This is a genomic window from Nocardiopsis chromatogenes YIM 90109, assembly GCF_000341185.1.
Lineage (GTDB): Bacteria > Actinomycetota > Actinomycetes > Streptosporangiales > Streptosporangiaceae > Nocardiopsis_A > Nocardiopsis_A chromatogenes.
This window is the reverse complement of record NZ_ANBH01000078.1, coordinates 1-45,790: the sequence shown is the minus strand read 5'-3', so window position 1 is coordinate 45,790 and position 45,790 is coordinate 1. Positions and strand designations below refer to the sequence as shown.

The window sequence follows — 45,790 nt, the reverse complement described above, 5'->3', positions numbered from 1 at the left end:
CCCGGGTCGGCCCCGTGCCCGAAAGCCGTACGCGAAACGGCATCGGGCGACACGGGAACGGACGGCGCGGGCGGAAGCAGATGATGCGCGGCTGTCGGAGGCGGCGGCTAGTGTTCCGCCATGGTCCAGGTCACGGCCGCGCCCGATTGCGGCAACGCACCCCGGAAGCAGCTACTGCGCGATTTCGCGGTCGCCTTGGCGGACCGCGATACGGTAGCGCTGCTGTCGGCCGTCGCCGACGACATCGAATGGGACATCGTCGGACGGCGCACCGTCCGGGGCAAGGCGGACTTCGCCGCCGCGGTCATGGCGGTCGTCGATCGACCGGCGGAGACGCTCCGGATGGACAGCATTCTCACCCACGGCAGCGAAGGAGCCGTGAGCAGCCGCATGGGCTTCCCCGGCGGGGGCGAGTCGCGCCGCTGCGACGTCTACACCTTCACCGGCCACAGCAAGACCGCGAAGATCAAGCGCATCACGTCCTACTGGATCGGGGGGTGAACGGCGGCGCGCCGCTTCCGCCGGCGGCAGGGGGCCCGACCCGGCGCCGGGCCCCTTCCTCAGGGAGCGGAGCCCGACCAGGACGCCGTGCGCCCCACCGCCCTTGAAGCGACCTTGAAGCCCACCTCGCCGAGAACTCTTACAGCGGCGGACCCGCCGGGGGAATCACCGGCAGGCCCTCCGGGGCCCCCTTCTCCAGGAGGCGCCAGACGGCGTCGGTGTCCATATGGTCCTCGACCAGATCGCCGAGGGCGTCCAGCCGCGATGCGCGCGCTTCGGCGAAGTCGGTGTCGGGGGCCGGGCGGAAGTCGCGGTCGGCCGCCCGCGCCACGTCGGCCAGGAAGGCCCGCCGGAAGGCGTCGTTCTCCAGGGCGCCGTGCCAGGTGGTGCCCCACACCGCTCCCGACCGGCAGCCGTCGAGGAACGGCTCGGGCGCCTCCGCCCCCGCCCAGTCGATCTCCGCCACGCCGTGGTGGATCTCGTAGCCCACCACCTGCTCGCCGTAGGCGGTGCCGCGCGGGCGGCCCAGGGTCTTCTCCTTCGCGAACCGCACACCGACCGGCAGCAGGCCCAGCCCGTCGACGGCTCCGGCGCCGGACTCCACCTCGTCCTCGATGCGCCGCGCCAGCATCTGGTAGCCGCCGCAGATGCCCAGCACCGGCAGGCCGCGCCGGGCACGTTCGGCGACCGCCCGGTCCAGGCCGCGCTCGCGCAGCCACGCCAGGTCGGAGACGGTGGCGCGGCTGCCGGGCAGCACGACCAGGTCGGCGTCGTCCAGCTCGTGCGCCCCGGTGACGAAGCGGACGTCCACCCCGGGCTCCACGGTCAGCGCGTCGATGTCGGTGAAGTTGCTGATCCGGGGGACGCGGACCACCGCGACCCGCAGCGAGCGGCCGCCCACCGGGGCCTGCACGGGCCCGCGGTCCACGCTCAGCGCCAGCGAGTCCTCCACGTCCAGCCAGAGCCCGTCCAACCAGGGCAGCACCCCGTGCACCGGGCGGCCGGTGAGCCCGCGGATCATCTCCAGGCCGGGCTCCAGCAGCTCGGGCGCGCCCCGGAACTTGTTGACGACGAAGCCCGCGACCAGCGCCTGGTCGTCCGGTTCGAGCAGCGCCAGGGTGCCGAACATGGAGGCGAACACCCCGCCCCGGTCGATGTCCCCGACGACCAGCACCGGGAGGCCGGCGGCGCGGGCCAGGCCCATGTTGGCGATGTCACCGGCGCGCAGGTTGATCTCGGCGGGGCTGCCCGCCCCCTCGCAGATCACGGCGTCGTACCCGGCGCGCAGCTCGGCCAGGGACTCGACGGCGACCTCCCGCAGGCGGTCCCGGTAGGCGCGGTAGCCCACCGCGTCGGCCTCCCCCACCGGGCGGCCGCGCACGACGACCTGGCTGGTGCGGTCGCCGCCGGGCTTGAGCAGCACCGGGTTCATGGCGGCGGACGGCTCGATGCCCGCGGCGGCGGCCTGCATCGCCTGGGCACGGCCGATCTCGGCGCCGTCCGGCGTCACCACCGAGTTGAGCGACATGTTCTGCGCCTTGAAGGGGGCGACCTTCACCCCCTGACGGGCCAGCCAGCGGCACAGTCCGGCGGCGACGACGCTCTTGCCCGCGTCGGAGGTGGTGCCCGCGATCAGGAGAGCCGGGGCCTGCCCGGCGTTCCCGGTCACCGCCGCCCCCCGGGGATCGCGGCGACCGCGGCTGCGACGGCGGCCGCCCCGGCGTCCACGCCGCGCGCCAGGGCGACGGCGCGGCGGATGTCGGCGGCCTCGGGGTGGCGGCCCTCCCCCAGTTCGGGGCGGTGGTCCACACGGTCGCCGTACCGGTTGGTGCCGCCCAGGCGCAGGTCGAGGGCGCCCGCGAAGGCCGCTTCGCAGCGGCCGGAGTTGGGGCTGGGGTGGCGGTCGCCGTCGCGGGCGGTGATGCGCAGCGCGCGGCGCGGGTCTCCGCCGACGAGCGGGGCGGCGGCGCACGCCAGCAGCGCGGTCAGCCGGGAGGGCGCCCAGTTCGCCAGGTCGTCCAGGCGGGCCGATGCGGCGCCGAAGCGGTCGTAGCGCTCGGAGCGGTGGCCCACCATCGCGTCGAGGGTGTTGGCGGCGCGGTAGCCGAGCAGGCCGGGCAGCCCGAGCAGGGCGCCCCACACCAGGGGGCCGACGACGGCGTCGGAGGTGTTCTCGGCGACGGACTCGACGGTGGCGCGGGCGATGCCCTTCTCGTCCAGAACGGAGGGGTCGCGGCCGCACAGGCCGGGGAGGCGGCGGCGGGCCTCGTCGAGGTCCCCGGACTCCAGGGCGTCGGCGATGGCCTCGGCCTCGCGGGCGAGCATGGCCCCGCCCAGGGCCGCCCAGGCGGCCCCGGCGGTGGCGGCGGCGCGTCCCCCGGGCCCCGCCGCACGCTCGACGGCGACACCGAGCCCGGCGGCCGCCCCGGCCGAGAGGGCGGCGAACAGGGCGCCCCGCGCACGGGAGGGGCGGTAGAGGGCCTGCTCAAGGCGCGCGGCGGCGGAACCGAAGAGGGCCACGGGGTGGCCGCGCCGGGGGTCGGGGACCAGGCGGTCGAGGACGGCTCCGGCGATGAGCCCGGCCGATGTCGGCCACGCCGCTCCGAGGCCCTCGACGGCCTCGGAGCCGCGGCCCCGCCGCGGGAGCAGGCGGGAGGGCGAACGTTCGGTGCGGGGTCGTGGCGAAGTCACGGGCACAACCGTAGCGCCGCCGGTCACGGGACCCGCAGCGAGGCCGACCGCTTCAGCGTGCACACCGGGGCCGAGGGGGCTTCGGGTACGCCTCCGCAGCAGACCTCCCGGCCGCCCCCGCCGCCCCCGGGCTCCTCGCCCTCAGGAACCCCACCGGGCCTCAGACGTGTCCGGGATCGGCCAAATCCTCGGCAAGCCCGGTTTCCTCCCGCCGGGCCACGAGCATCCTCGTTCCCCGTTCCGTCCCCTCGCCACCCCCTCCGACTCCCCCGCCGGTTGGAAGCGCGGATGGGAGAGGAGGGAGGATGAGCGTCCTGGCGGCCCTGAACTGGCTGGCCTCGGCCGGTGTGTTCTGGGTCTTCTGAGGCCGCAGCGGCCGGCCGCCCGGTCACCGCGACCGGGCGGTCCCGGTCCGCCGCACGGCACCTGGGACACCCCCGCCCCGCCACCGACTTCGCGAAACGCGCCGAGGGTGCACCACACGCGGGGTTAATCACGGGTAACGTGTGGTGAGAAGCCGATAGCAGTCGATTTGGTGGAGCCCGCGTGGTAACGAGACGCAACTACGAATGTCCGTAGTTGTTATATTTTTGCCCGGCCATGGGTGACATCGCCCGAATACCGTAGGATGTCCCCCCGAGGCCGACGGCAGGCCGCGATACGGGCCCCGCCCCCGATCGCAGGACCACGGGCCACGCCCCGCCCCGCGCCCTGCGGTCCTGCAGGCAGCCCTGGCGTCGTCGCCTGTCGCACCGCGACACAATTGAATCGGGCACCCGTAGCTCAGTGGATAGAGCACCGGACTTCTAATCCGACGGTCGCAGGTTCGAATCCTGCCGGGTGCGCAACAAAACCCCAGGTCAGACGGCTAATCGAGCCCCACGGGGCCGGGGGTCGGCCCCATCTTGGGCTCGTCGTTCGCTCCCCAGCTCGGACCCAGCTCGCAGAGGACCTCCCGCCGCCGACCGCGCCGGTCCGCCCCCCCTGGTCCGCCCGGAACCCCCGTGCCCACGGGCACGGATCCACCCCACAGCGTCCGCTCCCCCGCCGCACGGGCACCAGTCGCACCAAGGGCCCCGGAATCGGCCACCAGCCCGGGCCCACCCCTGCCCCCGGGACAACACAGGGCGGCCCCGAACCGGGCACACACGCCCGGCACAGGGCCGCCCCGCTGTCAGGACCCCGCCTACCCGGTCGCGCCGCTGCGGGCCCGCTTCAGCGGCACCATCGCGGCCGTGGCCTCGGCGGCCTCCCGGGCCACCTCGGGGAACACGGTCTGGTAGGTGTCCTGGGTGAAGAACGTCGTGGAGTGCCCCAGCTCGGAGGAGACGACCTTCACGTCCACCCCCGCCGCAAGACTCAGTGAGGCGGCACCGTGGCGCAGCCCGTGCAGCGTGATCGGCGGCAACCCCGCCTCGGCGGCAATGCGGGAGAACGTTTCCGACACCTTCCCCGGGTGCAGCCCGGACCCGTCGTGGTGGGTGAACACCATCCCCGTGTCGATCCACTCCTCCCCTGTAGCAAGGCGCTCCTCGGCCTGGCGCCGCTTCCACGCCCTGAGCACCCGCACGGTCTCCGCGTCCAGGGTGATAGTGCGCTTGCCGGCCAGGCTCTTCGGGGTGCTCGTCAGCGTCTCCCACCCCAGCAGCACCACCTGCTGGCGGATGTCGATCTGCCCGTCCCCCAGGCGCACCGCGCTCCAGGGCAGGCCCACGGCCTCCCCGCGGCGCAGGCCCTTGAAGGCGATCAGGTGCCACAGCGCGTACAACCGGTCCCGCCCGGCCCGCTCCAAGAACACCGCGGTCTGCTCCGGCGTCCACACCATCACCGGCGAAGGAACCTCCCCCGTCGCCTCATAGTGTGCGACGCGGTCGGCCGACCAGACCACCGGACGGGGCCGGGGTGCGGACTCCAAAGACACATGCGAGGCCGCGTTCACCTGCACCGGAAGATCCGGGCGCGCGATCGCCGTGCTCAGGGCCGAGCGCAGCGTCGCCCGGATGCGGTGCTTGGTCGAGATGCCGACGACCCGCCTGCCCCGCACCGAGGCCTGGAGCTGCGGGTCCTGGGAGGCCTGGCAGGTGCGGATGTGCTCGTTGGCCTCCTCGATCGCCTCGAACATCGCCTGCACATGCCCCACCTGCAGCCGGTCCAGCCGCACCCACCCGATGTTGGGGGCGATGTGGTGGTCGATGTGGCCTCGGTAGGACTTGCGCGTGCCCTCGGCGAGCTTCTTCTTCCCCTCCAGCCACTCCTCCAGCCACGCGGCCACGGTCGGGATCTCCTCACGCACCCCGGTCCCGGCGCCGATGCGCCTGCGCGCCTCCTCCAGCGACGGCAGCTCGCGCCGCTCGCGGATGGCCTTCTGGACCAGGTCGGCCACCCGCACCGCCGCCTCGTCCTCGTCCCCCGCCACCTCCAGCAGCGCTTTGACCTGGTCGAGCTCGGCGAGCGCTGTGGCCTGGGTGTCGAAGCCGGTGCGGCGGGCCTGCCTGCGCCCGCCCTGGCTGGTGCGGGGAAGCTCGATCTGGAACCCCCACGACCCGTGGGCGGAGTTCCACGACCCGCCCGCCCGCTTCAGCCGCGGACACTTCACCCCCAGCAGTTTCCCAGTGTGTTCGTCGCGGCAGGTGCACCGCTTGAACGTGGTCCCCTCAACGTTGGCCATCAGCCCTCCGAAACGCTCTCCCTATGCTCCGGGCGGCCGCGGGGAAACCGGGGGCCTCAACGCGGAACCCTGGGTTCGTGCTGGCCGCCGCCCCTGCCCGACCGGCCGGGGCGCGGACCATCAGCGCTCTACTCCGCCCTGTTTTGCAATCGGATTGGGCGGGGAATCCACCGGATCCGCGAAGAACCTCCAGAGGCGCCCGCCGACTGGAGAGCACCTTGCCCGATCTCGTTCAACGAGGACCCCGAGGCACTTTCACCCCCGATTGACAACCTTTCCATTGCAATCGCCTTGCATTACCACCAGGCGATTTCGTATCTTCGACCCACCTTCAAAGGCGGGCCGCCATACAGGCCACCCGACAACCTCTCCATTACCGGCATAACGGAGATCGCAGGGATATAGTGAACAATTCTCCTAACGAGCACTACAGGGTAATGTGGCGGCAGACCGTCGCGGTGCAGGCGCAACTGAGCAGTATGTGCTGGAAGATCCGCGCCGCGGCCGTCCTCGCGATGGCCTCCACCTTCGGGGCGGCATCACTCGCCTGGCAACAGGGAGCTACCTTCACTCTGTTCGCGGCAAGAGTCGAGTTCGCGTCATCGATACTTTTTGTCGGGCTTATCGTGTGGTCCGGCCTCTTCTGCATGGACCGCGCTTGGTACCACCAGCTACTGCAGGGGGCGACGAAACACCGCGAGCACCTGGAGCAGGAGATCGCCGATCCGCGACTCCTTGTTACGCCCTCCCGCTCGGCACAAGCGGGCATCCGGCCCGATTTGCCACCTCTCCCCCACTACCCGCCGCCACCAACAGGCGGACTAAGCGCTTTCTATTGGGGAGGGTTTGTAGTTTTCGCTGCCTTCCACTTGGTGTTTGCCTTCGCGCTCTAGCCTCGAAAGGCGCGGCTGTCGGATTCGAACACGGGTGCGGTGTGTCTCCCCGGTTCCACTCGCTCCCGGGAAGGCGGTCTTAATCAGAGGCGGCCAGGGTTTCGGAAGCCACCGCCGTCAGGTCGGCGTCCCGACTTCGTGCGGCGCGCTGGATGCGCGCGGTCTCCGTCTCGACGGTGGCCGCCGGCACCCTCGGCCTCCTCTTTCCGTGTCTTCGGCTACTCCTGTGTCGTCCGGGGGTCAGTCGGGTTCGACGGCGCTCTGGTAGGTCATCAGGGCTCGGTGGCGGGCGCGCACGTGTTCGGGGATGGCCACGACCCGGTAGGAGGCCCTCCCGAATGCCTTTTCGCACACGTAGTGGGCGCCCTCGTAGTGCGGCTCGGTTCCGAGCAGGTCGGCCACCGCGTCGACCTGCTCGGCCTGGTCGGTGTCGTCGCCAGCGGGGAAGTAGACCAGGTCGAGCCCGCCGTAGGGGCTGACGGGCACAGCAGGCCCGGTTTCCAGGAAGTCGGCCAGGCGGCGCAGGTCGTCGGCCAACTCGGCGCGGTGGGCCTCGTCGATGGTTGAGAACACGGGTATCTCCTCTACTGCTGGCCGGTGGGCGGCTGGTCGTTGATGAGCAGGTGGGCGGCGGCGTGGGCCTGCTGGGGCACGACTGCGTTGCCGATCGCCTTCAGTTGGGCGTTGCGCTCCAGTCCGAGGTCCGGGTCGGTGATCCAGCCGGGGGTGAAGCCCATCGCCCACTCGGAGAAGGCGGGGTTGAGGCGGCGTCCGCCGCGCTGGCCGGGCTCCAGCGGGCACGGCGCCGGGTACCCGGTGATGTGCTCCCAGCGGCGGATTACCGCCTCCCGGCTGCCCCAGGCGCCGAGCCTGCGCAGCGGGCACCCCTCCCCCTCGTCCTCGGCTGCGTCGTTGCGGGGTGCGGGTGGCAGCGCCCCGAACCCGCCCTCCCGCGAGGGCGGGGGTGGGGGGAACAGCTCTTGCTGCACCCAGCCGCCGCCGGATTCGTCTCGGCCAACAGCCGGATTGCATCGGGCAGTGAGACCTGCTTGCCGCGCTTCTTGCGGTCGGCCACCGAGCAGGGGCCCCTCCCGGCGTCCCTGGCGGTGGGGGTGGGCAGCGATGAACACCCGCTCGCGCGGGTGCGGGGCGCCCACGTCGGATGCGCGTAGGCTGCACCAGCGCGCGTCGTACCCGATGCGGGCCAGGTCCCCGAGAAGGCGGCCCAGGCCCCGGTCGCGCCATCGGAGGGCGGCCACCTGTTCCACGAGCAGGAGGCGGGGTCGTAGATGGCGAACGGCTTGGACGACGGCGGTCCAGAGTCCACTTCGGGTTCCTTCCCGGATGCCGGCGGCGCGGCCGGAGATGGAGATGTCCTGGCACGGGAAGCCGGCGGTGAGCACGTCCACCGGCTGTACGCGGTCCCAGTCGAGGCCGCGGATGTCGCCGTGGTTGGGCACGTCCGGGAGCCGAGCCCTCAGGAAGACTGAGATGTCGGGGTCGTTGTCGGCGGCCCACACCAGCTCGGCGGCGCCGATGGCGCGCAGGGCGCCGAGGTCGAGTCCGGCGATGCCGGTGCACAGCGACCCCACCGCCAATGGCCCTTCTGCCTCGTGGAGAAGTCCGCCGAGGTGGCCGCCGTGGCCGCCGGTGCGCTCGAGGTGCGCGGTCAGCACGAGGCGCCCTCCTCTCCTTGGTGGCTGCCGGGGTTTTGGAGGATGAGCGCGTCCTCGTGCTGGACGACGTGCGCGGGTAGGCCGAGGCGCCGCTGGCGGGCGGTCTCGATGGACTGGAAGAACGAGGTCCGGCGCACCACGCCCTCCTCGCGCAGGGCGCACATCAGCGCCGCGCACCTCCCCACCGGTTCCAGCCCTGCCTCGGCGGCGGCGTCCATGACCCGGCCGGGGAAGTCGACCAGCACCCCCTTGGTGCGGAAGGGCCGGGTCGTGATCACTACGTGCGCGCCGGGCTCCAGCAGGCCCCGGCATGCGGCCAGGATCGCGGTGAATGAGGCCAGCAGCTCGGCTAGTGGCTGGTGGGCGAGGTTGGCGCGCAGCCGGGTGCGGCCGTAGCGGTGGGCGTGCTTGTCGACCGCCGTGGCGCCGTCGCGGGCGGTGCGCACCTGCCCGTGCGTCATCGCCCCGTACGGGGGCGAGGTCAGCAGCAGGGACGCTTTGCGGTGCTCGGCCGCGTGGGCGAGGCCGGCGGCGGTGAGCGAGGCCTCCCCGGTGTGCACCTCCCCGGCCCCGGACGCTCCTTGGGCTGCGGCCGCGTCGAGGTTGAGGCGGGCGATGGAGGCCCACTTGGACTCCAGCTCGATCCCGACCGCGTCGCGGTCCAGGTGGACCGCTTCGGCCAGGGTGGTGCCGATCCCGCACATCGGGTCCAGCACCACCTCACCGGGGCGGGTGAAGTATTCGACGGCGGTTCGGGCGATGGCCGGGAGCATTCGGGCCGGGTGCTCCAGCGACAGGCGGGTGTAGCGGGTGCCGCGCTGGGAGCGGGCCTGGAGTTGGCCGGTGGCCCAGATGGAGGGGACCTGCACGGCGTGGTAGGTGGTGTTCATCGGCCCACCCCCGCCCCGGTCTCCGTGCCTTCGTCGGGTTCGTGGGTGCGGGGTTTGGCGAGCAGGACCACGTCGTCGTGGGCCGGGGCGATCACCGTGGCCCCGCTCTCCCCGCGCCCCGCCGCGCCGGATGCCGGTAGGGCGGGGAAGGCGTGGTCCAGGCCGCCGTCGCGGACCCGGTCGACCAGGGCGAGGATGTGCTGGACGTAGACCAGTCCCGCCTGGTGGGCGTGGTGGGCCGCCACCGCCACCCGGTCGATCCCCCCGGACTTCTGGCGGCGCCCCGAGCACACCACCGCCACCGCCCCGCCCGGGGCCACCAGCTGCGCGGCGGCCCCGATCAGCTCCCCGGCCGCCTCTGCGTAGACAGCCCCGCGCAGGCGGCCGAGGTGCCCGTCCGGAAGCTCCCGGCCGGGCCGGTCCGGGGCGGGGTCGGGCAGCCACACCGCCACCAGCCCCGCCCGGCCGACCAGGTCCGCAACGACCTCGGGGGCGCGGCGCGCATCGGCGGCGTGCAGCTCCACCAGGCCCCGCTGGTGCTCGGGCAGCGCGCTGGTGCTGGCGAAGGCGCGCCGCACGCGCGCCAGGTCGACCTCGAAGCCGACCGTCCTGCGCTCGGCCTGGGCGGCGGCCCTGGGGGCGCGGCCGTCGTAGAAGCCCAGCAGCGCCACGGTGTCGCCCGGGTTGCTGAGGTCGGTGATGAGCCGCCCGCACAGCTGCCCGTGGGCCGAGCGGGCCTTCTCCTGGTTGCACGGCCACACCGCGATCGGCGGCCGCTCCTGGTCGTTGTGGTGTCCGTCGTTGCGTGTGCGCGGCATACGCGTGGTGCCCGCCGCGTCCCTGCTCGTACTCGCCCTCACGCCCGGCTATAGAGCCACCCCGGCCCCCGGTGTTGGACGCCGGGCGCGAAGACTCTTGCGGCAACCACGAGGAGAAGGAGGGGCAGCCCGGGGTGTGCGGGCCGCCCCCTTCGCCGGGGCGATGCAGGGGTCAGGCGACGTGCGCCGCCGCGAAGACAGCGCGGGCGGCTTCCCGCAGGGCGCGACCTGCGGCCTGTTCACCTTGGGTTTCCAGAGCGGTGGCCCAGGTGTGCAGGTCGGCGGCGACCTGCGCCCGCACGGCCGAGGCGAGCGCTTCGACCGAAGGCACCTCGACGCCTTCGCATCCCTGGGGGCCACAGGGCAGGGCCGCCCCGCGTTCGCCGTCTGCACCGGTGCGCGGGGCCTCCTCGGCCGGGAACCAGCGTGCCTTGGCCTTGCGCACGTCCGGGTACACCCGCCGCACGGCCCCGGCGTCGGCGAAGGCGTTCAGGTGCCGGTAGACGGTGTTGCGCGGGGCGCCGAGCTCGGCCTCGATCCCGGCCGTGGTGTGCCCGGGGTGGGCCCGGACGAAGGCGAGCACGGCCTGCTTCCAGGTCGGCGCCTGCTGCTCGGGGGCCGAGCACCCGGCCTCCCCGTTCTGGTCGGCCGGGTACCAGCGGTCGGGGCGGCCGGGGGCCGCTTCGCGCCGCACCGTGCTCTGGGCCCGTAGCGCGGCCAGGCGCCGGTGGACGGTGCCCTTGGGGGCGGCCAGGGCCGATTCGACCTGGGCCGCCGTGGCGCCGGGGCAGTCGGTCAGGTAGTCCAGGATGCGCTGGGGCCAGGTGCCGGGGCGGCGGCGCCCGCCCCCAGTTGTCGNGGGGGGTCCGCCCGCCGTTGTGGTCGCCGTCATGCCTTCCTTCCTCTGTCGCAGGTGCGGTGGCTAGAAGCGGGCGGGCATGCTCGCCACGGCCGCGGCGGCGGACGCCGCGACCACGCGCCCGGCCCGGCCGGGGTAGGCGGTAGAGACGTCGAGGTTCATACGCCACTTGGGGCGCAGCTCCTCCTCGTGCCGGAAGGCTCCGGCCACGCCCACGGTCACCTGCACGGGCCCGTCCCAGGCGAAGGGCACCTTCACCCGGACGCGGTGCTCACCGTCGGGGACGGTGCGGAACTCCTCGGCGATGAAGGCCCTCCAGCCGTCGTCGCCGATGGTGGCGGGCCCGGACAGGTGCAGCCCGTGCCCGGCCAGGTCCGCGCGCAGATCGGCGACCATCCCGGTGAGGACCTTCAGGCGCGGCCAGGACTCCAGGAGCCGGGCGGCGCGGTCCCTGAGCTCTTCGCCGACGGCGCTGTCCGTTCCGTCGGGGTGGTTCTCGGCCGCGCCGCTGTCGCTCACCTGGCGCACGAGCGGGTCGAGGTCGTGGTGGGCGGCGATGACCATCAGGTCCTCGTCCAGGTAGGGCGCCCCGGCCTGCTGCTTGCGCTGGATGTCGCCGCGCACCCCCGAGGCGCCGTGCAGGTGGGCGATGCAGCCCTCGCCCACCTGGGCGTCAGCGCTGACGGGCACGATGCCGTCGTGGCGCTCGGACCACACCAGCAGGGCGCCGGGACCGGCCGCGCGCAGGAGGCTGACGTGCTCCCAGGAGACGTTGGGAACGGGGAAGTCCATGGTGTTCGCGCCTTTCATGTCGGTGGTGTTCGGTGGTGGCGGGGCGCCCCCGGGCGGGCGCGGGCGCCCCGCCGCAGCCCCGGTTGGGGCCGCTGGTTAAAGAGCGGGAGGTGGTCAGGCGGCGCTGTAGCGGCGCGGGGCCTGGCTGGTCAGCTCGGCCTCGCCGTCCTTGGCCAGTCGGGCCAGGCAGTTCTGGATCGCGCCGATACTGCGCCCGAGCATGTGGCCGATCTCCGTAGGGGAGAACTCCTCGTCGGGTGCGCCTTCGAGCACGGCCTTGACCATGCGGCGCAGCTCCCCGGGTTCCAGGCGGCGGGTCCGGCTGACCGGGTTCCACCCCGCCTCCCCCGGGGCCGGGGGCTTCGCAGCGGCCCGGGGCACGGCCCGGAGGCGCCCGCTGGGGCACGGCATGTCCGGGGCCTGTCCGGCACCGCCGTCAGCGGCCTCTGCTCCGGGGCCCTCCGGCTCCGGGGCGGACCCCGGGCCGGAGCCGCCGCAGGCCGCCCCGACTTCGGCGCGGTCGGGCGCCGTGCCCTCAGGCACCTCCTGGGGCTCGGTAGCCCCCCCGTTGTCGGCCTCGCCGGGGACCGGGGCCGGGGCCGGGGCGGGGGTGAGGGCGCTCCACAGGTCAGGCGTCTTGGCTCGCCCCTCGCGGGCCCCGGGGGCGCGCACCGCGCGGCCTTCGGCCTCCAGGGACTGCAGGTGCTTGGAAACGGTCGAGCGGCCCAGGTTCAGCACGGTGGCGATGACGGCCACCGAGGCGGGCTCCTCGGCGGCGTCCAGAAACTCGACGACCTGCTTGCGGGCACGGGACATGACAGGCTCCTCTGAGGTGGAATACGCGTTCTGGGTGTTCGGGGCGGGCCGCCGCGCCCGGAGCGCCGGGGCGTGCGGGCACGGCGGCCCGGGGCAGTGGCCGTGGCTATTCGTCGAGGTAGCGGGCCAGGGTGCGGGTGAAGTCGGCGGCGGCTTCCCCAGCGGCGGCGTAGCCGGACTCGCCGGTCCAGGCCTGAACGTGCGCGCCCAGGTCGCGCAGGTGCGCGCGCACGCGCACCGTAAGAGCTCCGGGGCGGTCGGCGTACTTCACATCCAGGTGCCACCAGGGGCGGGCGACCAGGACGAGGTGGTCGCGGATGCCGCCGTCCCACCGGTGGCTGTGCCGGTCGAAGGCGAACCCGTGCCGGTAGAGCTCCAGGCGGGTGTCGGCGATGCAGGCGGGCATTCCGCCCTGCAGGAACCAGTCGCTCAGGCCGTTCAGGGCCGTGCGCTCCAGGGCCTTGACGCATTGGTCCATGCCGGTGGCGTCGGTACGCAGCAGGCGCAGTTCCTCGGTGAGGTCACTGTGGCCCCACACGGCGATGAACCGCTGCTCCTCGCATACCCCGTGGTGGTCGGGGTCCAGGACCGTGTACTCCTGACGGTCCCGGTCGTAGGCGATGACGGTGCCCGGCCCGCCGCGCAGCACCTGCCCCACCTGGTCGGGCGTGATGTGCGCGTGTGATGCCTGTTGGGTGAAGCGCTCGGCTGCGGCCAGCTCGTAGTCGAACACGAGTCCCTCCCTGTATTTGTCGTTCGCTGTTCGGTGGGCGGGCCGCCGCGCCCGGAGCGCTGGGGGGCGTGCGGGCGCGACAGCCCGAACCGGCTGGGGGGGGTGGTTATTCGCCGAGGTAGCGGGCCAGGGCGCGGGCGATGTCCTGGGCGGCGGTCCCCGCGCCCGCGTAGCTGAAGTCGGCGGTCCAGGCCTGCACGTGTGCGCCCAGGTCGCGCAGGTGGATCCCCAGCCGGGGCTCGGGCCTGCCGGGCGGCGGGTAGGCCACCGACACGGTCACGTGCGGGGCATCGGGCCGCAGGAAGTGGTCGCACGCGCTCCCCTCGACGGGCGTGCTGCGCCGCGCGGCGCGCAGGCCGAAGCTGCCCAGGGCCGCGCGCGTCTTCAGGACCGGCGCCATGCTCGCGAGCCGTTCGGTGTCGGCCCAGGCGGCCAGGTGTTCCAGGGCCCGGGCGCGAACCTTCTCGGCCGCGCCGCTGATGTCCATGCCGCCGCCCAGAGCCTCCTGGACGGTCTCGGCGAGGTCGGCGTGTGCGGCGACGGTGACCTGGTCGGGTTCGGCGGGCATCGGGGCGGCGGCCTCGGCGGCGGCGAAGCGGCACAGGCGGGTGTCGTAGACGATGGTGCTGCCGGGGCCTCCGGTGAGCGCGGCGGTGACCAGGCGCTCGTGGAACGGCGCCTCGTGGGCGTTGGCCAAAAAGTCCTCGGGGAAGGCGTAGCCGGACACGGGTGTACTCCTCACGGTGGTGCGCAGGGGTGGTTCGGGGGGCGGGGCGCCGCCGCACAGGGGCGCCCCGCCGGGGATAGGGCCGGTTCAGGCCTCGAGGAGGGCGCCGAGCACCGAGGTGATGGCGCCGGTGACCGCGATCGGGGCCAGATGCGGGCGGGGGCCGTCGCTGCGCAGGTCGAAGGCGGTCACGGTCCCGCGCCGGTCGTGGTGGACCGTCACGCCCGCCCCGTGGGCGCCGAGCGGGTGGGAGGTCGTGGTCACCTGCACCTTGAGCAGGGGCTCGGTGTCCCACCGGTAGGTGTCGGTCATGATGGTGTCCGCCGTGAGGCGGGCTGTGTCGGGTGCGGCGGTCAGGTACAGTCCCGCCTCGCTCATCGCCAGGCGCAGCTCATGCCCGCACACGGCCAGGTGCCGGGACCAGGCCCAGTCCTGCAGGGCCTCGTTGGCCAGGTCGGTGAAGGTCGCTGCCAGGTGCTGGGAGGTGCAGGGGTCGCCCTCGCCGTCCCGGATGCGGATCATCGTGTCGAGGTCGTCGTGTCCGGCGATGATCATCGCCTCGCACCCGGGCACGTAGCTCTGTGAGGTGACGAACACCAGGTCGCGGGCCTCGTGCCAGACGAGCAGGGCCCGGGGCCCGGCCGTGCGCAGCTCCTCGATGTCGCCGCGGTCTACCGTGATGCGCGGTCCGTGAGGCATAATCGTGCTCACAGCACACTCCTAACTACTGTGGGTGTTGTGTTCGGGCCCGCGCCCACCCCCGGTGGTGAGGTGAGATGCACGCCGGGGATCCGGGGCGCGGGCCCTTCTTTCGCCTACCGGCGCTGTGCCGGTAGGGGTCCTGCTCGGGGCCGTGGGCGGCCCCGGTCGGCTATGCCGCTACCGGTCCGGCCGGGCCCGTACGCGCCCCCTGTGTTCGGGGCACACGGGGCGGGCAGTTTCGTCTTCGCCTGCCATTGGCGCAGCCTTTCCGGTTTGCGCGGCCGCACGGGCCGCGTTGAATGGAACGGTTTCTTGGTTCCGGCGGGAAGTCAAGCCGTGTCGCGCGCCTGATTTCCCGTCCGGTTTTCGCCGGTGTTCCCGCCGACGGGACCAAGAACAACTTGGGTCCGGGGCGGTTGTCAAACCCCGCCCGGAACATTTTTCGACGGGCCCCGGCGTGGAGAGGATCCACGCACGCGCGCGCAGGGGCGCCCGCACGCGATAAGGAAACGTCCCACCTTCCCAGGCGGCGCCGTGCACGGGTGATCATCAGCGCCCGGCAGGCGCCGCCGGCATAGAGAATGAATATGGTTAATACTCCAATAGAAGAGTCATTAGAGTATGGAGAAGAATGGAAGGCAGGGAGTAAAGCGGGCCGCACGGGAACCGCGGGGCCCCACGGGCGCGGGCGGGTCTTCGGGCCGGTGCGGCGGCCCGCCCACGGAGGAGGGACTACACCTACGGTGTAGAGTCAGGGCTCCCGACCCAAGCCCCTGAATACGGCACGACCTGCTGTGATGTCGCCCGTCCGGGGCTTGGGTCCTTGATCCCAAGCCAAGGCCCAAGGCAAGGCCCAAGCCGAACCCACGTCGAACCCAACCCAAGGCCCAAGGGGTCTTCACACCTCGATGGTGGGCGTCGGCATCCTCTTCATGCAGGCTTCCGCGGGCCCGCAGCGCTGATCGGCGTGATCGAAGTCAGCGACTCGACGAACCCTCGGCAGTTCTTGCTCGGACGCTCGCCGATCTCCCGCAACCTGTCGACGAGAATACGGTAGGTGTGGTGCACGGCATCATTTTCCCCGAGTGCCGCCTGCGCCTCCATGAGCTTTCTGTACACGGCTTCGTTGTAGCGGTCGATTTCACACGCCCGCCGCAGGTAATTAGCGGAACCACCCTCTTGTGCGACCTCAGCGAGACGGACGAGCACCTTCGCGGCATCTCGTGCGCATCGGTGGCGCTCGGTTTCCACCCACGTTTCCGCGATTGCGGACAGCAGTTCCCCTTCGTATTCACCTACTGCTGACGCGCGGCACTCATTTCCCACCTGCGGATCGCGTGCGCCTGCGGCCTTCTCCAGGGCATCGTTGAAGCGCCAGAGGTCGACGTCGAACAGTTCTTCCTGAAGCCGGTAGCGGCTCTGCGCTGAGTCGTACTCGACGACGGCGACTTTGTCGTCGCCCAGGGCTGTACGCACTACGGTGCGGGCGCTGCTCAGGGCGTTGCTGCGGTGGCTGCGAGTGCGTGCTGCACCCGAGCGTGGAGCAAGGATGTCGTCGACCTCTTCAGCGCTAACCCCGTCGGGGCGTATGGCCAGCAGCGCGAGGAGCATGCGGGCTGAGGAGCGCATGCGCTCGGCGACGTCGGTCCCGTCGACCTCGACGGCCAAGTGCGGGGCGAACAGGCGGAGCTGGACCGGCTTCGGGCTGCCGGCGGACTCCGGCGGGTCCGGCGTGCCAGTTCCCTGACCCGCGTCGTCGGGAACCGGAGCCTCGGCCCGGGGCGGGGGCGGTGCGGCGTACACGGGCGCGGTTTCGAGGCGGTGTTCCCCGCCTTCGGCGTCGACGAGGCGGGTGCCGTGCTCATCGGCGTGCAGGTGCGCACCGCTCCCAAGGCCTTCCTGCAGGGCGACCACCAGTGGCGCCCCCGGGCCCGGAGCGGGAAGCGCGTTCTTCAGGCGGTCGGCGGCCCCGGCGGGATCGTCCAGGATGACAAGCACGCGCCCAGGGGCGCTGCCTTCGCGGTGGGCGGCGAGCATGTGGGCCTCGGCGCGCACCAGCGCCGCCTGCACGGTGGCGGCCACACGCACCCCTGGTGGTTCTGCGCCTTCGGCGTGGCCGAGGCGGGTGAGCGCGGCACGGGTGGCCACCACGCTCGCCGAGGCATCGCTCCGCACTTCGTCGAGCAGGCGGGCCACGATGCTGGGGGCGCACGTCCCGGTAACGGTCACCCCCTGGGACGCGTCGACCTTCACGCCGTCGCCGAAGTCAAGGGTGTTCTGGGACTGTCCTGTCCCCGGCGTCTTTGCCTCCGGCTGCGCCGGGCTCGTGGAGGCGTCTTCGTCTTCGCGGCCGGCATCCGCCCCGGGCTCCTCCGGGTTCTGCGCCTGCTGAGACGTCGACCGGCCGTTGTCGGCTTGGTTCCTAGTGGTGCGCCTGCCCAGAGCGAATCCGGCCGCGGCACCGGCCACAGCCGCCGCCGCGCCGACCGGAACCACCCCTGCCCCGTGTTCTTCTTCAGGCGCGGTCTGGGACGCGGGCGCCAGTTGGTGGTCCGAGGCGGGTGCCGGTGGCGCGGCTTCTGCGCCCGGCTTCTCGGGCGGCAGGAGGGTGTAGGTGATCTCGATGCGGCGCAGGTCGGCGTGGTCCCGGCTGCCGTCGGCCCGGTCCTGCTCGTCGGCCATGCCTTTCGCGGTGACCTGGAAGTCCTCGCCGAGCAGGCCGTTCAGGTGGTCGGCTGCGGCTTGGGCCCGGCGCTGGGACAGCTCCTGGTTGTGCTGGTGGGGCCCGGTGGGGTCGGTGTGGCCGGTGATGTGCACCTGCTCGGCGCCCATCGCGGCGATCAGCTCGGCGGCATCCTCCAGGCTGCGGCGCATCGGCCCGTCCAGCTCGGCCGAGTCCAGGGCGAACCCCGCCACGGCCCTGGTCCGCTCGACCGGAGCAGCCGCCTCCACCGGGCCTTCCCCGCCGCCGGACGGGTCCTCATCCCCGGTCGCGTGTTGCGCGCTGTTCTGCTCCCCTGCGGCCTGACCGTTGTCGACCGCAGGTTCGGCCGGAGCGGCGAGCGCGGGGGCGGCGAGGCCGGTGGCGGTCCCGCTCGCGGCCAACAGCGCCGCCACCAGGCGCAGGAGCGCCAGGCGGGGTGCGGCCCCGCGCACCACCCGCACAAGGTCGCCGACCAGCACTGCGGTGAAGGCGCCCCAGGCCGCCCAGGCGGCCGCCACCAGGCCCGCCATGACCACCGGAACGGGCAGGGTCAAACCGCGCAGGTACATGAACAGTACCGGCCAGGTCAGGCCGCTGCCCTGCAGGGGCCAGCCGATGTGGAGCAGCAGGGCCGGGGCTCCGAGGAAGAAGGCGGCCCCAGCGGCGGCGGCGCAGGTGTCGCGGATCAGACGCATCTTCACTCCCCAACAAAGCGGGCGGGGCGGGATTCAGTCCTGGACGGCGGTGGCGCTGGCGCGGGCCTGGGCCCTTCCCCCGCCCAACGGGAGGATCACGGTGGTGTAGGGGACCTCGGCGGTGACCACCACCCTTCGTCCGTCGACAATTGCGCGGCCGGTGGCGCCGGAGGCGTGCAGGTGTTCCTCGGCCCGCCTTACAGCGGCGCCTTCGTCGAGGCGCACGCCCCCGGCGGCGGTGAGCTCGGCGGTGTCGAGTTCGCGTGCGCCGGCGCGGGCGGCCTCGTGGGCCAGGGTTCCGGCCCGGGTGGCGTCGATGAGCATGCGACCGCCGTCCACGACCAGGCCCAGACAGGCGGCGATGGCCGAGGCAAGGACCATGGTGAACACGAGCACCCGCCCCTCGTCAGTGCGGGCATTCATGGTGCGGCCTCCCGGGTGTCGCGGTAGGGGTCGATCGGGGCGCTTGAGGTGCGGGTCAGGGTGGTGTGCCCGGGAAGGCCGAGCGGCGCGAGGTCGCGCAGGGCGATGCGGCAGGTGAGCGTGGCCACCGCACTCTGGGCACGGTCCGGCCCGGTGGTGCGCACGCTCACCCGGTGGGACCCGCAGGCCAGGCCCCGTTCGGCCAGGGAGGCCTCGGCTTGGGCGCGTGCTGTGCTCTGGCGGTCGGCTTCGGTTGCCAGAGCGGCCGCACGGGCGGCGCTGTGCGCGGCCGAGGCGGCGTCCATGGCCGCGCTCACCTGCCGCCCGGCGGCCACCATCAGCAGGGCCGCCAGGATCAGCACCGGGGCCACGGCCATCAGCTCCACCGCCGCGCTCCCCCGCTCCCGGTGCGCCTTGGTGTTCATGGGGTGAGCCGTTCGACGGGGCCGCTGCGAAGGGCCCGCACCGCCGGTGTCCAGCCGGGGATGAGGCCGTAGGTGGTGCCGGTGACCGAGGCCCGCGCCTGCCCGCCTCCGCGCGCCACCGACACCATCGGATCGTGCAGGATGCCGCCTTTGAGCTGGGCGGCAGCCTCCTCACCGGCCCGGGTCCCGGTTCCGGCGGTGGCGTCGTGGGCGCGGGCGGCGGCCATGGCGCGCTCGGCGATGGCCTCGGCGCGGTGCTGGGCGTGGGCCCATAGGCCGAGCTGGAAGACGGCCAGCAGCATAGTGAAGGCGATGGGCAGCACCATCACCAGCTCGGTGCTGCCCGCATCGCCCCTGCGGTGCTTCACTTGGTGATGCCCAGGTCGATGCTCTGGGCAGCGTCGGTGAAGGTCTGGGTGAGGATCGGGCCGACCACGGCGGTGATGGCCACGATGATCGTGATCCCGATGACGATCTCGGTGGTGTGCGACCCCCGATCACCACGCCTGGCGATACGGCGGATGCGTTCAGCGACGATCCGGGTCAGGGGTGTGCTCATGGTTCTTCGCCTCCTTCGCGTTCAGAATCCGGTGATGACGTGCACCAGGGCCGGGTAGCCCACCAGCCCCATGAAGCCGAGCACCAGAACGGTGACCGGCAGGGTCATGCGCTCGGTGTCGGCGGCGGCGCGGGCCTCGGCCGCGGCGAGTTCGGCGGTGCGCAGCGAGGCGGCCTTGGAGGCCAGCGAGGCGCGCACCCGCGCCCCGTCGGTCCCGGCCAGCTCCAGGGAGGCGGCCAGCTCCGACAGCTCCACCACCCCCGCGCGGTCGCCGAGCTCACCGAGGCCCTGCCAGCCGGGCTCGGCCTTCACGGCGGCGGTGTGCAGGGCGGCCCGGATCTTCTCGGGCGCCCACCCGGTGCCGTGGCGCGCGGCCTGGGCCAGGGCGCCGCTGACGCCCGCGCCTCCGGCCAGGGCGATGACGGCCAGGTCGGCCAGCATCGAGGAGGCCGAGCGCAGTTCTTCGCGGCGCTTGCGCGCCTGGGCGTGGACCGCCAGGTCGGGGGCCTTCCAGCACGCACCCACGCACGCCGCCGCCAGGACGAGCAGCGCCAGGGGCGGAAGCAGGCTCACCCCGGCGGCGTGCGCGCCCAGCAGGAGCAGCACGAGGGCTGAGGCGGCGATGGTGCCGCCGGCCTTCTCCGCCAGGTACTGCCCCTCGCTGGTGTCGCACAGCACCAGGTCGGCCCGGATAGAGGCCGTGGGCAGGCCGGTACGGCGCAGCAGCGGCACGAACGACCGCCCTGCTTGCTCGACCGCCCCTCCCGCAGAGGCGTGCTCCGACTCCGCTGAGGCGGGGGTGAGGAGTTCNCGGCGGGACCGGGCCAGCATCCACACCCCGGCCGCCGCACACCCTCCGGCGAGACCGGCACCGATCAGCGCGCTCACCCCGCACCCCCTGCCTGGACGGTCGCAGGCCGCATGGGGCGGGGTGCGGCCACGGGCGCGGCAAGGCGCGCCATCCACGCGAACCCCGCCGCCCAGGTGGCCCCGACCACAGCGAGCACCGCCTGCCCGGTGACGGTGTCGAAGGGCTCCAGGTATTGGCGGTTGGCCACCAGCAGGCCGGTGACCATGAGCAGCGCCATCGCGGTGATGATCCGCACCGAGGAACGCGTCCGGGCCCGCGATGCCGAGGTGCGGGCCAGCAGCGCGGCCCGGTCCCGGGAGGCCTCGGCCAGGCGCCCCAGCAGCTCGCCGAGCTCGGCGGCGTGCCGCCCTTCGGCGGTGGCCAGGGCGATGGCGACCAGGTCCGCGGTCGGGTTGTCCACCTTGGTGGAGAAGGCCTCCACCGCCTCCTCAACGGTGGCCCCGGCGCGCAGGCGCTGGGCCAGCTGGCCGACCTCGGCGCGCACCGGCTGCGGTGCGATGGGGGCGGACTTGGCGATGGCCTGGTGCAGCCCGGCCGATCCGGCGATCAGGTCGCGCAGCTGCTGGGCCCAGGCGGCCACCGCCTCAGCACGGCGTGCTTCGGCGGCGCTGGCCGCGTCCGGGCCGAGCAGGCGGGGCAGCCACCAGGCCCCGGCTGCGGCGAGCACCCCGGCCACCGGCCAGCCGGTCACCAGCGCAGCTCCCGCGCCAGCGGCGATAGCCAGGACGGCGCGCCGGGCCATGGTGGCCTTGGGAAGGCGGGCCAGGCGCTCCCTGATCCGGCCCGTGTGCGGCACGGCAGCGTAGGCGATGCCCGCCAGCCCGCCGCCGAGCAGCGCGCCCGACAGGACCGGGGCGGCCTGGGTGATGGTCGAGAACGTCACCGCACGCCTCCCGCCTGGGCGATGGCGGCCGAGGAGTCGAAGCCGTGCTCGGCCAGCACCGCCGCGCACGCCGGAGGCACCACCAACTCCCCCGGCTCCTGGCCGGGGCGGGTGTAGACCTCGTTCGAGATCACCTGCAGGCCTTCGGCGCCCACGACCTCGCGGATGCTGGCCACCCGCCGCCGCCCCCGGTCGGTGGCGATGTGCACGACCAGGTGGACCGCCGATGCGATCAGCAGGTTGGTCGCCTCCAGGCTCAGCCGCTCGGGGGCCTGGGCGGTGTAGGCGGCGATCTTGGTGAAGGCCCCCTGCGAGCTGCTGGCGTGGATGGTGGCCATCGACCCGTCGGTGCCCATCGACATGGCGTTCAGCAGCGCGATGGTCTCCGGCCCCCGCGTCTCCCCGACGATCACCCGGTCCGGCGACATCCGCAGGGCGTGGCGCACCAGCTCGGCCAGCCCCACCTCGCCCGCGCCCTCGATGTTGGCGGGGCGGGCCTGCATCGCCACGCAGTCCGGATGCGCACCGCCCCGGTCCAGGCCGAGCTCCAGGCTGTCCTCGATGGTGATCAGCCGCTCCCCGGCGCCGATCGCCTCATCGGCCAAAGCGCGAAGCAGCGTGGTCTTGCCGGCACCGGTCGCCCCCGCGATCAGCACGTTGAGCCTGGCCCGCACCGCCGCGGTCAGCAGGCCGCGTGCCAGGCCGTCGACCATCCCCGAGCCCTGCAGGTCGTCCAAGTCCAAGGACTGCTGGGGGTGGCGGCGGATGGCCACCGACACCCGCCTGGACACGTCCATCACCGCCGACAGGCGCGATCCGTCGCCCAGCTCCATCGACAACAGCGGGGCGCTCGCGTCGAAGCGCCGCTCACCCGAGCCGTTGGCCGCGGCGATGCGCCGCACCAGCCCGATCAGCTCCTGCTCGCTGGGGGCCACCGGCGCCCGCTCCTCGCGCCGTCCGCCGCCGAAGTCGACCCAGGTGCGCTCGCCGTTGATGTGGATGTTCTGCACCCCGGGCTCGGCCAGCAGGGGTTCGAGCGGGCCGAGCCCGCATACCCGCGCCAGCACCTGGGACCGCACCCAGGCCTCCTGGCCGCCTTCGAGGACGGCGTACCCGGACTTCACAGCCTCGGCGGCGGTGCGGTCCAGGGCCCCATCGAGGAGGGCGGCGGCGCGGCGCCGGTATTCGGCGTCGTCGCTGGAGGCGCTGGCCCCGGCGGCGCGTTCGTCGCCGATGAGCAGGGCCCTGACCTCGTCGACCAGCCGGTTCACGAGGTCGGCCAGCACCGGGGCCTCGGTGGCCTTCTCCGGCCGGGTGGGGGTGTTGATGCTGATCATGCGACCGCCTCCAGCTTCACCGCGCGGTCCCTGCCCTGCTGGGCGGGGCCGTCTTCGCCCGGGGTGCGGGGGCGGGCGGTGTCCAGGCGTTCGGCCAGGTCGCGTGCGCAGCGCAGCAGCGGCATCCAGTCCACCGGCCCCACATCGCGGCGCTCGCGCGCCCAGGAGCGGGCCCGCGCCCACACCGTGCGCCCGGCGGGCAGCTCCTGTCCGCGCAGGAACCCTGCGCCCAGGGTGTCGTGGGGGATGCGGGCCCAGACCGGGAGCCCGGTCTGGGCGCAGATCTCGGCGTCGGTGAACCGGTCCCGGCCTCCGGTGAGGGCCAGGCCCGCCCGAACGCCCGCTTCCTCCAGTCCGTTGGTCAGCACCGAGCAGGCCGCCAGGCGAGCGAGATGGGCGGGTTCCTCCTCCACGGCGATGACGGCCGCTCCGCTGGCGCCCAGGATCCCGAGCCCTGGCCCCCTGGGGGTGATGCGGCCCAGGTCGGCGACGGCGGCCCCGGCCTTCTTGAGCAGCCAGGGGCGCTGGCCCAGCTGCCACACGGCGCCCTCGCAGTGGTGGGCCGCCGCCTCGGCCGTCACCGCGTAGAACCCGGGCGGGGTTTCGGTGGCGTACTCCAGCAGCGGGTTCACCCCGTCGGCCACATCCGGGTTGGGGCGCCTGCTGGCCGCCGCCAACGACGCCAGCCCCGGCTCGGCGCTGAGGCGGTGCCAGGTCTTCACGTCCCCGCCGGAGGCGTCGGCCTCGACCATCACCGGGACGGTCAGCGGACTGGAGGGCCAGGCGGCCGTCAGCGCTGCGGCCAGCGTCGTCACGCCCGGCGCCCCGGACAGAGAACACACCGAGACGATCACTACTTGTCCCCCTCCTCTTCGCTCTCCACGCCTTCGGCCGGTTCGCCCGAGACCACGGCCAGCCGCAGGGACTGCGACGAGGCAGCTGAGGCGACCGCCGGGGCGTCCTGCTCGGCCACGTTCAAATGGACGAGGGTCTCGTCCCCGCCCGGCCCGGCCCCCGTTCGCAGGGCGTGCACCCGCCCGGGGACCGCGCCGCCGCCTTCGCCCTCACCGTCTTCGCCGTCGTCGGCATCACCGTCCGTGTCGGCCAGGGGTTCGGCCGCTCCAGTGAGCACCACCTGCACCTGGGTGCCCATCTGCGCCCCGTGCGGGACAGCCGCCTCGGGCAGCGAGGCCGCCACCACCGCGCGCCCCGCGCGCGGCCACTCGGCATCGGTCAGCGCACCGGCGGGCACGGGGGTGCCCTCGCGCAGCGGCACCGCCGCCCGCCGCCCCACCACGTCCTCGGCCGCGCCCTGCGGGAACCCTGCCTCGGGCAGGCCCGCCGCCTCGACGAACACCAGGTCCCGCTCACCGATGACCTGGCCCACCGGCACGTCCCGGGCCGCCACGGCGACCGGCGTGCGCTCGGTGGCCGCCGTGATGCTCCAGGCCGCCGCCAGGGCGCCTAGGGCGACCATGCCCGCGCCCGCGGCCGCCCACCGCCACGACCGCCTGGTTGCGATTCGTCCTGTCATCGGATGCTTATCCGCGCTCTCGTCCCGTTTCACCCGTCCCCCTTCAACTCTCCCCCGTCGACCGGTGTCTCGGGGCTCAGCCCTCGGTCACCAGCGAGTGGACCTCCACCACCTCGACCGTCCTGCTTGCCGAGGTCTCCATCGGCTCCATGGCCCCGCCCTGCCCGTTGGTGGCCGACCACTCCACCTGCCACACCAGCCGGGCCTCCACCCGATCGCGCCCGGCCCGGTTCTTCGACGAGGAGGTGTAGACGTGGCCGCAGTCCGGCGAGCGCGAACCCGGCTCGTGCACCCCCTGGCGGAAAGCCGTTCCCGGCCCCGAACAGCGCACGGTGTTCCCATCACCCATGTCCCAGACCACCTCGTCCGGACTGGCGGTCACCTCGACCGAACCGCCGCCGACCTCCGCGCGGGCGGTTCGCGGCTCCCACTGGTCCCGGTCGATCCACAGCCAGGTCGGGAACTGCACCACCTGGTACCCCTCGCCCCCGAGCGGCGGAGCCCCTCCCACCGCCGGCTCCGGCAGCACCAGCTGAGCCCTGGCCTCCTCAGCCAACGCGGCGAAGTCAACTTCAGGCTCCGCTTCTCCTCCGCCGCCCAGCTGGTGGAGCGAGGCCCAGCATTGTCCACGGCCACGGAACGATCCCGTACATACCGCCCCGGGCTTCGCCACGGCCGAAACAGCATTGCCATTACCCGCCCCCTCCGAGGGGGCCGATGAAGAACGCCCAGCGCTCCTTTCGGAACTCGCGTTCAACGAACAGGAGTCCCCTGCGCACTTCGCCCCACCAGAAAAGTCACTCGCTACCGCGCCCGAGCCAGCGGCCAGGCTCATCCCAGCGGCCAGGGCTGCTAGAGCTGACAGTCGCCGTAGTCGCCGAGCCATAGTTTCTCCACCATCCACGAACCGTCCTCCTCGGTCACCGTGGCGGTATACGGTCGCGGCCCCTCACCCTCGACCCAGTTTCCCTTGATCGTCTTCACGTCTTCTTCGACGACCTGCCAGTCGCTCCCATCGACGCAGTCCTCGATGATGACCGCCGGAGGGTCGGCTTCCAGATCGACCTTGTCGACCTCGGGGTGGAGTTTCGGTTCGCCGCTGGCTCTCACACCGATCAACATGCCCTGCGTCAGGTCTGCCGCCTGCCCCTTGGCATACCAGTCGATCTCAGGGTTCTCCGTGGCCCCTTCGAGGGAGGCTTCAACCAGCGCGCCCATCATCCCCTCGTAGGCCTCGAGGGCCCGTTCCTCGGCGCTGGAGGTGTCCGGCGCGCTCGTGGCCGGTTCCGGATCCGGCTTCTCGGCCGACTGCGGCGAAGCGCACCCCGCCAACAGCGCAAGGACCCCAGCGGCGAAAGCGACGGCCGGACGCATGCCCACCCCTCATTCCGTTAAGCAATCAGGCAATTACTCTCCGAAAACGTTGATGACTCTAACCAGCCCCAACGCCCCCCACAACCCAAATCCAGTGACTCACAGCAACGAAAACTGTCGCCTACACCACGGAACGTGAATGTCCAACGCCGTGACCAGCACAGACGACAAGCCAATCCGATATTGCCCCCACTCCCGGAACGCCTGCCTTGTCCGCGGTGTCCCACTCGACCAACGGACCAGGCGATGGTCCTCGCCCCCCCTTTCTCTCGCACTGATCGGCCAAGGACAGGCCGACGAAGGCGGGCGCCGACGTCCTCCACCGCACGCTCGAAGGGGTCAGCAAACCCGGGGCGGTGGAGGGCTCAAGATCGCCTTCGCCGCTGGTCGGGCCTCCGCAGGTGGCGCCATGAGCCGTGGGGGCAGGGTGTGCACGACCGGCGCTTCTCCTCGATGGAGGCGACATGTGCGGTGGCGGGCATTTAGAGGGCGTCGAGCAAGCCAAGCTGGCTTTGCGCGACAGGGTGTGGCTCCTACTCGAACAGGAGCGGGCCTCCCCGAGGGTTCCTACGGCATCATCCCCGGCTTCTACGGAGCCGAAGCGGACGTAGCGCGACACTCAGCCACAGGTGTCTGGCACAAGGCCTGCACCGTCATGGCCAACCCGGACTGGGCCCAGCTCCCCATCCGCTGACGAGCCTAATTCCTGCCCGAGGTGAGAGTGCACCGCAGAGTGGCCTGGGAGAAGCTGACCAACGGCAAGATCGCCACCACCCCTGTTCTAGCCGAATCCGCCTCGGCTCGACGCGGGGTTCAGGGCCGGGGTCCGCGCGAAACGAGCGGCCCTACACCAGTAGGGCGGGTGTGGGGCCGCTTCACGTATCGGGGGTGGGTGTGGGTGAAGGGGTTACAGCTCGCCGGAGCGCGCCCCCCAGAGCAGGGCAGCCCACTCCTCCATGGGGAAGGACAGGTGGCCTAGGCTGCGGTTCTGGGTGTCGCGGACCTGGACGGAGCCTTCGCCCCCGCGGCACTCAACGCAGTTGTCGCCGCCGCCCTGCGAGTAACTGGACTTGTACCAGTCGTTCATCATCATTAGAGGTCTCCGATAATCTTCTTCAACAGATCGCGCGACGCCTCTTCAGGGAGGCTTGCCCCACGCAGCTCGCTGAACACCCGGGTGTAGTCATCTACGGCGTCCGGCCGATCGAGAGGGTATCCCCCGGCACGCGTCTCCGTGTACAGGACCGAGTCTCGGTCCGGCACCGTGAAGAGCTGGAACGCGCCGTCGAGTCCGGGGTGGAGCTTTGTCGCAGCAGGCACCACCTGGATCAGCACTCGCCGCCACGTAGACACATCGACCAGGTGTTCTAGCTGTGCCTTCATGATCTCACGGCCACCGGTCGGACGACGGAGCCAGGGCTCGTCTAACACGACGACGAACCACGGTGGATGTTCCGAGGAGAGTACCCGCTGCCGGGCGATGCGCGCCTGTACCTGTTCCTCGATCTGCGCGTCGCTGTCATGCGGTCTACCGACCCTGATGATGGTTCGAGCGTAGTCCTCGGTCTGAAGCAGGCCGGGGATGAGTAGCGGGTGGTACTGCCAGATGTCGGACGCCTGACGCTCCAGCTCCGCCATGTCCTTGAACCAGTCCGCGATGCCGGACCGGTTCAGGGCCTCCCAGCGCCGGGCGAGAGTGCCATCGGTGGTAAGGACCTCGTCCATTCGCCGGATTTGGCCGTCGGTGGTGCCTTTATCGCCTCGCTCGATAGCGCTTACTTGAGACTGCGAGAGGGGGATGGCCGTGGCGAGTTCCGCCTGGGTCATACCCGCGCGTTCTCGTAGCTTCCGAAGCTCCTGGCCGAACTTCTTGTGCGCTGCATCTCGCTTTACCGCCACCCGACCATGCTCTACCTCTCTCGTACCGCCAGTCAATGGTACCCACTTGGGAGTATCCGCTAGCTGGGCGGTTCTATGGACGGCGGTACCGTCCTCGGCAATGCTCGCGGCATGACCACGACACAGAACCCGAACACTCGGGCATACGGGACATTGCTGCAAACACTTCGCGACCACCAGGTCGTGTGCCGGATCAAGACGCTGATCTTCAACGACAACGGGCCGCTGACGGCTCTGGTTGCCCGCTTCAATGGGAGCGCTGACGAGGTGATCGTCAGTCTCATCGCAGGTAAGTGGTACTTCGTGCACCCCGACGATGAGGGCCGGGAAGGGTTCGACCACCGCTTCGCCCCTTCTGGCTTGCCGGATGGCCGTGAAGACGAGGTAGCGAAACGGGTCGTGAACCTGCTCCGCCTCGCAGGCAAGACCACCCGGGACTCTGCGGCGTGATCAGCGATGCCATTAGGGCCCTGCGAAAAGTGCGGGCGGATGGTGTGGTGGCCGCACGAGTGCCCGAAAGACAAGCCGCCTTCCAGTGGCTTGCCGAACAGGTGGCGCCCCGCAGCCGGCCGTCCGAGAGCTTCGAGCCTCCGTCCGAGCTTCCTCGGAGGGATCCCGGGGTCAGTTACTGGCCTCTGTGATGGGCGGCCCTCAGTGGTCTCACCAGAACGCGTCCTTCCCCGCAGGGCGCCGGGCTCGTCCTCGCTCGGATGCCCGAAGTAGACGGCCCCCGCCCGCCGGTGACTCCTCCTGGCGGGTGGGAGGGCACCCAACGGCTCGGCGGCCGCACCCCTGTTGACCGGGGAGAGGACACGGCCGCCGGGTCCCCGCCCCAACCACCTAGGAACCACCGCATGCCCCACGAGCTACGCCGCGTCACCCCCGCCCGGCCCCGGCCGACCAGCACCGACCCGTCCCGGGGCCGGGCGGGCACCACCATCCACGGAGATCTCGATGCCGCCCGCCGATCTGATCTGCGCCCTGCACCAGCACCTAGTGCGACACGGAGCCCAGTGCCGGATCGTGGCCGCGCCCCGTCCGGAGGGCGCTCTCCTGCTCTTCGAGGACCCGCACCTCGTCGTGGTCCCCTCTCCCCCGCACGTGCGGTACCCGACCCGCGACGGGTGGGCCTACGTGGACACCGGAGATCCCACCCGCGACCCCTCCGATGTGGAATCCGCGGCGGTCCAGATCCTGGGCCACCTGAGCCGTCTGCACGACCCGCTCGATGAGGTCCGGCCTCCCTCCTGACGCCGCACACCTCCACCCGCCCCCACCTGCTCAAGGAGCCCATGACCAACACTCTGCGCCGGTGAACGGCACCGCCGCCCCGATGCCCGAGGGCCAGTGGCCGTGCCGCACGCACCGGCCCCGGGCACTGCCCACGACACCTCCACACCCCCTTCTTTTTGACCCCGATGAACAAGGAAGCACCCCCGTGATGAGGATCCGCCTGATCGCCACCGCAGCCGTCCTGGCAGCGGTGGTCCCCCTGGCCGCCGTCCCTGCAGCCGCCGCCCCCGCCCCACCGCTGGGCACCTGGTTGCTGCCCGTCCCCCCGGGCGGGCCCGAGCCGCTCTCGGCACCCCAGGCCTCGGAGGCCGATGAGCTGCCCGCCCCCTCGCAGTGCCGCCAGGAGCAGGGCGCCCCCTGCTACACCACCGACCTGGTGGCTCGTGCCTACGGAATGGACACGGCCCACCGGCTGGGCATGGACGGCGAGGGCGCCACCATCGCGATCGTCCTGCCCCACATCGCCCCCGACGCCCCCGACGACCTGGCCGAATTCAGCCGCGCCATGGGCCTGCCGGAGCCGGACCTGACGGTGGTCCAGGCCCCCGGGAAGGTCCGCGAGATCGACCCCGACGACCCCCAACAGGCGGCGATCGCGGCCGAGCAGAGCATGAACCTGCAGGCCGCACACGCCATGGCCCCGCGCGCCGAACTGCTGCTCGTGCAGACCCCACTGGGCGAAGGATGGGGCTGGGCCGGGGCCATGGACGGCATCTTCGACGGCATGGCCTGGGCCGCCCGCCACTACCCGGTCGATGTCATCCCCATGAGCCACGGCATCGCCGAGGGCGAGTTCGCCGAGCGCGACGGCGACTACACGCGCATCCACCGGCTGCGCGCAGGGCTTCAGGCCGTGGCCGAGCACGACGTGACGATGCTCGCGGCCACCGGCAACATCGGCCCGGCCGGATTCAGCGCGGACGGCGGGCTCCTGCCCGACCAGCAGGTCATCTGGCCCGCCTCCGACCCGCTGGTCACCGCGGTGGGCGGCACCGACCTCGACCTCGACGACGGCGGGCGGCGGCTCAGCCCGGACCGGGTCTGGCAGGCCGAACCCAACGGGCCCATCGAGATGGCCACCGGCGGAGGCCTGAGCCGGGTGTTCGACCGGCCCGACTACCAGAACCCGGTCGCCGACGTTGCCGGGGACAAGCGCGCCCTCCCCGACGTCGCGGCCGTTGCCGGAGGCCACTCCCGGGTGTGGTTCGTGATCGGGGGCCACTGGCGCGCCACCGCCGGGACCTCGGTGGCCACCCCGCTGATGGGCGGCATCGTGGCCGCTGCCGCCGCCGAGGCCGGGAACCCGCTGGGCACCATCAACCCGGCGCTGTACGGGCGCGGCCCGGCCCGCACCCTGGGCCTGTACGACCTGAAGGACGGCACCAACGCCGCCAACGGCTTCGAGGGGTACCGGGCCCGGCGCGGCTATGACGCGGCGTCGGGCCAGGGCACCCCCGTGCACGGCGCGCTACTGGTCACTCGCCTGGCGCTCGCGGCCTGAGGCTGTGAGACCGGCGGCCGGGCCAGCAGGAACGGCCGCCGGGCAGACCCTGTGAACGCGGCATCGCGAAACGGAACACCGCCCCCCGGCCCCCCACGACCGACACCGCCCCGAGCCCGTTCCCCGGCGGTGAGGCGCTCGCCGGCCTCCGCCGGACCAGCCCCCCGCCCCTTATTGCTTCCCCGAGGGGCGGGCCCCTCCCCCCTGTGAAGGACCCCCGATGGACCTTGACTGCCTTGACCCCGCAGCCCTGCGCTGGACCGGCCGCGGCTCCGCAGCCGAGCTGCACCTAGACCGCGCCGGCACCGCCCTGCACATCCCCCGTGAGCCCACCGCCGTGCCGGTCCTACAGATCCTCGTGCGCAGCGCCCTGCACGAGTTCCCCCTGCTCGGCCCCGACACCTCCGGCTCGGCATGGATCCACGGCTTCACCGTCCAGCTCCTGGACGCCCTGGACGCAGTGAGCACCGGCGACCCTGCCCACACCCCGCACCAGTCCCCCTTCCGCCCCGCCGCCCGTCTGAAGGAGAACGCGAACACCCCATGAGCACAGCCACCGACCGCGACATCGCACTGCTGTGCCACCCGATGGTGCCGCCCCTAACCGCGCCCATGGCGGCCGCGCTGCTCAACCACACCGAGGCCGAGGCCGCCGAACTGCTCGCCCATCTGGAACAGGACCGGATCATGCGCCGCAACCGCCGCGGGGTCTGGAAACCGGTCAGGCACACCCCCGTGCGCCCACTGGACCTGGCCGACCTCCTTTCAGGGCTCGCTCGGGTGGCCGACCACCTCAACGGGTGCGCCCTGGAACACAACACCGACGCCGAGGACTCTTGGTTCCGGGGCGATGCCGACGAGGCGGGCCGCGCCTTCGCCGCCGCGCTGGACTGGCTCGACGACCGCCCGCACGCCGATGCGCTCCTGCGGTGCGCCTCGGCCATCGCCGACGAGGCCAGGCACCGGCGGATCGTGATCGAGGCCGCCGACGAGTGGGCCGATTACCTGACGATGGTGGGCCGCTGGCAGGACGCCGCTCACCTGGCCGCCCTGGGATTGAGGGCGGCCGAACACGATGGCTGCTCCGAATCCGTTGAGATCTGCCGGGCCAAACTCGCCTACGCCTACAGCGCCGGGGGCGAGGAGGACGCCGCCCAGCGCGTCCTTGGAATGGAAGAACCGTGACCGGCGCGCTCGATACCACTGTCAACCAGGCGGCACGGCGTTCCCGCACCTGCGCCCCCTCGACGTCGAGTCAGGCGGGGACGGAGGCTTCGGCCTCTACCTCGTCAGCACCTTCACCAACCGATTGGAGTGACATGCCGCCCACGGTCCTCAGCGACCTCCCCCCGGGACCCGAAGACGTCGAACCCGCCGTCGAGAGCCTGCTCGATGTGGTCGAGCCCCTCGCCCTGGCCGCCGACCGGCGGCTCAACCCCAACCGGTGGGTCCTGTCCCCCCGCTACGAGAACATCACCAACGCCTTCGCCAGCACCCAAGACGCCCTCCACTGGTACGACGCGAACGCCGGCCTCGTGCGCGCCTGCGTGCGGATCGCCTACGAGACCGGCCGCAACGAACTCGCGTGGACGCTGTGCGAGGGCATGTGGGCCTGGCTGCACATCCGCAAGCCGTGGCACACCTGGCGCCTCACCCACGAAGTGGGGCTGGAGGCCGCCAAGCAGTGCGACGCCGCTCCCCAGGCCCGGATGTACTCCGCCCTGGGGGCCCTGCACATGTGGCAGGACCGGCTCGATGAGGCCGAGCGCCTGCACGTGAGGGCACGCGCGCTGTGGATCGCCGCCGAACACCTGCTGGGCCAGGCCTCCGGCCTGGAGTCGCTGGGGGTCATCGCTCTCAAGAGGGGCCACCCCGTCACCGCCCGGGGCCACTTCCGGGAGGCCCAGCACCTCTTCTCCGAACAGGGGCGGGAGCGGGGGGTGGTCCTCATGGAGCGCCGACTGGGGGAGAGCTTCAGGGACACCGGCGACCACGCCACCGCCGAGGAATACCTCCGGGGCGCCCTCGACTGGTTCAGGGCCGCAGGTGAGGACTACCCCGTGGTGCGCACCAGCCGCTCCCTCGCGCTCGCCCTCCAGGCGCAGGGCCGCCAGAAGGAGGCGCAAGGGGTGCTGGCCCAGGCCCGCGACCTCGCCGAGTCGATCGGGGCCGACACCGACGCCGCCGAACTGTCCTGCCTCATGCAGGGATAGGCGCCNCAGCCGGAGGCGGCCCGCCTCCGGCATAAGCGGCCTACCGGGCGAGAAGGCCGCGGCGTTCGGCGGTATCCGACGTCCAAAGAAGGGCTCACAACCACAAACCGCTCCCTCGGGCGCCGCCCCCGTTCATGATGCGAGCGCCCTCCTCCTTGACCGCAGCACTTTGCTTCACGGATGATCCGAGCAAACCCGAGCAACCCCCTGGAGCGCAGCATGAAGCTGACCTTCCTCGGTAAGGAGTCCAAGGTGGGCGACTCTCCCACCCTCTATGCCACCGACCGCGACACCTACATCGTCCAGGGGTACAAGATCCCCCCAGCCGACGGAGTCACCGTTCCCGACGGGTACACCGCCGTCGCGATCTACGACCGGCTCCTGGACCACCTCGCCAAGGACGGCGTTCCCGCAGGTGCAGTCCGCCGCGAACCGCCCATCGTCGCCGGGGTCGACGACGAGTCCTGCATCATCCAAGGACGCACCGTCACCGACGACGACATCCGGCGCCGCATCCGGCTCCCCGGTCATGAAGACTGTGTCGAGATCCCCAAGACCGAACTCGCCGCCCTGTTGAAGGACCCCCGTGAAGCTGATCAGCAGCGAGGAGCGTAACCACCTCCTCAGCCAGATCGCCCGCGACGCGTTCCACCTGGAACTTCGCGATGACTACCACGTCCCCAAGGAGGAAGACCCCTATACGGCGTGGCTGCGCGGCGAACCGGACGACCAGGAGTGGATGCGGCCCTGGCTCGATATGATCCGCGCCCTCACCGGCAACGGGCGTACCGTTCGCCGGGTGCGTGTGGTGAGCGAGCCGCTGACCTCCTACATCCGGTTCGAGCACGAGGGCACCCACGACAACATCGCGGCCGGTGAGGACATTCGCTGGCTCCCCCGCCACCGCCTGCCCGCAGAACTGAAGATGCCCCTCGACGGCGCCGACTGGTGGCTGTGCGACGACCAATACCTGGCGGTGGGGCACTTCGACGCCGACGGGCGGGTCCTGGGCTCGGAGATCGTCACCGACCCCGAGACCGTGGCCGAGTGCATACGGGTGCGCGATGAGCTGTGGGCGATGGCGATCCCGCACGAGGCCTACACTCCCCGTTTGTCCTGATGTCGGGTCAGGCTCAGCAGGCCCGGGAACTGCTGGGTGCCCGGCTGCGGCAGATCCGCAAAGATGCGGGGCTCACCGGCCGCGCGCTGGCCTCAGCAGCGGGGTGGCAGCTGTCGAAGGTCTCCAAGATCGAGCACGGAAAACAGACCCCCTCCGAGGCCGACGTCATCGTGTGGTGCCGCCACTGCGGTGCCCGTAGCCAGGTCCCCGACCTGCTCACGTCCGTGCGGCACGTCGAGTCGCTGTGGACCGAATGGAAGCAGGCTCTGCGGCGGGGCACACGCCAGCGCCAGGAACGATCGGTCGGCCTGTACGAGCAGGCGCACCACATCCGGGTCTACGAACCCGCCGTGGTGTGGGGAGCGCTGCAGACCCCCGGCTACGCACACGCCCTGCTGTCCATGGGAACCGAGTTCTACGAGGTGCCCGGCGGCGACGTCGAGGCCGGGGTAGCTGCACGCATGGAGCGCCGCCGCTTCCTCCGTCAGGGGCGGCGGCGCTTCGCGTGCCTGCTGGGCGAACAGGCCTTGTACACCCGTATCGGCACTCCGGAAGTCCTGCGCGGACAGCTGGAGTACCTGCTGGAGGTCATGTCGTTGGCCCGGCTGAGCCTCGGCATCATCCCAGCGGCGGCCCCGGCAGCGATCTGGCCGGGCGAGGGATTCGTCGTCTTCGACGAGCAGGCGGTGATGGTGGAGACCTACAGCGCAGAGCTGACCATCACCCAGCCGCGAGAAATAGCCCTGTACACGCGCGCCTTCGAACAACTGCAGCAGGCAGCGGTGTACGGGCGCGCAGCCCATGAGTTGATCTCACACGCCGCGACGAAAGCTTGTTGAAGCAAACACGAGCAAACTTCTGGTGCCTTGAAGAGGCGCCCCCATAGCTTCACCGGCATGACCCCCTCGACGCGGCATGTCGACGCCCCGGAGCGTATCGAGCACCCCCTCCTCCCGAAGGTGGAGCCGACAGTCCTGCCTGAGGCTCCTGCACAACGACTGGAAGCCCTGTCAGCTCGCGCCAGCTACCTCTCCTTCATGCCCTGCAGCAACACCGGAAGCCTGGCGGCTTGCCCTCTACAGGGGAGGGGCGGTGCGCATACTGTCCGCCCACGCGGCGGGCGGTATGCGGACCGGCCGGACGGCGCCCGGTCCGCCGTACGAGAGGAGCGAGCATGAACACGGACGCGACCGCCGCCCCCGAAGGCTTCGACCTGGACATCAGGTTGATCGAGACCTCCGACGAGGCGGAGTCCTTGATCAACCTCACCGAGGACAACTGCGGGTCGTCCTGCCCCAACGCCTGCACCGGAAGCTACGTCGACTGACCCTTCCTCTTTGACGTGGCCGACGCCCGCCCTACGGGCGTCGGCCCCGCCCTGTGCCGTCCTGGGAGGTTGCGTTGCGCGAACCGTTCACCGCCGTCGAGGGGGCACTGATCCGTGCCCCGCTGACTTGTGAAGATCCGGGCCCCTGGCCCGACCTTGTCGACGGCGCCGGGCACCGTGAGCGCCACGAGTGGGTGGCGCGGCAGTGGGCGCGGCCGTGGATCGCTGAAGCGGTCTCCCGTGCTTCCCCGAGTCTGGCGCGAGCGGTGGAGGACATGACCTCCAAAGCCAGGGCTGCCAAGCGGGAGCGAAAGACCACGGCCGCCTTGGCCCGCTATCTGCTTCGCATGCGCCACCGGGCCACTCCCTTCGGCCTGATGGCCGGCGCGGCCCCGGTGCGGCGCGCCCCGAGGTGCACAGCGACGTGGGGCACGGAGCACCGAGTGCGTGTCGCCCCGGCAGGTGCCGTGGTCGCCGAAGCCGTGTCCTGGCTGGAGGCGGCCTCGAGGGCGACCGCCGGGGTGGAACTTGTGACCTCGGCCGGGATTCGTCGCCGCGACGACCGTCTGATGGTGCCGCGCCGTGGCGGCGAGGTCTCACTGAAGCTGACCGGACCTGCCCAGGTTGCGATCGAGGCCGCCACGCATCCGGTTCCATGGACGAAGGTGGCCGACCAGGTCGCCGAGGCCTTCCCCGACGCCGGGGTTGTGGCGGTCCAAGAGCTGCTGGCGCAGCTGGTTCCAGCAGGGGCGCTGGTCTCCTCCCTGACTCCGTCGGCATCGGAGCGAGCACCGCTTGCACAGCTGGAACTCCTCGCTGAGCAGCTGGGGGTGGGTACGGAGTTTCAAGGCCTGGTGGTCGACGCGCACCGGGTGGTCGAACGGGCTGATGCCCCCGGGGCGGGCAGGGCCGAACGCGACGCAGCGGCGGGTCGGCTGTCCGTCCTCGCGCCTGAGGCCGAAGGCGATCCGCTGGCGCTGGATACGCTCCTGGACTGCACCGTGGACCTGCCCCCTGGGGTGTTCGAGGCCGCAGCGCAGGCTGGCGGTCTTCTGGCCCGGGCTGCCCCGCGCCTCAGTCCCGCCCCCGCTTGGACGCGCTTTCGAGATGTGTTCGCCCGCGCCCACGGGCAGGAGGCGCTGGTCCCGGTGCTCTGGGCCGCCAACCTCGCGCATTCGGTGATGGCCGCCCGTGAGCCGGGCAGCGGGGAACGCATGTTCACGCGGCGCGATAGGCGCCTTGTGGAAGTCGCCCAGGCTGTTGCGCTGGACGGTGTCCGCGAGGTGCACGCGGACGAGGTGATCGAAGCCGGACCGCGGCCTGCGGACCTTCCGGAACACATGGAGGTGCTGGTGCGCGTCGACGCCCGCTCGCCCGCCGCGGTCGATTCCGGGCGCTTCCGTATGGCCGTGCTCGGCACCTCCCGGGCTGTTGGCACCATGGCGGGCCGCTTCGCCCACCTGACAGGCACCAACGGCGCCATCGCCCGAGTGGTTGAGGCCGCCGTCGCGCCAAAGGTTCCCGCGCAGTTGCTGTTCCGGCCGCTGCCGCCCGCCGCGCCCGAGGTGTGCCGCACGGGCGACATGCTCGAACACGTGATCACGGTCGGCGACCACCACCACGGCGCAGGCCGGGTCCTGGAGCTGCGCGACCTGGCGGTCGGCCTCGACGGCCACGCGTTCTATCTGTGGTCCCACGAGCTGCGCTCGCGTGTGGAGCCCGTGGTGTGCCACGCCCTGAACCTCGCCCATGCCCCGCCGCTGGCCCGCTTCCTCGCCGAGCTCACTACCGCCCACCGGCTCCGGATTCCCCGGTTCGAGTGGGGCGCGGCCGAAGGTCTGGCGTTCCTGCCTCGGGTGCGTTCAGGGCGGATCGTGCTATCCCCGGCGACGTGGAATCTGCGAAGCGGCGACCTGCCACCACACTCGGCCCGGTGGGACGAGTGGTCCCGCTCGGTCAAGGAGCTACGGGCCCGCAGGGGGATCCCACGGCTTGTGGAGGCCGGTCCGGCCAATGGCGGGCTGCGTCTGGACTTGGAAGAGGCGGCGCACGTGGCGCTTCTGCGCCGCCTTGCCCGCAAGGACGCGACGCTGCGTTTGGCCGAGGCCCCTGATGAGGAGAGCGCGGGGTGGGCCGCAGGGCGTGCTCATGAACTCCTTGTGCCCCTCGTCCGAACCACGACTGAGGAGGCCAGCCGGTGAGCGCCGACCACCGGTTCGCGTTGCGCGTCGCCGACCGCCTGAGTGATCCCGACGAGGTCGCCGCCAACGTGCGGCCGGACCGCTGGCGGCCCCAGTCGCTCGCCCAGGGCGCGGCCGGTGTGGCGCTCCTGCACACCGCCCTGGCCTCCTCGGGGGAGCGGCCGTGGTCGCGCGCCCAGCAGTGGGCTCAGGCCGCCGCCGGGGAAGGGCTCCAAGTCGGCGAGGAAGCCCACCTGCACTACGGCGCGCCCGCGCTCGCCTACACCCTGGCCATCGCACGCGACGGCGGCGCCGACCTGTGGTGCCTTCGCGCTCTGGAGCCGCTTGAAGGGGCGGTGCACCGGATCGCCCGGGACCGCATCGCTCGGGCCCGCGCCCGTATGGAGGAAGGGCGGGCGCCGGTTGTGGCTGAGTTCGACGCCCTGCGGGGGCTGGCCGGGCTCGGTGCCCTTCTACAGGCGCTCGATCCAGGCCACCGGGACCTGCCCGATGTGGTGTCGTGCCTAGCCGAGATGTGCGAGCCCGGGCCGGACGGCCTCCCGGGCTGGTGGACCCCGCTGGCCCCCAACGCCCGGCCCATGCCCGACTTTCCCGCCGGGCACTCCAACACCGGTATGGCCCACGGCATCGCCGGAGTACTGGCGCTGCTCGCCTCATCAGCGAACACGGGGACCGCTCCGCCCGAGGCCGTGAAGGCGATGGAGCGGATCTGCTGGTGGCTCGACTCCTGGTACACGACGGGCCCCTGCTGCCCGTGGTGGCCCTACTGGACCACCCCAGACGGCGGGGGCGAGCGGCCCGCCAGCGGGCCCCGGCGCCCTTCGTGGTGCTACGGGGCCGCAGGCATCGCCCGTGCCCAGCAGATGGCCGCGATCGCCACCGGCGACCCGGTTCGTCGCCGCCGCGCCGAAGACGCCCTCGCCCACGTACTCACCTGCCCAGACGCGCTAGCGACGATCACCGACGCCTGCCTGTGCCACGGCCGGGCAGGGCTGGCCCGCATCGCCCGGGCCGCCGAAACCGACGGGCCCGGGCGCGGCTTCGCCCAGGCCGCCCGAACACTGATGGCCCCACTGCGCGACGGCGGCGCGGAGGCGGCCGACCGGGTCCTGGAAGCAGAAGGGGCCTTTCTGCTGGACGGCGCCGCCGGATGCGCGCTGGCTGCCCTGGACGTCCCCCTGCGGTGGGACGCCTTCCTACTTATCGACTCCCCCTCGTCAGGAGGCCCCCAGTGGACGACGGCATAGCGCCCCAGGTCTTCATCACCTGGGCAGAAGTCAGCGACGCCGAGGCGGGCGCCGCGCACCTGGCCCAGCTGCTCGGTGCTCCGGGCTCGTGGTGGTACATCCGCAAGCACCCCGGCTGGCGCCTGCGCTACGAGCGCCCGCTGACCCGCGCCCACCTGGACACCGCCCTGGAGCGCCTGCAGCAGGAGGGCGGGGTGGCCGACTGGGCCCACGGCATCTACGAGCCCGAGACCGCCGTATTCGGCGGACATGAGGCCATGGAGGCGGCCCATGAGCTGTTCCGCGCCGATTCGGCCCACCTGGTCGACTACTTCTCCGCCCTCGAACGCCTGCGTCCCGGCGATGCGGTGTTCAAACGTCGGGAGCAGGCGGCGCTGCTCGTCACGGCCCTGCTGCGCGGGGCCGGGTTGGACTGGTACGAGCAGGCCGACGTGTGGGCGCGCGTGGCGCGCACCCGCGGACCGGACACCCTATCGGCCCACCTGCACCTGGCGGCCGACATGCGACGGCTTCTTGCCGCCGACCACACGCGCCTGGCCGAGCGCGGGATGATCCCGAAACCCTGGCTCGACGCGTTCACCACGGCAGGCGAGCAGCTGGCCGCACTCACCTACAAGGGTCGGCTCGAGCGCGGCCTGCGCGCCGTGCTGGCCCACCACGTGCTCTTCCACTTCAACCGGATGGGCCTGACCCGATCCGACCAGTACCACCTGTCCCGACTAGCGAAGGAATCGGTCTTGACCGACGACGCCCACCTCATGCGCAACGCCCTCGTGGACGCGCTCAAGAACAGCGGGGCCCTGGACAACCAGACGGTGGAGCAGGCCATGCGCGCCGTGGAGCGCCACGCCTTCGTCCCCGGCGCCACCCTGGCCCAGGCCTACGCCGACGACGCGGTGCACATCAAGCACACCCAGGACGGCTCCTCGCTGTCGTGCGCCTCCCAGCCGCGCATCGTGGCCGGCATGCTCGGCCAGCTCGACGCCCGCCCGGGACACCGGGTCCTGGAGCTGGGCGCCGGCAGCGGCTACAACGCCGCCCTGCTGGACCACCTGGTGACTCCCGGCGGGAGCGTGGTCACCGTCGACGTGGAGGCCGACCTGGTGGAAGGCGCCGCCGAGCACCTGGCCCGCGCCGGAGCCGGGGCGGTCACGGCCGTGCAGGGCGACGGCGCGCTGGGCCACGCCGAGGGAGCACCCTATGACCGCATCATCGCCACCGTGGGCGCGCACGCCATCCCCGAGGCCTGGTTCGACCAGCTCGCCCCCGCCGGGCGCGCCGTCACCCCGGTGCGAATCGCCGGAGACGTGTCGCGTTCAATCACCTGGCGCCGCGACGGCCGGGCGTGGGTCTCGGCGGGGTCGCTGATGTGCACGTTCATGCCGCTGCGCGGCGGCGTGGGCGACGACGCCCGCCGCATCATCGACCTGACCGGCGACGGACAGGTCGTGGTGCAGGCCAACAAGGACCAGCAGGCCTCCGCCGCCGAGCTGTCCGGTGTGCTGCACTCGCCTTCCCACACCGAGTGGTCCGGCGTGGTGATGGGCAAGGGCGAGTCGCTGGAGTGGGTGTGGCTGTGGCTGGCGTGCACCCTGCCCAACCGGCTCTCGCGCATGCCGGTCAAGCCGGAGGTCGCGTCGTCCGGCCTGGTGGAGCCGATGTTCGGGTGGGGGAGCATGGCCACGGTCGAAGAGGGTTCCCTGGCCTACCTGAGCGCGCGGCCGGTCGAGTGCGGCAGCGAGGTCGGCGCCATCGGGCACGGCCCCCGCGGCAAGGAGCTGGCGATGCTCATGGCCGAAGGCGCAGCGGTGTGGGACGCACGCCACCGGGGCCGCGAGGCCTCCTTCTCCTACCACCTTGACGGCGAAGAGGCTCCGCAGGCCGAGCCGTGGCTCCAACTGGTGCCCCGGCCCGGCGGTGTGCTGGCCGTCCACTGGAAGTAGGAGGCGAACCAGGCCATGGGAGTTCCCCGCGCCGCCGCGCACTTCCCTCTCGTCCCCCGCCCGCGTCCCGCCGCTCTACCGCTCGAGGAGCGCGTCGCCCGCATCCAGCAGGACGCCGTCGAAGCGGAGCGCGACAAGGACGGCGGAGGGTTGGAGGCGGCGGCGCGGGTGTTCAACCGCGCGGCGCTGCTGTTCAGCGACGTCGGGCTGCACGATGAGGCGGCCAGATTGTGCTGGGAGCACGCCGACCTCTACGTGCCCGCCTACCCGCTGGACGGCTACACCGCCCGCATGTCGCTAGAACCGGTGGTCAACCTCGCCCGGCTCGCAATCCGGGCAGGCGACGGCACGAGCGCGTACCGCATCCTCGACACCCTGAACAACGGCGCGACCGAGGCACGACCGGTTCAGGTGGAGGGCCGCACACTGCACCTCGACCGCATCACCGCCACCGCCCCTGACCGACGAGAACTGGTGAAGTGGCTGTGGACGGTCCGCCTCGGCGACGGCCTGCGCGCCCTGGCCGCCGCAGGCCGGTGGCAGCAGGCCGAACGGGAGGCGCGGCGCCACGGCGGCGTCGGAGAGCGCTTGTTCGACGGCCGACAGATAGCCGTCGTCGCCGCGATCGACCGCGGGGACACCGACGAGGCGCTGGCGTTGGTCACCCGGTCGCAGACCCATGAGCCGTGGGAGCGGGCCGTTGCTGCCTGCCTGGAAGTCCTCGCCCGCAACACAGTCGGAGAGATCACCGAGCAGGCCGGCTCCCTGCTCGGCGCCCGCATCGAGGCACTGGGCAAGGACACACCGATCGTGTTCACGACACGGCTGGCCATCGCAGCAGCCGACATCGCCGCCCACGGCCACCTACCGACCCGCGTCACCAGAACCATCATCCGACAGGCCGCCGAGGATGGCTACGCGGCCCACGGCGTGCTGGCTTCCTGGGCGAGTTCAGTGCACACCGCTGACCGAGACGCCCTGGAGGAAGCAGTTCTTTCAGCAGGAATAGGGCATAGAGCCGTGCCAACCTGTCTTCGCGAGTGCCTTCGGATCGCCCTGGAGTTCAGCCGAGGGCGCTTCAGCGGTCGCTGAACGAGGGCTTCTTAGCATACAGTCACAAACAGGGTAACTGAAATAATCGATCGAAACCCCAGGAACTGGCATACTCCTCAACTGCGACATCACAGAATTCACACCAGAAGCTAACAGCAACGCTACCCCCAACTCCGGACCCCGTTATTATTTAGTTAGCCAATTCAAGCAACCCAAAACAGTGTGTAATAAAAACAAAACACTCCAATGGGGATGTAAAATTGAATATAAATCTTCTCTGAAACACTCCCCTTCTTTTCGTCAACCACCAAATCCTGACCAATGCACTCTTTAAGGGTTTGGGCGCAACCCAGGTTTTGCTTATTTCCGGTGAGAGCTCCAAACAGGGAACCAGAAAATGCGGCGCTGTCATAAGTTCGCCCAGAATATGTGCGGATATACAATCCACCTGGAACTTCGACAGACTTCACGCTAGAAAAAGGGATCTCTACGCGCTGTAGTATATTTTTAACCAAAATCACCCTCTTTTTGTGATCCAAAACCACCGCCGGAAGAACAGTTAATTTTAAGAATATCCAAAGGAGGATGGCCGCGAGACCTGAAATGAAGATCTTGTTGCCGATCGGGACTTCATCGAACGTCACACCGGCATCAAGTACCATGAATACAAACCATGCGGAGGTCACAAAGCACAGGATACAACCAGAATAGAACGATATCCGGCTTCTCAATATTCTCACATTAGTCACACTCAACTTACACCTACCCTAAATGCAGTTTACATCATTCAACATCCGACACGGCGGAGGATCATGAACAACTTCTTTGTGTGCACCGGCTCCCCACTGCGCAATTACCCACTGAAGAGCATTAACACCGACGCCGAAAACGGTTTCCGGCCAGTGGATTTCCCCTGGCTTCTTCCCCTTAAGTCTAAATCCTCTATCAAGGGGATGCCAGCGCACGAACGGCTTAGCAGTCCGAAAAGCCGATTTCAACAACCCGGCAGCAACCCCAGCTCCGATGATTATCCACATAGCATCGATAATGTGGGCGACCCAGTCGACCTTACCCCAGTCCTCCCCGCTACCGTAGTAGTCGACAATCAGGTTTGCCCCGAGAAGCGCAACACTACCGACCGCACACCACATGGCCGTTGCAAACATGCATAGTGCGAATCCGCCAACCGTTAGCACTCCTTGGATGAATGTCCAGTTTTCTTGAATGAAACCGCCGGGCTTCAAAGGAGATTTAATCCCCTCCATGATACCAGCAGGGTTCACTCCGCTTTTCGCATCTCCCAGCGCGTCACCGACCGGGTCCAAGAAGGACGTGTTGTCGTAAGGATCGACATAGGTCGGTTTGCTTGCGCCACCAGACTCTGAGTAGCCGCCACTTCCGCCGCCGTAGCCAGCGCTTCCTGTTCCTCCGCTGTAGCCCCAACCACCATAATAGCCTCCCCCGCCAGAGTAACCGCCTCCCGATGAATTCGATCCACCATTAACGTAGTTGCCGAGAGAATTCCCGATGGAACCCCAGTCCACTCCGGACCAGAAGGAGTCACTGGCAGAGTTCGAACCACCGCCCCACGGCCAGCACATGCACGGCGACAAGCCATCAGAATCAGAAAGCGCTACCGGATTGTTCTTTGCATAGGCGTAACCATGCGCCATCTGTGAATCACCCGGATCCAACAGCGGGTCGACCGAAATAAACTGGCCGATCGATGGGTCGTAGGCGCGAACTCCAAGCTGTGTTAGCCCCGACTCTTCCATCGTCCCGTCGGCATACCCCTTGTCACCGGGCCAGTCCTTAACGGTCTGCCGAAGCTCGCCGAACGGGGAGAACCTTCGCTGCACGCTCTCCCCGGTCTTGGCGTCCAGTGCGAGCTGCGAGGAACCATTGTGATCGGAGAACAACCACTTCAGACCATCTGAATTGCGCACTGCAACGGAATCACCGTCATGCTGGTAGTAACGGGTTGCCTCAGCCGACTCTTCACCAGCGGTCCAGGTTACTTCTTGTCCCGGCAAGTAAAGTGTCCACTCCGGCCCTTGGCGGCGGATCAGCCGCTCACCGTCGGCGTCGTAGACATAGTCGGTCTCAGCCGCGGCTCCGGTCACGCTCGCCAGGTTGCCCTCGGCGTCCCACGTCAGCTCCTGGTCGCCGTCCTCAGAGTTGCGGCGCACCATGTTGCCCGCCTCGTCGTACTCATACGTCGAGACGCTCTCGCCCTCATGGCCGCTCTGATCGACCCGCGCCACACCGTGCCCCGGACCTCCGGTCTCGGCCGTCCCGGTGTAAGCCCGGTCGGTCGTCCCGCCCGGGGTCCGCTTCGTCTCGCTGACGCGGTTCCCCGACTCGTCGTAGGTGTAGGAGTCCCAGTACGAGGCCGCACCACCGAGATCGTCAGAGCTGGGCTCTGTGGAGCACGAGCTCTCGCCCGTGGCGTTCGGAGTCCAGGCCTCGGTCAGGCGCTGCAGGTGATCGTACTGGAAGCACTGCACATCCGAAGGCCGCTCCTCATCGGTCGGCTCATCACGGATGGACAGGATATTGCCCGCGTCGTTGTAGTCGTAGAACTGCGTGGTCAGCGACCCCGCCCCGACCTCATGAACCAGGCTTGTCTTCTCTAGCCTCCCGGTCGCCTCGTCAAAGCTCCTCGTCACCCAGGTCTCTTCCGAGCCAGTGGTACCGCGGGTGAGCTCGCGCTGCAGCAGGCGACCGATCTTCGAGTAGACAGCATCGTTTACTATCTCATCGTTACCCCGTACGGTGGTCAGCTGACCAATTCCATCGTAGGCGTACCCAATACTTTCTTCGGGCAGTTCTCCCACGGCAGGCATGTTGATCCCTTGGAGGCTTCCATCGGGATTATAGAAATAAAGGTATCGATAGGTTCCAGCCAACCCTTCTTCAACCTCGGGGATCGATGTTTCCGTTCCCCTTACCCGATTCATTCGATCGAAGCCGAGGATCTTAGTCGTGTAAGCGTTACCATCCACGTACCGAGTTGACGAGGAAGGCTGCCCCATCGCGATCTCGTCGTAGGTCAGTTTGACACGCAATGGACCATCCGGCCCCGAATCCCGACGCTCAATTTCACGGCCGAGTTCGTCATAAGCCGTGTACAAAGTTCGTCCGCGCGCGTCGGTGCTGGTGACCAGTCGGTCGGCGGCGTCGTAGGTGAAGGTGGTCCGCCCCGTGTCGGGGTCCTCTTCAGCGACCTTCCGACCGATGAGGTCGTAGGTATACTCCCAGGTGTTGCCGCCGGGGTCCGTGATCGATGAGAATTTGTCGTTCTTGGCGTAGGCATACGTCATCGCGTCGTATTCGCCAACGGGTTCGCGACCGTGGTGTGTGCGCTTCTCGGTCGTGCGGCCGCGAGCGTCAGTGATCGTGGTGGTGCCCGTGCCGCCCTCGGGCTCGGTCACCAGAGTGCGGTCACCCCGGTATTCGGTACTGGTGCGCCATTCCTCTTCGCCGCGGGCGACGTGCACCGATGCGGTCGCGCGTCCGGCGCCATCGATCTTGGTCTCGGTCTGGCGGGGGATCTCGTCGTGGTTGTTGACGATGAACAGGTCTCCTGAAGGCTCCTGCTCGTTGTAGTAGGTGTCGCGCTCGATCACGGTGTTGCCGCGGCTGTCGTGGAACACATCGGTGACCCTGCGGCCCCCGTCGGTGGCCGGGGACTGGGTCTGACGCTTGCGCAGCAGGCCGTCGTAGATCTCGTACGAGGTGATGTACTCGGCGCTGGCGTTGAGGGTCTTGGTGACCACTTGCGCCGGTGCGTCCTTAGCGACGTGGTACTCGAAGGCCATGCTCGGCCGGGGGTTGTTGGCCTTGGGGCGGTCCGGCAGCCAGACTTGAGTGAGGCGGCCGAAGGCGTCGTAGGTCAGGTCAGCTCGGTTGCCTTCTGGGTCGACGCTTGCGACTGGATTTCCGCGGAGATCGCGCTCAATCTTCCGCACGTGCCCCAGCGCGTTGGTAATTTTCATTTCACGGGGCGCCGCACCGGAAATCGGCTCCGTATATTTAATGGAGGTGGTGCTATCAACGGCATCTGTCGATGAAGCCATGCGGCCATAGAGGTCGTAGGTCGTCTCCCCGGTCATCTGGTACTGCGGCTTTCCGTCCGAGTACTCCTCGATCCGCTCCCTGGTGGTGGGCAGGCCTGCCGTGGGCTCCTCACCGTAGGCCTTGCCGTCGAAGTGCGTGCGCACGTCGCTGATCACGTCGCCGGGCTTGTCGGCGGTATCGGCATCGGCGCAGGCCACGTCGAGCGTCTGGACCCGCGAGACCGTCTCCATGATCCAGGCGTCGGTGTTGCGGTTGTAAGTGGTCAGCGTGCACCGGTCGTCGCCCGGGTCGCCGATGTCGCCCTCGTCGTGGGTCTCGACGACGTATCCGCGGTCGTCGAAG

The 45,790-nt window shown here is 70.9% G+C and carries 44 protein-coding genes and 1 tRNA gene; 17 read left to right on the top strand and 28 right to left on the bottom strand.

Annotation, left to right across the window (positions count from 1 at the left end; all coding sequences use genetic code 11):
* The first annotated feature begins 120 nt into the window (after positions 1–120).
* Complete coding sequence (locus D476_RS0108180; RefSeq protein ID WP_017623459.1) at positions 121–501, top strand: nuclear transport factor 2 family protein; 381 nt, start codon at positions 121–123, stop codon at positions 499–501.
* Between the two features lie 139 nt (positions 502–640).
* On the opposite strand, the gene D476_RS0108175 is transcribed toward D476_RS0108180, so the two are convergent.
* Entirely contained in the window at positions 641–2,170 is a 1,530-nt protein-coding gene (locus D476_RS0108175) for a cobyric acid synthase (protein ID WP_017623458.1), read from the bottom strand.
* Positions 2,167–3,192, bottom strand: coding sequence for a cobalamin biosynthesis protein (locus D476_RS0108170; protein ID WP_017623457.1), 1,026 nt, complete (start codon positions 3,190–3,192; stop codon positions 2,167–2,169). Before D476_RS0108170 ends, D476_RS0108175 begins: the two co-directional genes overlap by 4 nt.
* Before the next feature lie 772 nt (positions 3,193–3,964).
* Between D476_RS0108170 and D476_RS0108165 the strand changes: the two genes are divergently transcribed.
* Positions 3,965–4,037, top strand: a tRNA-Arg gene (locus D476_RS0108165).
* 341 nt (positions 4,038–4,378) lie between these two features.
* Here the strand turns inward: D476_RS0108165 and D476_RS0108160 are convergent.
* On the bottom strand, positions 4,379–5,860 hold the full coding sequence (locus D476_RS0108160; protein ID WP_017623456.1) for a tyrosine-type recombinase/integrase: 1,482 nt from the start codon (positions 5,858–5,860) through the stop codon (positions 4,379–4,381).
* 437 nt (positions 5,861–6,297) lie between these two features.
* On the opposite strand from D476_RS0108160, the gene D476_RS35500 reads away from it, so the two are divergent.
* Positions 6,298–6,753: a hypothetical protein gene (locus tag D476_RS35500; protein ID WP_017623455.1), complete on the top strand. Its 456-nt coding sequence runs from the start codon at positions 6,298–6,300 to the stop codon at positions 6,751–6,753.
* A 240-nt stretch (positions 6,754–6,993) separates the two neighbouring features.
* Here D476_RS35500 and D476_RS32525 read toward each other — a convergent pair whose 3' ends face one another.
* The 23 genes from D476_RS32525 to D476_RS0108030 all read right to left on the bottom strand — a co-directional run bounded on the left by D476_RS32525 (position 6,994) and on the right by D476_RS0108030 (position 27,470).
* Positions 6,994–7,326 carry a hypothetical protein gene (locus D476_RS32525; protein WP_017623453.1) on the bottom strand — a complete coding sequence of 111 codons (333 nt, stop codon included), beginning with the start codon at positions 7,324–7,326 and terminating at the stop codon, positions 6,994–6,996.
* Positions 7,327–7,337: 11 nt separating this feature from the next.
* A complete protein-coding gene (locus D476_RS32520; RefSeq protein WP_017623452.1) occupies positions 7,338–8,429 on the bottom strand; it encodes a DNA cytosine methyltransferase in 1,092 nt (363 codons plus the stop codon).
* A complete protein-coding gene (locus D476_RS32515; RefSeq protein ID WP_017623451.1) occupies positions 8,423–9,319 on the bottom strand; it encodes a TRM11 family SAM-dependent methyltransferase in 897 nt (298 codons plus the stop codon). The genes D476_RS32520 and D476_RS32515 overlap by 7 nt, the downstream gene beginning before the upstream one ends.
* Positions 9,316–10,179 (bottom strand): hypothetical protein, encoded by an 864-nt coding sequence (locus D476_RS0108130; protein WP_152529271.1) that lies wholly within the window; start codon positions 10,177–10,179, stop codon positions 9,316–9,318. Before D476_RS0108130 ends, D476_RS32515 begins: the two co-directional genes overlap by 4 nt.
* 130 nt (positions 10,180–10,309) lie before the next feature.
* On the bottom strand, positions 10,310–11,029 hold the full coding sequence (locus D476_RS38830; RefSeq protein WP_017623449.1) for a helix-turn-helix domain-containing protein: 720 nt from the start codon (positions 11,027–11,029) through the stop codon (positions 10,310–10,312).
* A gap of 30 nt (positions 11,030–11,059) precedes the next feature.
* On the bottom strand, positions 11,060–11,806 hold the full coding sequence (locus D476_RS0108120; protein WP_017623448.1) for a hypothetical protein: 747 nt from the start codon (positions 11,804–11,806) through the stop codon (positions 11,060–11,062).
* Between the two features lie 96 nt (positions 11,807–11,902).
* Complete coding sequence (locus tag D476_RS0108115) at positions 11,903–12,604, bottom strand: winged helix-turn-helix domain-containing protein (protein WP_026123343.1); 702 nt, start codon at positions 12,602–12,604, stop codon at positions 11,903–11,905.
* A 106-nt stretch (positions 12,605–12,710) separates the two neighbouring features.
* Positions 12,711–13,337: a hypothetical protein gene (locus D476_RS0108110; RefSeq protein WP_017623447.1), complete on the bottom strand. Its 627-nt coding sequence runs from the start codon at positions 13,335–13,337 to the stop codon at positions 12,711–12,713.
* A gap of 106 nt (positions 13,338–13,443) precedes the next feature.
* Positions 13,444–14,064: a hypothetical protein gene (locus D476_RS0108105; protein WP_017623446.1), complete on the bottom strand. Its 621-nt coding sequence runs from the start codon at positions 14,062–14,064 to the stop codon at positions 13,444–13,446.
* An 87-nt stretch (positions 14,065–14,151) separates the two neighbouring features.
* Positions 14,152–14,775, bottom strand: coding sequence for a hypothetical protein (locus D476_RS0108100; RefSeq protein WP_152529270.1), 624 nt, complete (start codon positions 14,773–14,775; stop codon positions 14,152–14,154).
* Positions 14,776–15,696: 921 nt separating this feature from the next.
* Positions 15,697–18,165 (bottom strand): BTAD domain-containing putative transcriptional regulator, encoded by a 2,469-nt coding sequence (locus D476_RS0108095; RefSeq protein ID WP_152529269.1) that lies wholly within the window; start codon positions 18,163–18,165, stop codon positions 15,697–15,699.
* 33 nt (positions 18,166–18,198) lie between these two features.
* Positions 18,199–18,588 carry a pilus assembly protein TadG-related protein gene (locus D476_RS0108090; protein ID WP_239648635.1) on the bottom strand — a complete coding sequence of 130 codons (390 nt, stop codon included), beginning with the start codon at positions 18,586–18,588 and terminating at the stop codon, positions 18,199–18,201.
* A complete protein-coding gene (locus tag D476_RS0108085; RefSeq protein WP_017623443.1) occupies positions 18,585–19,013 on the bottom strand; it encodes a TadE/TadG family type IV pilus assembly protein in 429 nt (142 codons plus the stop codon). Before D476_RS0108085 ends, D476_RS0108090 begins: the two co-directional genes overlap by 4 nt.
* Positions 19,010–19,381, bottom strand: a complete 372-nt coding sequence (locus D476_RS0108080) for a TadE family protein (RefSeq protein ID WP_017623442.1) — start codon at positions 19,379–19,381, stop codon at positions 19,010–19,012. The genes D476_RS0108085 and D476_RS0108080 overlap by 4 nt, the downstream gene beginning before the upstream one ends.
* The gene (locus tag D476_RS0108075) at positions 19,378–19,572 is read right to left on the bottom strand and encodes a hypothetical protein (RefSeq protein ID WP_017623441.1); all 195 of its coding nucleotides are present in this window, start codon (positions 19,570–19,572) and stop codon (positions 19,378–19,380) included. Before D476_RS0108075 ends, D476_RS0108080 begins: the two co-directional genes overlap by 4 nt.
* An 884-nt stretch (positions 19,573–20,456) precedes the next feature.
* The gene (locus D476_RS32510) at positions 20,457–21,326 is read right to left on the bottom strand and encodes a type II secretion system F family protein (RefSeq protein ID WP_017623439.1); all 870 of its coding nucleotides are present in this window, start codon (positions 21,324–21,326) and stop codon (positions 20,457–20,459) included.
* Positions 21,323–22,663, bottom strand: coding sequence for a CpaF family protein (locus D476_RS0108060; protein ID WP_017623438.1), 1,341 nt, complete (start codon positions 22,661–22,663; stop codon positions 21,323–21,325). The genes D476_RS32510 and D476_RS0108060 overlap by 4 nt, the downstream gene beginning before the upstream one ends.
* Positions 22,660–23,478 (bottom strand): hypothetical protein, encoded by an 819-nt coding sequence (locus tag D476_RS35495; RefSeq protein ID WP_152529268.1) that lies wholly within the window; start codon positions 23,476–23,478, stop codon positions 22,660–22,662. The genes D476_RS0108060 and D476_RS35495 overlap by 4 nt, the downstream gene beginning before the upstream one ends.
* Positions 23,479–23,516: 38 nt before the next feature.
* Positions 23,517–24,197, bottom strand: coding sequence for an SAF domain-containing protein (locus D476_RS0108050; protein WP_239648634.1), 681 nt, complete (start codon positions 24,195–24,197; stop codon positions 23,517–23,519).
* 76 nt (positions 24,198–24,273) lie between these two features.
* Positions 24,274–24,753 (bottom strand): hypothetical protein, encoded by a 480-nt coding sequence (locus tag D476_RS0108045; protein WP_239648633.1) that lies wholly within the window; start codon positions 24,751–24,753, stop codon positions 24,274–24,276.
* A 296-nt stretch (positions 24,754–25,049) separates the two neighbouring features.
* Entirely contained in the window at positions 25,050–25,571 is a 522-nt protein-coding gene (locus tag D476_RS0108040; RefSeq protein WP_152529267.1) for a hypothetical protein, read from the bottom strand.
* A gap of 907 nt (positions 25,572–26,478) precedes the next feature.
* Positions 26,479–26,664 carry a DUF397 domain-containing protein gene (locus D476_RS0108035; protein WP_017623433.1) on the bottom strand — a complete coding sequence of 62 codons (186 nt, stop codon included), beginning with the start codon at positions 26,662–26,664 and terminating at the stop codon, positions 26,479–26,481.
* Positions 26,664–27,470, bottom strand: coding sequence for a helix-turn-helix domain-containing protein (locus D476_RS0108030; RefSeq protein WP_017623432.1), 807 nt, complete (start codon positions 27,468–27,470; stop codon positions 26,664–26,666). The genes D476_RS0108035 and D476_RS0108030 overlap by 1 nt, the downstream gene beginning before the upstream one ends.
* Positions 27,471–27,581: 111 nt before the next feature.
* On the opposite strand from D476_RS0108030, the gene D476_RS0108025 reads away from it, so the two are divergent.
* The 14 genes from D476_RS0108025 (at position 27,582) to D476_RS0107955 (ending at position 41,407) form a co-directional block, all read left to right on the top strand.
* Positions 27,582–27,920, top strand: a complete 339-nt coding sequence (locus D476_RS0108025) for a hypothetical protein (RefSeq protein WP_152529266.1) — start codon at positions 27,582–27,584, stop codon at positions 27,918–27,920.
* 504 nt (positions 27,921–28,424) lie between these two features.
* A complete protein-coding gene (locus D476_RS0108020) occupies positions 28,425–28,721 on the top strand; it encodes a hypothetical protein (protein ID WP_017623430.1) in 297 nt (98 codons plus the stop codon).
* Between the two features lie 190 nt (positions 28,722–28,911).
* Positions 28,912–30,264, top strand: a complete 1,353-nt coding sequence (locus D476_RS32500) for a S53 family peptidase (RefSeq protein WP_017623429.1) — start codon at positions 28,912–28,914, stop codon at positions 30,262–30,264.
* Positions 30,265–30,484: 220 nt separating this feature from the next.
* On the top strand, positions 30,485–30,811 hold the full coding sequence (locus D476_RS0108010; protein ID WP_017623428.1) for a hypothetical protein: 327 nt from the start codon (positions 30,485–30,487) through the stop codon (positions 30,809–30,811).
* The gene (locus D476_RS0108005) at positions 30,808–31,449 is read left to right on the top strand and encodes a hypothetical protein (protein ID WP_017623427.1); all 642 of its coding nucleotides are present in this window, start codon (positions 30,808–30,810) and stop codon (positions 31,447–31,449) included. The genes D476_RS0108010 and D476_RS0108005 overlap by 4 nt, the downstream gene beginning before the upstream one ends.
* Before the next feature lie 134 nt (positions 31,450–31,583).
* On the top strand, positions 31,584–32,477 hold the full coding sequence (locus D476_RS0108000; protein WP_017623426.1) for a tetratricopeptide repeat protein: 894 nt from the start codon (positions 31,584–31,586) through the stop codon (positions 32,475–32,477).
* Positions 32,478–32,657: 180 nt separating this feature from the next.
* Positions 32,658–33,092: a hypothetical protein gene (locus tag D476_RS0107995; protein WP_152529264.1), complete on the top strand. Its 435-nt coding sequence runs from the start codon at positions 32,658–32,660 to the stop codon at positions 33,090–33,092.
* Positions 33,064–33,597 (top strand): DUF6879 family protein, encoded by a 534-nt coding sequence (locus tag D476_RS0107990; protein ID WP_017623424.1) that lies wholly within the window; start codon positions 33,064–33,066, stop codon positions 33,595–33,597. The genes D476_RS0107995 and D476_RS0107990 overlap by 29 nt, the downstream gene beginning before the upstream one ends.
* The gene (locus D476_RS0107985; RefSeq protein WP_017623423.1) at positions 33,597–34,436 is read left to right on the top strand and encodes a helix-turn-helix domain-containing protein; all 840 of its coding nucleotides are present in this window, start codon (positions 33,597–33,599) and stop codon (positions 34,434–34,436) included. Before D476_RS0107990 ends, D476_RS0107985 begins: the two co-directional genes overlap by 1 nt.
* 335 nt (positions 34,437–34,771) lie before the next feature.
* Positions 34,772–34,924 carry an FxLD family lanthipeptide gene (locus D476_RS36150; RefSeq protein ID WP_017623422.1) on the top strand — a complete coding sequence of 51 codons (153 nt, stop codon included), beginning with the start codon at positions 34,772–34,774 and terminating at the stop codon, positions 34,922–34,924.
* Positions 34,925–34,998: 74 nt separating this feature from the next.
* The gene (locus D476_RS0107975) at positions 34,999–37,125 is read left to right on the top strand and encodes a lantibiotic dehydratase family protein (protein WP_020380441.1); all 2,127 of its coding nucleotides are present in this window, start codon (positions 34,999–35,001) and stop codon (positions 37,123–37,125) included.
* Entirely contained in the window at positions 37,122–38,372 is a 1,251-nt protein-coding gene (locus D476_RS32495; protein WP_017623420.1) for a lanthionine synthetase C family protein, read from the top strand. Before D476_RS0107975 ends, D476_RS32495 begins: the two co-directional genes overlap by 4 nt.
* Positions 38,357–40,315, top strand: a complete 1,959-nt coding sequence (gene fxlM, locus D476_RS32490; RefSeq protein ID WP_017623419.1) for a methyltransferase, FxLD system — start codon at positions 38,357–38,359, stop codon at positions 40,313–40,315. The genes D476_RS32495 and fxlM overlap by 16 nt, the downstream gene beginning before the upstream one ends.
* Positions 40,316–40,330: 15 nt before the next feature.
* Positions 40,331–41,407 (top strand): hypothetical protein, encoded by a 1,077-nt coding sequence (locus D476_RS0107955; protein ID WP_017623418.1) that lies wholly within the window; start codon positions 40,331–40,333, stop codon positions 41,405–41,407.
* 164 nt (positions 41,408–41,571) lie between these two features.
* Here the strand turns inward: D476_RS0107955 and D476_RS37315 are convergent, their stop codons facing one another.
* Both D476_RS37315 and D476_RS32485 read right to left on the bottom strand, forming a co-directional pair.
* On the bottom strand, positions 41,572–42,054 hold the full coding sequence (locus tag D476_RS37315; protein ID WP_152529263.1) for a hypothetical protein: 483 nt from the start codon (positions 42,052–42,054) through the stop codon (positions 41,572–41,574).
* An 81-nt stretch (positions 42,055–42,135) separates the two neighbouring features.
* Positions 42,136–45,790, bottom strand: a 3,655-nt coding sequence (locus D476_RS32485; RefSeq protein ID WP_017623417.1) for an RHS repeat-associated core domain-containing protein, incomplete at its 5' end; no start/stop codon positions are given.

Bases quoted from the DNA above. Each gene is read 5' to 3' on its own strand.
- D476_RS0108040 (WP_152529267.1), bottom strand. From the start codon at position 25,571: ATGCGTCCGGCCGTCGCTTTCGCCGCTGGGGTCCTTGCGCTGTTGGCG.
- D476_RS0108180 (WP_017623459.1), top strand. From the start codon at position 121: ATGGTCCAGGTCACGGCCGCGCCCGATTGCGGCAACGCACCCCGGAAG.
- D476_RS0108060 (WP_017623438.1), bottom strand. From the start codon at position 22,663: ATGATCAGCATCAACACCCCCACCCGGCCGGAGAAGGCCACCGAGGCC.
- D476_RS0108035 (WP_017623433.1), bottom strand. From the start codon at position 26,664: ATGATGATGAACGACTGGTACAAGTCCAGTTACTCGCAGGGCGGCGGC.
- D476_RS36150 (WP_017623422.1), top strand. From the start codon at position 34,772: ATGAACACGGACGCGACCGCCGCCCCCGAAGGCTTCGACCTGGACATC.
- D476_RS0108120 (WP_017623448.1), bottom strand. From the start codon at position 11,806: ATGAAAGGCGCGAACACCATGGACTTCCCCGTTCCCAACGTCTCCTGG.
- D476_RS0108025 (WP_152529266.1), top strand. From the start codon at position 27,582: ATGACCACGACACAGAACCCGAACACTCGGGCATACGGGACATTGCTG.
- D476_RS0108160 (WP_017623456.1), bottom strand. From the start codon at position 5,860: ATGGCCAACGTTGAGGGGACCACGTTCAAGCGGTGCACCTGCCGCGAC.
- D476_RS0108020 (WP_017623430.1), top strand. From the start codon at position 28,425: ATGCCGCCCGCCGATCTGATCTGCGCCCTGCACCAGCACCTAGTGCGA.
- D476_RS35500 (WP_017623455.1), top strand. From the start codon at position 6,298: ATGTGGCGGCAGACCGTCGCGGTGCAGGCGCAACTGAGCAGTATGTGC.
- D476_RS0108085 (WP_017623443.1), bottom strand. From the start codon at position 19,013: ATGAACACCAAGGCGCACCGGGAGCGGGGGAGCGCGGCGGTGGAGCTG.
- D476_RS32500 (WP_017623429.1), top strand. From the start codon at position 28,912: ATGAGGATCCGCCTGATCGCCACCGCAGCCGTCCTGGCAGCGGTGGTC.
- D476_RS0107985 (WP_017623423.1), top strand. From the start codon at position 33,597: ATGTCGGGTCAGGCTCAGCAGGCCCGGGAACTGCTGGGTGCCCGGCTG.
- D476_RS0107955 (WP_017623418.1), top strand. From the start codon at position 40,331: ATGGGAGTTCCCCGCGCCGCCGCGCACTTCCCTCTCGTCCCCCGCCCG.
- D476_RS0108000 (WP_017623426.1), top strand. From the start codon at position 31,584: ATGCCGCCCACGGTCCTCAGCGACCTCCCCCCGGGACCCGAAGACGTC.
- D476_RS0108090 (WP_239648635.1), bottom strand. From the start codon at position 18,588: ATGAATGCCCGCACTGACGAGGGGCGGGTGCTCGTGTTCACCATGGTC.
- D476_RS0108075 (WP_017623441.1), bottom strand. From the start codon at position 19,572: ATGAGCACACCCCTGACCCGGATCGTCGCTGAACGCATCCGCCGTATC.
- D476_RS0108010 (WP_017623428.1), top strand. From the start codon at position 30,485: ATGGACCTTGACTGCCTTGACCCCGCAGCCCTGCGCTGGACCGGCCGC.
- D476_RS32515 (WP_017623451.1), bottom strand. From the start codon at position 9,319: ATGAACACCACCTACCACGCCGTGCAGGTCCCCTCCATCTGGGCCACC.
- D476_RS0108005 (WP_017623427.1), top strand. From the start codon at position 30,808: ATGAGCACAGCCACCGACCGCGACATCGCACTGCTGTGCCACCCGATG.
- D476_RS0108050 (WP_239648634.1), bottom strand. From the start codon at position 24,197: ATGACAGGACGAATCGCAACCAGGCGGTCGTGGCGGTGGGCGGCCGCG.
- D476_RS0108115 (WP_026123343.1), bottom strand. From the start codon at position 12,604: ATGTCCCGTGCCCGCAAGCAGGTCGTCGAGTTTCTGGACGCCGCCGAG.
- D476_RS0108095 (WP_152529269.1), bottom strand. From the start codon at position 18,165: ATGCGTCTGATCCGCGACACCTGCGCCGCCGCCGCTGGGGCCGCCTTC.
- D476_RS0107995 (WP_152529264.1), top strand. From the start codon at position 32,658: ATGATCCGAGCAAACCCGAGCAACCCCCTGGAGCGCAGCATGAAGCTG.